At 74.0% G+C, this 54,302-nt stretch carries 56 protein-coding genes (1 of these 56 running past the window's edge); 21 read left to right on the top strand and 35 right to left on the bottom strand.

Annotated elements, in window-relative coordinates; all coding sequences use genetic code 11:
• Positions 1-648, top strand: the end of a protein-coding gene (locus tag ACK8OX_RS00280; RefSeq protein WP_430661904.1) for a mannitol dehydrogenase family protein. 843 nt of this gene lie to the left of the window's left edge; only the last 648 of its 1,491 coding nucleotides appear in the window; its start codon lies beyond the left edge, outside the window; it ends in the stop codon at positions 646-648.
• A 14-nt stretch (positions 649-662) separates the two neighbouring features.
• On the opposite strand, the gene ACK8OX_RS00275 is transcribed toward ACK8OX_RS00280, so the two are convergent.
• The 5 genes from ACK8OX_RS00275 to ACK8OX_RS00255 are packed head-to-tail and all read right to left on the bottom strand — an operon-like array spanning position 663 to position 4,722.
• Positions 663-1,598, bottom strand: a complete 936-nt coding sequence (locus tag ACK8OX_RS00275; protein WP_430661903.1) for a 3-keto-5-aminohexanoate cleavage protein — start codon at positions 1,596-1,598, stop codon at positions 663-665.
• A gap of 7 nt (positions 1,599-1,605) precedes the next feature.
• On the bottom strand, positions 1,606-2,400 hold the full coding sequence (locus ACK8OX_RS00270; protein WP_430661902.1) for an SDR family oxidoreductase: 795 nt from the start codon (positions 2,398-2,400) through the stop codon (positions 1,606-1,608).
• Entirely contained in the window at positions 2,400-3,116 is a 717-nt protein-coding gene (locus ACK8OX_RS00265) for a CoA-transferase (RefSeq protein WP_430661901.1), read from the bottom strand. The genes ACK8OX_RS00270 and ACK8OX_RS00265 overlap by 1 nt, the downstream gene beginning before the upstream one ends.
• Complete coding sequence (locus tag ACK8OX_RS00260; protein WP_430661900.1) at positions 3,113-3,874, bottom strand: CoA transferase subunit A; 762 nt, start codon at positions 3,872-3,874, stop codon at positions 3,113-3,115. Before ACK8OX_RS00260 ends, ACK8OX_RS00265 begins: the two co-directional genes overlap by 4 nt.
• An 8-nt stretch (positions 3,875-3,882) precedes the next feature.
• On the bottom strand, positions 3,883-4,722 hold the full coding sequence (locus ACK8OX_RS00255; protein WP_430661899.1) for a MaoC/PaaZ C-terminal domain-containing protein: 840 nt from the start codon (positions 4,720-4,722) through the stop codon (positions 3,883-3,885).
• Positions 4,723-4,855: 133 nt separating this feature from the next.
• Here ACK8OX_RS00255 and ACK8OX_RS00250 point away from each other — a divergent pair, with 133 nt between their 5' ends.
• The 3 genes from ACK8OX_RS00250 (at position 4,856) to ACK8OX_RS00240 (ending at position 7,476) form a co-directional block, all read left to right on the top strand.
• Positions 4,856-5,602, top strand: coding sequence for an IclR family transcriptional regulator (locus ACK8OX_RS00250; protein ID WP_430661898.1), 747 nt, complete (start codon positions 4,856-4,858; stop codon positions 5,600-5,602).
• A 91-nt stretch (positions 5,603-5,693) separates the two neighbouring features.
• Complete coding sequence (locus ACK8OX_RS00245; protein ID WP_430661897.1) at positions 5,694-6,674, top strand: Bug family tripartite tricarboxylate transporter substrate binding protein; 981 nt, start codon at positions 5,694-5,696, stop codon at positions 6,672-6,674.
• Between the two features lie 19 nt (positions 6,675-6,693).
• The gene (locus ACK8OX_RS00240) at positions 6,694-7,476 is read left to right on the top strand and encodes a class II aldolase/adducin family protein (protein WP_430661896.1); all 783 of its coding nucleotides are present in this window, start codon (positions 6,694-6,696) and stop codon (positions 7,474-7,476) included.
• A 183-nt stretch (positions 7,477-7,659) separates the two neighbouring features.
• Here the strand turns inward: ACK8OX_RS00240 and ACK8OX_RS00235 are convergent, their stop codons facing one another.
• The 8 genes from ACK8OX_RS00235 to ACK8OX_RS00200 form a co-directional block, all read right to left on the bottom strand.
• On the bottom strand, positions 7,660-9,720 hold the full coding sequence (locus ACK8OX_RS00235) for an acetate--CoA ligase family protein (RefSeq protein WP_430661895.1): 2,061 nt from the start codon (positions 9,718-9,720) through the stop codon (positions 7,660-7,662).
• Entirely contained in the window at positions 9,717-10,505 is a 789-nt protein-coding gene (locus ACK8OX_RS00230) for an enoyl-CoA hydratase/isomerase family protein (protein ID WP_430661894.1), read from the bottom strand. Before ACK8OX_RS00230 ends, ACK8OX_RS00235 begins: the two co-directional genes overlap by 4 nt.
• Before the next feature lie 11 nt (positions 10,506-10,516).
• The gene (locus tag ACK8OX_RS00225; protein ID WP_430661893.1) at positions 10,517-11,491 is read right to left on the bottom strand and encodes a Bug family tripartite tricarboxylate transporter substrate binding protein; all 975 of its coding nucleotides are present in this window, start codon (positions 11,489-11,491) and stop codon (positions 10,517-10,519) included.
• Between the two features lie 99 nt (positions 11,492-11,590).
• Entirely contained in the window at positions 11,591-12,796 is a 1,206-nt protein-coding gene (locus ACK8OX_RS00220; protein ID WP_430661892.1) for a CaiB/BaiF CoA transferase family protein, read from the bottom strand.
• Positions 12,797-12,801: 5 nt separating this feature from the next.
• On the bottom strand, positions 12,802-13,242 hold the full coding sequence (locus ACK8OX_RS00215; RefSeq protein ID WP_430661891.1) for a MaoC family dehydratase: 441 nt from the start codon (positions 13,240-13,242) through the stop codon (positions 12,802-12,804).
• Positions 13,242-13,685 carry a hypothetical protein gene (locus ACK8OX_RS00210; RefSeq protein ID WP_430661890.1) on the bottom strand — a complete coding sequence of 148 codons (444 nt, stop codon included), beginning with the start codon at positions 13,683-13,685 and terminating at the stop codon, positions 13,242-13,244. Before ACK8OX_RS00210 ends, ACK8OX_RS00215 begins: the two co-directional genes overlap by 1 nt.
• A gap of 2 nt (positions 13,686-13,687) precedes the next feature.
• Positions 13,688-14,464 (bottom strand): enoyl-CoA hydratase/isomerase family protein, encoded by a 777-nt coding sequence (locus ACK8OX_RS00205; RefSeq protein ID WP_430661889.1) that lies wholly within the window; start codon positions 14,462-14,464, stop codon positions 13,688-13,690.
• Between the two features lie 7 nt (positions 14,465-14,471).
• Positions 14,472-15,449 (bottom strand): Bug family tripartite tricarboxylate transporter substrate binding protein, encoded by a 978-nt coding sequence (locus ACK8OX_RS00200; RefSeq protein ID WP_430661888.1) that lies wholly within the window; start codon positions 15,447-15,449, stop codon positions 14,472-14,474.
• A gap of 166 nt (positions 15,450-15,615) precedes the next feature.
• Here ACK8OX_RS00200 and ACK8OX_RS00195 point away from each other — a divergent pair, with 166 nt between their 5' ends.
• From ACK8OX_RS00195 to ACK8OX_RS00160, 8 genes are all read left to right on the top strand, one after another.
• Positions 15,616-16,551, top strand: coding sequence for a LysR family transcriptional regulator (locus ACK8OX_RS00195; RefSeq protein WP_430661887.1), 936 nt, complete (start codon positions 15,616-15,618; stop codon positions 16,549-16,551).
• Between the two features lie 145 nt (positions 16,552-16,696).
• Positions 16,697-17,656 (top strand): tripartite tricarboxylate transporter substrate binding protein, encoded by a 960-nt coding sequence (locus ACK8OX_RS00190; RefSeq protein WP_430661886.1) that lies wholly within the window; start codon positions 16,697-16,699, stop codon positions 17,654-17,656.
• Positions 17,657-17,666: 10 nt separating this feature from the next.
• Positions 17,667-18,653 carry an MBL fold metallo-hydrolase gene (locus ACK8OX_RS00185; protein WP_430661885.1) on the top strand — a complete coding sequence of 329 codons (987 nt, stop codon included), beginning with the start codon at positions 17,667-17,669 and terminating at the stop codon, positions 18,651-18,653.
• 88 nt (positions 18,654-18,741) lie between these two features.
• On the top strand, positions 18,742-19,821 hold the full coding sequence (locus ACK8OX_RS00180; RefSeq protein WP_430661884.1) for an ABC transporter ATP-binding protein: 1,080 nt from the start codon (positions 18,742-18,744) through the stop codon (positions 19,819-19,821).
• A gap of 38 nt (positions 19,822-19,859) precedes the next feature.
• Positions 19,860-21,143 carry an ABC transporter substrate-binding protein gene (locus ACK8OX_RS00175; protein ID WP_430661883.1) on the top strand — a complete coding sequence of 428 codons (1,284 nt, stop codon included), beginning with the start codon at positions 19,860-19,862 and terminating at the stop codon, positions 21,141-21,143.
• 14 nt (positions 21,144-21,157) lie between these two features.
• The gene (locus ACK8OX_RS00170; protein WP_430661882.1) at positions 21,158-22,033 is read left to right on the top strand and encodes a carbohydrate ABC transporter permease; all 876 of its coding nucleotides are present in this window, start codon (positions 21,158-21,160) and stop codon (positions 22,031-22,033) included.
• Positions 22,030-22,842, top strand: coding sequence for a carbohydrate ABC transporter permease (locus tag ACK8OX_RS00165; protein WP_430661881.1), 813 nt, complete (start codon positions 22,030-22,032; stop codon positions 22,840-22,842). Before ACK8OX_RS00170 ends, ACK8OX_RS00165 begins: the two co-directional genes overlap by 4 nt.
• Before the next feature lie 70 nt (positions 22,843-22,912).
• Entirely contained in the window at positions 22,913-24,034 is a 1,122-nt protein-coding gene (locus ACK8OX_RS00160) for an MFS transporter (protein ID WP_430661880.1), read from the top strand.
• 1 nt (position 24,035) lies between these two features.
• On the opposite strand, the gene ACK8OX_RS00155 is transcribed toward ACK8OX_RS00160, so the two are convergent.
• Complete coding sequence (locus ACK8OX_RS00155; protein WP_430661879.1) at positions 24,036-24,254, bottom strand: hypothetical protein; 219 nt, start codon at positions 24,252-24,254, stop codon at positions 24,036-24,038.
• A gap of 121 nt (positions 24,255-24,375) precedes the next feature.
• Between ACK8OX_RS00155 and ACK8OX_RS00150 the strand changes: the two genes are divergently transcribed.
• On the top strand, positions 24,376-24,828 hold the full coding sequence (locus ACK8OX_RS00150; protein WP_430661878.1) for a YidB family protein: 453 nt from the start codon (positions 24,376-24,378) through the stop codon (positions 24,826-24,828).
• Between the two features lie 19 nt (positions 24,829-24,847).
• Here the strand turns inward: ACK8OX_RS00150 and ACK8OX_RS00145 are convergent, their stop codons facing one another.
• The 10 genes from ACK8OX_RS00145 to ACK8OX_RS00100 form a co-directional block, all read right to left on the bottom strand.
• The gene (locus tag ACK8OX_RS00145; protein WP_430661877.1) at positions 24,848-25,561 is read right to left on the bottom strand and encodes a tetratricopeptide repeat protein; all 714 of its coding nucleotides are present in this window, start codon (positions 25,559-25,561) and stop codon (positions 24,848-24,850) included.
• Between the two features lie 5 nt (positions 25,562-25,566).
• Complete coding sequence (locus ACK8OX_RS00140) at positions 25,567-26,499, bottom strand: type II secretion system F family protein (RefSeq protein WP_430661876.1); 933 nt, start codon at positions 26,497-26,499, stop codon at positions 25,567-25,569.
• Positions 26,499-27,455 (bottom strand): type II secretion system F family protein, encoded by a 957-nt coding sequence (locus tag ACK8OX_RS00135; RefSeq protein ID WP_430661875.1) that lies wholly within the window; start codon positions 27,453-27,455, stop codon positions 26,499-26,501. The genes ACK8OX_RS00140 and ACK8OX_RS00135 overlap by 1 nt, the downstream gene beginning before the upstream one ends.
• Before the next feature lie 3 nt (positions 27,456-27,458).
• Positions 27,459-28,808: a CpaF family protein gene (locus ACK8OX_RS00130; protein ID WP_430661874.1), complete on the bottom strand. Its 1,350-nt coding sequence runs from the start codon at positions 28,806-28,808 to the stop codon at positions 27,459-27,461.
• Complete coding sequence (locus ACK8OX_RS00125; protein ID WP_430661873.1) at positions 28,805-30,034, bottom strand: AAA family ATPase; 1,230 nt, start codon at positions 30,032-30,034, stop codon at positions 28,805-28,807. Before ACK8OX_RS00125 ends, ACK8OX_RS00130 begins: the two co-directional genes overlap by 4 nt.
• On the bottom strand, positions 30,024-30,302 hold the full coding sequence (locus ACK8OX_RS00120; RefSeq protein WP_430661872.1) for a hypothetical protein: 279 nt from the start codon (positions 30,300-30,302) through the stop codon (positions 30,024-30,026). Before ACK8OX_RS00120 ends, ACK8OX_RS00125 begins: the two co-directional genes overlap by 11 nt.
• A 5-nt stretch (positions 30,303-30,307) precedes the next feature.
• Positions 30,308-31,858, bottom strand: coding sequence for a type II and III secretion system protein family protein (locus tag ACK8OX_RS00115; RefSeq protein WP_430661871.1), 1,551 nt, complete (start codon positions 31,856-31,858; stop codon positions 30,308-30,310).
• Complete coding sequence (gene cpaB, locus ACK8OX_RS00110; RefSeq protein WP_430661870.1) at positions 31,855-32,715, bottom strand: Flp pilus assembly protein CpaB; 861 nt, start codon at positions 32,713-32,715, stop codon at positions 31,855-31,857. Before cpaB ends, ACK8OX_RS00115 begins: the two co-directional genes overlap by 4 nt.
• 3 nt (positions 32,716-32,718) lie before the next feature.
• Positions 32,719-33,216, bottom strand: coding sequence for a prepilin peptidase (locus tag ACK8OX_RS00105; RefSeq protein WP_430661869.1), 498 nt, complete (start codon positions 33,214-33,216; stop codon positions 32,719-32,721).
• 108 nt (positions 33,217-33,324) lie between these two features.
• Entirely contained in the window at positions 33,325-33,492 is a 168-nt protein-coding gene (locus ACK8OX_RS00100) for a Flp family type IVb pilin (protein ID WP_430661868.1), read from the bottom strand.
• 148 nt (positions 33,493-33,640) lie between these two features.
• On the opposite strand from ACK8OX_RS00100, the gene ACK8OX_RS00095 reads away from it, so the two are divergent.
• Genes ACK8OX_RS00095 through ACK8OX_RS00085 form a run of 3 tightly spaced genes read left to right on the top strand, consistent with a single transcriptional unit; the run spans position 33,641 to position 35,761 of the window.
• Complete coding sequence (locus tag ACK8OX_RS00095; RefSeq protein ID WP_430661867.1) at positions 33,641-34,948, top strand: pilus assembly protein TadG-related protein; 1,308 nt, start codon at positions 33,641-33,643, stop codon at positions 34,946-34,948.
• Complete coding sequence (locus tag ACK8OX_RS00090; RefSeq protein ID WP_430661866.1) at positions 34,945-35,355, top strand: TadE/TadG family type IV pilus assembly protein; 411 nt, start codon at positions 34,945-34,947, stop codon at positions 35,353-35,355. The genes ACK8OX_RS00095 and ACK8OX_RS00090 overlap by 4 nt, the downstream gene beginning before the upstream one ends.
• A gap of 28 nt (positions 35,356-35,383) precedes the next feature.
• A complete protein-coding gene (locus tag ACK8OX_RS00085; RefSeq protein ID WP_430661865.1) occupies positions 35,384-35,761 on the top strand; it encodes a hypothetical protein in 378 nt (125 codons plus the stop codon).
• 78 nt (positions 35,762-35,839) lie between these two features.
• Here ACK8OX_RS00085 and ACK8OX_RS00080 read toward each other — a convergent pair whose 3' ends face one another.
• From ACK8OX_RS00080 to ACK8OX_RS00040, 9 genes are all read right to left on the bottom strand, one after another.
• Positions 35,840-36,991 (bottom strand): CaiB/BaiF CoA transferase family protein, encoded by a 1,152-nt coding sequence (locus ACK8OX_RS00080; RefSeq protein WP_430661864.1) that lies wholly within the window; start codon positions 36,989-36,991, stop codon positions 35,840-35,842.
• A gap of 4 nt (positions 36,992-36,995) precedes the next feature.
• Positions 36,996-38,162, bottom strand: a complete 1,167-nt coding sequence (locus ACK8OX_RS00075; protein WP_430661863.1) for an acyl-CoA dehydrogenase family protein — start codon at positions 38,160-38,162, stop codon at positions 36,996-36,998.
• Positions 38,163-38,284: 122 nt separating this feature from the next.
• Positions 38,285-39,061, bottom strand: coding sequence for a cyclase family protein (locus ACK8OX_RS00070; protein WP_430661862.1), 777 nt, complete (start codon positions 39,059-39,061; stop codon positions 38,285-38,287).
• A 23-nt stretch (positions 39,062-39,084) separates the two neighbouring features.
• Positions 39,085-40,398, bottom strand: a complete 1,314-nt coding sequence (locus ACK8OX_RS00065; RefSeq protein ID WP_430661861.1) for a TRAP transporter large permease — start codon at positions 40,396-40,398, stop codon at positions 39,085-39,087.
• A gap of 4 nt (positions 40,399-40,402) precedes the next feature.
• Complete coding sequence (locus ACK8OX_RS00060; protein ID WP_430661860.1) at positions 40,403-40,960, bottom strand: TRAP transporter small permease subunit; 558 nt, start codon at positions 40,958-40,960, stop codon at positions 40,403-40,405.
• A gap of 27 nt (positions 40,961-40,987) precedes the next feature.
• The gene (locus ACK8OX_RS00055) at positions 40,988-42,061 is read right to left on the bottom strand and encodes a C4-dicarboxylate TRAP transporter substrate-binding protein (RefSeq protein WP_430661859.1); all 1,074 of its coding nucleotides are present in this window, start codon (positions 42,059-42,061) and stop codon (positions 40,988-40,990) included.
• Positions 42,062-42,084: 23 nt separating this feature from the next.
• Entirely contained in the window at positions 42,085-44,481 is a 2,397-nt protein-coding gene (locus tag ACK8OX_RS00050) for a xanthine dehydrogenase family protein molybdopterin-binding subunit (protein WP_430661858.1), read from the bottom strand.
• Entirely contained in the window at positions 44,478-44,963 is a 486-nt protein-coding gene (locus ACK8OX_RS00045) for a (2Fe-2S)-binding protein (protein ID WP_430661857.1), read from the bottom strand. Before ACK8OX_RS00045 ends, ACK8OX_RS00050 begins: the two co-directional genes overlap by 4 nt.
• Positions 44,960-45,832: an FAD binding domain-containing protein gene (locus ACK8OX_RS00040; RefSeq protein WP_430661856.1), complete on the bottom strand. Its 873-nt coding sequence runs from the start codon at positions 45,830-45,832 to the stop codon at positions 44,960-44,962. Before ACK8OX_RS00040 ends, ACK8OX_RS00045 begins: the two co-directional genes overlap by 4 nt.
• Before the next feature lie 146 nt (positions 45,833-45,978).
• Here ACK8OX_RS00040 and ACK8OX_RS00035 point away from each other — a divergent pair, with 146 nt between their 5' ends.
• Positions 45,979-46,587: a TetR/AcrR family transcriptional regulator gene (locus ACK8OX_RS00035; RefSeq protein WP_430661855.1), complete on the top strand. Its 609-nt coding sequence runs from the start codon at positions 45,979-45,981 to the stop codon at positions 46,585-46,587.
• Positions 46,588-46,596: 9 nt separating this feature from the next.
• On the opposite strand, the gene ACK8OX_RS00030 is transcribed toward ACK8OX_RS00035, so the two are convergent.
• Positions 46,597-46,842, bottom strand: coding sequence for a hypothetical protein (locus ACK8OX_RS00030; RefSeq protein ID WP_430661854.1), 246 nt, complete (start codon positions 46,840-46,842; stop codon positions 46,597-46,599).
• A gap of 257 nt (positions 46,843-47,099) precedes the next feature.
• Here ACK8OX_RS00030 and ACK8OX_RS00025 point away from each other — a divergent pair, with 257 nt between their 5' ends.
• The 4 genes from ACK8OX_RS00025 to ACK8OX_RS00010 all read left to right on the top strand — a co-directional run bounded on the left by ACK8OX_RS00025 (position 47,100) and on the right by ACK8OX_RS00010 (position 53,318).
• Complete coding sequence (locus ACK8OX_RS00025; RefSeq protein ID WP_430661853.1) at positions 47,100-49,838, top strand: PAS domain-containing protein; 2,739 nt, start codon at positions 47,100-47,102, stop codon at positions 49,836-49,838.
• Positions 49,839-49,905: 67 nt separating this feature from the next.
• The gene (locus tag ACK8OX_RS00020) at positions 49,906-50,913 is read left to right on the top strand and encodes a Bug family tripartite tricarboxylate transporter substrate binding protein (protein ID WP_430661852.1); all 1,008 of its coding nucleotides are present in this window, start codon (positions 49,906-49,908) and stop codon (positions 50,911-50,913) included.
• Entirely contained in the window at positions 50,913-52,187 is a 1,275-nt protein-coding gene (locus ACK8OX_RS00015; RefSeq protein ID WP_430661851.1) for a Zn-dependent hydrolase, read from the top strand. Before ACK8OX_RS00020 ends, ACK8OX_RS00015 begins: the two co-directional genes overlap by 1 nt.
• Positions 52,188-52,388: 201 nt before the next feature.
• Positions 52,389-53,318 carry a crotonase/enoyl-CoA hydratase family protein gene (locus ACK8OX_RS00010; RefSeq protein ID WP_430661850.1) on the top strand — a complete coding sequence of 310 codons (930 nt, stop codon included), beginning with the start codon at positions 52,389-52,391 and terminating at the stop codon, positions 53,316-53,318.
• A gap of 46 nt (positions 53,319-53,364) precedes the next feature.
• Here ACK8OX_RS00010 and ACK8OX_RS00005 read toward each other — a convergent pair.
• Positions 53,365-54,302: response regulator (locus ACK8OX_RS00005; RefSeq protein WP_430661849.1), on the bottom strand; the 938-nt coding region annotated here is incomplete at its 5' end.

Genomic DNA, 54,302 nt, shown 5'->3' with positions numbered 1-54,302 from the left:
GAAGCGGGCGCGCAGTTCGTGCCCGATGTCGCGCCATACGAGATGATGAAGCTGCGGCTGCTGAACGGCAGCCACCTCGCCATCGCGGCGATCGGGCGCATGCTGGGCCATGTCTTCGTGCATGACGCGATGGCCGATCCGCGGCTGCGCGGCTACATGGCCGCGTTGATGGAGCGCGAGATCGCGCCGGCCCTGCCGCCGGTGCCGGGCATCGACATCGCGGCCTACCAGCGCACGCTCGTCGCCCGCTTCGCCAACCCCGCCATCGGCGACACGGTGGAGCGCATCAACCAGGCGGCGCCGATCAACCTGCTGCTGATGCCGATCGAGGCGCGGCTGGCGATGGGCGGCGGGGTGGAGCTGCTCGCCCTCGCCCTCGCCGCATGGATACGCCGGCTGCGCGGCGTGGACGAGGGTGGGGCGCCGATCGAGCCCGGGCCGGATGTCACGCCCGAGCTGCGCGACGCGGCGCGGATGGCCGGGTCCGACCCGCTGCCGGTCCTGCGCATCGCGTCGCTATTCGGGCGGCTTGCGGAGGAGGAGGCGCTGGTCGCGCCGCTGCGGCGCTGGCTCGCCTCGCTCGACCGGGCCGGCACCTCCGCCACGCTGGACCGGGCCGCGGCGGAGCACGGCTTCGGCGGCGGCTGAGCGCGCCGCCTCGGTCAGAAGCCCACCTGGTCGCCGCCCTTCAGGCCCAGCATCTCCCGCGCCTCGTCCGGCGTCGCGATCTCCAGCGAGAGCTGTTCCAGGATGCCGCGGATCATCCGCACCTGCTCGGCGTTGGAGGTCGCCATGCGGCCCTTGCCGGCATAGAGGCTGTCCTCCATCCCCACGCGGACATTGCCGCCCATGGTGGCCGCCATGGTGGCCATGTTCATCTGGTGCCGCCCGCCGGCGAGGACGGACCAGCGGTAGCGGTCGCCGAACAGCTTGTCGGCGGTGCGCTTCATGAAGACCAGGTTCTCGGGGTCGGCGCCGATGCCGCCCAGCGTGCCGACGATGAGCTGCACGAACATCGGCAGCTTCACCAGGCCGCGGTCCACCATATGCGCCAGGTTGTACAGGTGGCCGACGTCGTAGCATTCGAACTCGAAGCGCGTGCCGGCATCGCCGAGCCTGTGCAGGATGGTCTCGATGTCGGCGAAGGTGTTGCGGAAGATGGCGCCCCGGCTCGCCTCCAGATACTCCTCCTCCCAGTCGTGCTGCCACCTGCCCCGGTATTTCGGGATCATCGTGTAGGTGCCGAAGTTCATCGAGCCCATGTTGCAGGAACACAGTTCCGGCCGCGCGGCCAGCGGGGCCTTCAGCCTGTCCTCGATCGACATGAAGGTGCTGCCGCCGGTGGTCATGTTCAGCACCGCGCCGGTGCGCTGCTTCAGCCCGCGCAGGATGTGGAACCAGGTGTCGAGGTCGCCGGTCGGGCGGCTCGTCGCCGCGTCGCGCGCGTGCAGGTGCAGGATCGCCGCGCCGGCCTCCGCCGCCGCGGCCGCCTGCTCGATGATGGCGGAAGGCGTCACCGGCAGGTGCGGCGACATGGTTGGGGTGTGCGTCGCGCCGGTGATGGCGCAGGTGATGATGACCTTGCCGCTGCTCGCCATGTCGTCCCTACTCCGTGTATTCCAGGCCGCCGCAGATGCTGTGCACCTGGCCGGTGATGGCGCGGCCCGTCGGCGCGCAGAGGAACATCACCAGCGCCGCGATCTCCTCCGGCTCCACCGCCGTCTTCAGCGACACGGCGCGGAGCGCGACCTGCTCCATCTCCTCATAGGTGATGCCGCGCGTCGCGGCGCGGTCGGTGAAGACGCGGCGGATGCGCTCCCCCGCCACCACGCCGGGCGCGATGGCGTTCACGCGGATGCGGTGCGGGCCGAGTTCCACCGAGAGCGAGCGGGCGAGCGAGATCACCGCCGCCTTCGACGCCGCATAGGGCGTGCGCAGCGGGAAGGCGTATTTCCCCGCCACCGACGCCATGCAGATCATCGCGCCCCAGCCATTCGCCTTCAGGTGCGGCACCGTCGCGCGCGCGACATGGAACTGGCCGTTGACGTTCACCGCCATGACGCGCGCCCAGTCCTCGGGCGGGATCGCCTCGACCGGCGCCGCCGGCCCGGCGATGCCGGCATTGTTGATGACGATGTCGAGCCCGCCCATCGCGTCCACCGCGGCCGCCACGAAGGCGTCCACCTGCGCCGCGTCCGCCACGTCGCAGCGCATGGTGCCGAGGCCGGGAAGTTCCCCCGCCGCGGCGGCCAGCGCATCCTCCGCCACGTCGCAGATCCAGACCTTCGCACCCGCCATGTGGAAGGCGCGGGCGATCGAGAGCCCGATGCCCGCCGCCCCCGCGGTGACGAGGACGCGCTTGCCGGGCCAGTCGTCGCTGTGCTGCATGGGTTTTTCCATCAGATGCGGAACTCCTCGGCGAAGCGGGGATAGGCTTCCGCCACCTCGTCCAGCACCAGGTCGCGGATCTCCTCGCGCAGCGCCGCGTCGGGCACGGGGGAGACGGGCGGGGCAGCCGGGGCGTCGTAGTCGAAGCCGGTGGCTTCCCTCACGCCTTCGGCCGTTTCGCCCGGATGCAGGCTGCGCAGCGCGAAGCGGCGCGCCGCGCGCTGCCAGTCGAAGACGCAGCGCCCGGTTACCAGCGCCTGCGGCCCACCGGGGCGGTGGACATGCGGGGGGCTCCAGCCCGGCGCGCTGACGAAGTCCACCTTCGGCACCAGCGCGCGCCGGTCATGGCCAAGCCGGAACAGGATGACGCGCGGCACCAGCATGTAGAGGTAGGGCGAGCCGAAGCTGCCGGCGAAGCGGACCTTCGGGCGGCGGTGGTCGCCGATGCCCAGCAGGTTGATGTTCGCCTCCCCGTCGATCTGCGCGCCGGACAGGAAGAAGACGTCGATGCGCCCCTGCGCGGCGCAGTCGAACAACTCCTTCGCGCCGTCGGTGAAGCGGCTGTTGCGGCGGGACCCGAGGATCGTCACCCGCATCCGCCCGCCGCTGCGTCGCCGCGCCAGCATCGCCGCCGCGGTCGGGATGGGCGACAGCGCGCCGGTCGCGACATGCTCCGCATCCCCGATCAGGTCGGCGATCAGGCTGATGAGCAGCGCGGCGTCCGTCACGGCGCGTCCCCCCGCGCGTGGCGGCGCATCGCCTCCGCGTCGATGTCGTATTCCCCGTCGAGGCCGAGCGGCCACGCGCCGCGCGGCACGACCGACAGCGCGGTGACGTAGAGCGCGGGCAGCACGCCGGCCACGATCTCCTCCCGGTCGAAGAAGCACCCCTCCTCGATCCGCTCCACCGTCACCAGCGTCCGGCGCGCGGCATGGGCCATGACGGCGAGTTCCCGGCGGCGGCCGATCCGGACATTCCCCTCGCGGTCCGCAGCGACGGCGTGGAACAGCGCGATGTCGGGCCGCAGCGCGGGCAGCAGCACGATCGGGTCCTCGGTCCCGGCGAAGGGGTTCTGGATCACCTTCCAGTCGGCGCGGTGACGCAGCACGTCGCTGCCGATCAGGCCGCGCAGCGGGATGAAGGGCAGCCCCTTCTCGGCCGCGCCCAGCGCGGCGTGGATGGCCGGGCAGGTGCTGTCCAGCATGCGGATGGTGCCCGCCCGCACCGCCGCGGTGAAGGCGGGCGCGGGGCCGAACTCGTCGAGGCTGACGGCGGCGGCCTCCATCGTCGCGACGCAGCCTGCGGCGATCAGCAGGTCCGCCTGGATGCCGGAGGAGGGGCTGGCGAGCAGGTGCAGGCCGCGCACGCCCCGCGCCGCCAGCGCCCGCGTCGCCGCGACGGCGACGCCGCTGTAGTTGGGCGGCACCACCACCATCGCGCCGTCCGGGACCCGCGCGACCAGCGCGGCGAGGTCTTCCTGCGGCATCGGCTGGCTCACGGCACCAGCACCGCGAACCCGTTGTCGAGCACGGGGGCGTTGCGCCCCGCCGCGGCGGCCCGGAAGCCGAGGCGCGGCCCGTCGCGCCAGAAGTCGAAGCGCAGCGTCTCCCCCGGATGCAGCGGCCCGGCGAAGCGCGCGGCGAAGCGGGCCAGGCGCGCGGGATCGCGCCCGCAGAAGCGCCGCAGCACCTCGGCGCAGGCGATGCCGAAGGTGCAGGCGCCGTGCAGGATGGGCCGCGCGAATCCGGCGGCGCGCGCCACGGCGGGGTCGGCGTGCAGCGGGTTGCGGTCGCCGAGGAGGCGGAACAGCAGCGCCTGGTTCGCCGCCGTCGCGACCTCCGCCACCTCGTCCGGGGCGCGGGCGGGCAGCGGCGCGGTCTCGAACTGCGTGCCGGCGCCGCCGCCGAAGCCGCCCGCGCCACGCACGAAGATGGTGGAGCGCACCGTGGAGGCCGGCGCCCCGCCCAGCGACACCACGCTTTCCTGGAAGACCAGCCCACCCCGGCCCGCGCCCTTGTCGCCCAGCCCGACGATCCGCGACGCCACCGCCGCTTCCCCCGAAGCGGGAAGGGGCGCGGCGAAGTCCAGGTCCAGCGCGCCATGCACCACCCGCCGCAGGTCGATGCCGCCCGCGTCGAGCCATGAATCGTCGAAGGCCAGCGCGGTCGCCATGCTCGGCACCACGCGCAGCCCGTCCTCGAACACGAAGGGCAGGTCGTCCTCCGCCGCCCCGAGGCCGACGGCCAGGGCGTAGAGCATCGTCTCCCGCCCGGACCAGGCCGGGTTGCGCGCCGGGATGGCGAGGGTCATGAGCCTGCGGGCATCCAGCGTCATGGGGCGATGATGATCCGGCGCTGGAAATCCCGCAACACCGTGCCTATAGATGAAACACCTTCCTCCCGGCCCCGCATGACAGGAAATCCGTTGCTGTCCCCGCCCCGCTCCACGCCCGCCGCCGGGAGGCCGCGTGTCGGCCACCGTTGAGAAGGCGCTCCAGCTGATCGAGGCGATGGCCCGCGGCGGCGGGCCGCTCGGCGTCAGCCAGCTCGGGCGGGAGCTGAAGCTGAACAAGAGCACCGTGTACCGGCTGGTGGACACGCTGGTGCGCCATGGCTACGCCGAGCAGGACCCGGCGACCGGCCGCTACGCGCTGACCGTGAAGATGTGGGAGATGGGGGTCGGCGTGGTGCGCGGCATGGGCCTGCGCCAGGCCGCGCGCCCGCTGCTGGAGGCGGAGGCGGAGGCAACGGGCGAGGCGACGCTGCTCGGCATCGTGCAGGACCGCGACGCGCTGATCATCGACAAGGTGGACAGCCGCCAGCCGCTGCAGATCTTCTCGCCGCTCGGCGCGCGGGTGTCGCTGTGCAGCTCCTCCCTCGGCCGCGCGCTGCTGGCTTTCCAGCCGCCCGAGGTGGTCGAGGCCGTCGCGGCGGGCTTCGCGCCGGTCACCCCCCATGGCGTCCAGACGCGCGACGCCCTGCTCGCCGAGCTCGCGCGCGTGCGGCAGGAGGGCTGCGCCCGGTCGGCCGATGAATGGCAGGTGGGGGTGGCGGGGGTGGCGGCGCCGATCCGCGGTGCGGATGGCCGCGTGGCGGGCGCCTTCTGCATCACCGGCCCGTCGAGCCGCCTGGTGCCGGCGCGGCTCGGCGAACTCGCGCTCCGCTGCGCCGCGGCGGCGCGCCGCGTGTCGGACCTGCTCGACCGCCGGGGCTGACGGCGTCCGTCTTGGCGAAGGCCCCCGGCCCGTGGGAACGTCCCGGCGACGCCCCCGGGCGCCGGGACAACGAGAAGCAACGAGGGAACGGATGCAACGCAGGCACATTCTCGCCGCCACCGCCGCGCTGGCGGCGGGGGCGGGGCGCGCGGCGGCCCAGGCACCGGGCGCGGCGGAGCCCTGGCCGGTGCGCCAGGCGCGCATCATCATCCCCTTCGCGGCCGGCGGCCCCCAGGACATCCCCGCCCGCATCATCGCCGACCGGCTGAGCCAGCGGCTGGGCGCGACCTTCGTGGTGGAGAACCGGGCCGGCGCGGGCGGCGGGCTCGGCGCGCAGGCGGTGGCGCGCGCGGCGCCGGACGGGGCGACGCTGCTGTTCATCTCGGCCGCCATCTCCATCCTGCCGACGCTGCAGCCCAACCTGAACTTCGACCCGATCCGCGACCTGGAGCCGCTGAGCATCGTCTGCGACCTGCCGGCGGGGCTGCTGGTGCGCAACGAATCGCGCTTCGCGAACCTTGCCGACCTGCTGGCGCAGGCGCGCGCCAATCCCGGGCGGTTCACCTATGGCAGCGGCGGCGTCGGCTCCGCCAACCACCTGACGACGGCGCTGTTCGCGGCGATGGCGGGGATCGAGCTGACGCATGTCCCCTATCGCGGCGTCAGCCAGGCGGTGAACGCCATCTATTCCGGCGAGATCGACCTGGTCTTCGGCAGCTCGATCGAGGTGCTGCCCCATGCCCAGCAGGGGCGCGGCCGGCTGCTCGGCGTCACCACCGCCGAACGCGTGGCGCTGGTGCCGGACGTCCCCGCCATCGCCGAGCAGGTGCCGGGCTACGCCGCGCCCAACTTCTTCTCGATGTACGCGCCGAAGGGCCTGCCGCCGGCGCTGCGCGACCGGCTGGTCGCCGAGCTTGCGCTGATGCGCGACGACGCGCAGCTGAAGGACCGCCTGGCCTCCGCGGCCGGCATCATCCGCCTCGACGGTCCCGCCGTGCTGACGGCCCGGCTGCACGAGGAGATCGCGAAATGGCGCGGCCTGGTCCAGGCTGCCGGCATCCGGCCCGAATGACCGCAGGGGAGTGACGACGATGACCGCCATCCAGGGGCTGCAGATCGCCCCCATCCAGGGCTCCGTCAGCGAGGCCGAGTGGAAGGCCCGCGTGGACCTCGCGGCCTGCTACCGGCTGTGCGACCGCTACGGCATGTCCGACATGATCTACACCCACATCACCGCGCGGGTGCCGGACGCGCCGGGGCAGTTCCTGATCAACCCGAACGGGATGCTGTTCAGCGAGATCACCGCCTCCTCGCTGCTGAAGGTGACGGTGGAGGGCGACATCCTGTATCGCCCCGACACGCCCTATGGCCTGCATCCCGCGGGCTTCACCATCCACAGCGGCATCTACCGCGCCCGGCCCGACGCGCAGGCGGTCATGCACACGCACACCATCGCGGGCATGGCCGTGTCCTCGCTGAAATGCGGTCTGCTGCCGCTGACGCAGACGGCCACGCGCTTCTACGGCCGCATCGCCTACCACGACTTCCGCGGGCCGGAACGCGACCCGGCGGAGCGCGAGAGCCTGGCGCGCAGCATCGGCGGCCGGAACTTCTGCATCCTGCGCAACCACGGCCTGCTGACCATGGGCGACAGCGTGCCCGAGGCCTTCATCGCCATGTGGGGCATGGAGCGCGCCTGCCAGGCGCAGTTGCAGGCGATGGCCTGCAACACCGAGCTCGAGATGCCGTCCGACGAGGTGGTGGCGAAGTCCTGCGCGATGTACGACCCGCCGAATTCCCGCCGCTACGGCCTGCTGGAATGGCCGGGCCTGCTGCGCCAGCTCGACCGCACCGACCCGGATTTCCGCAGCTGATGCCCCGCCGATGAAGTGCTGACGCACTTCACGCCTCGAACGCCAGCGCGCCTCCGGCGCTCGGCTTCGCGGCACTTGCCGCGGCCGCCATTCGGCGGCTCGGCCGGCTTCGCGGCCGCAGGTCGGGACTTCCTGGGCCGGGCGTGAGGCCGGCGCGCCTGCCGCCCGGCAGGCTCGCCGCCGCTATTCCGCCAGCACCGCAAGCCCGTCGGCGGCGCGCACGCCCTGCCCGCGGGGCAGGACGAAGAGCGGGTTGATCTCCGCCTCCCGCAGGCGGGGGCCGAGCGCCCCGGCCATCGCGGCGAAGCGCAGCACCGCATCCACCAGCGCCGGAACATCGGCCGCGGGCGCGCCGCGGAAGCCGTCCAGCAGGCGGCGGCCGCGCAGCTCCGCCACCATCGCCTCCGCATCCGCCCGCCCGATCGGCAGCAGCCGCAGCGAGGTGTCGGCAAGGACCTCCGCCATCACCCCGCCGAGGCCGAGCAGCACGGCGGTGCCGATCGCCTCGTCCCGCACCAGGCCCAGGATCACCTCCACCCCGCCGCGCAGCTGTTCCTGCACCAGCAGCCCATCCGGCACGCGGCCTGTCGCGGCCTCGACGCGGGCGAGCATCGCCGCGGCCTCGGCCGCGACATCCCCCGGTGCCAGGCCGAGCTTCACGCCGCCTGCCTCGCTCTTGTGGGCGAGGTGGCGCGACAGCGCCTTCAGCACCACCGTCCCGCCGAGTTCCGCTGCGGCAGCCCCCGCCGCCGCGGGGTCCGGCGCCGCCACTTCCCGCACGGACGGGATGCCGAAGCGGGCGAACAGGGCCTTCGCCTCCGCCTCGTCCAGCGGCCCGGAGGGCAGACCCGCCGGCGGGGCTGCGGCCGGGGTGGCGGCCGGCGCCCCCATGGGGGCGGGCCGCGCCAGCGCGCCGAGCACGGCGGCGGCCGATTCGGGTTCCGTCACCGCCGGGATGCCCCCGCCGTTGAGCGCGGCCAGCACCGCCGGCGCATGCGGGCTGACGAAGGCGATCACCGGCTTGTCGCTGCCCGCCATGCACGCCGCGATCGCATCCGCCGCCAGCCGCGGCTGCGCGAGCGAGGAGGAGCCGACCACCACCGCCAGCGCGTCGTACTCCGGGCCGTCGAGCAGCGCCTGCATCGTCCCGCGCATCACCTCGGGCTTCAGCCCGGCCAGCGTCAGGTCGAGCGGATTGGCCACCGCCGCCTCGCCCGTCACGGCGGCCAGCCGTGCGGCCGTGGCCGGGTCCGGCGGCGGCAACTCGAACCCTGCAAGGCCGAAGGCGTCGGCCAGCAGCGCGCCTGCACCGCCGGTCGAGGTCAGCACCGCAACCCGCCGCCCGCGCGCGCGTCGCCCCGCGGCCAGCGCGGCGGGGATGTCGAGCAGGTCCGAGAAGCGTTCCGCCCGGATGATGCCGAGCTGGCGGAACAGCGCCTCGTACATCCGGTCCTCGCCCGACAGCGCCCCGGTGTGGGAGATGGCGGCGCTCGCCCCCGCCTCGGACCGGCCGACCTTGAAGGCGACGATGCGCTTGCCGGCCGCCACTGCCCGCCTTGCGGCGGCGCGGAACGCATCCGGCCGGCGCAGCCCTTCGAGGTAGAGCGCGACGACATCCGTCGCCTCGTCCCCCGCCAGGTGGTCGAGCAGGTCGGCAATGTCGAGATCGGCCTCGTTCCCGGTGGAGACCAGCCGCGCATAGCCGATGCCCCGCGCCGCGCCGCGCGACAGCACCGCGCCCAGGATGCCGCCCGACTGCGAGACGAGCGAGATGCGCCCGCGCGGCAGGTCCCCGACCTCCAGCGCACCGGAGGCCGAGAGCACGATCCCGTCGGCGAGGTTCACGAGCCCGATCGTGTTCGGCCCGAGCAGCCGCATCCCCCCCGCCGCCGCGCGCAGCGCCGCCTGGCGCGACACGCCCTCGCCCCCCGTCTCGGCGAAGCCGCCGGCCAGCACGATGGCCGCCGCCGCGCCCCGCGCCGCGAGGTCGCGAACCGCGGCCTCGGCGCGGTCCGGCCCGACCAGCACGATCCCCACATCCGGCGCGCCCGGCAGGCTCGCCACGTCCGGGAAGCAGCGCAGGCCGGAGATCTCGGCCGCGCGGGGGTTCACCGGCCAGATCTCGCCCGCGAAGCCGTGGCGCTGGAGGTAGCCCACCGGGCGGCCGCCCGTGCGGGTCGGGTCGGCCGAGGCGCCGACGACGGCGACGCTGCGCGGGCGCAGCAGCTTCCCGATCGCGGTCATCGCTTCGCCGAACGCTCCAGGAAGGCGGCGACGGAGGCGCGGTGCTCGGCCGTCGTGTAGCAGATGGCCTGCGCCTTCGACCCTTCCGCGAGCACCGCCTCGAACCCCATCTCGAGCGAGCGGTCGAGCACGGATTTCGCCAGCGCCAGCGCGGCGGGGGAGCCGGCGGACAGTTCCCGCGCCCAGCCATGGGCGGCGGCGGGAAGGTCCGCATCCGGCACCACGCGGTCCGCGAGGCCGATCGCCACCGCTTCCTGCGCGGCGACGCGGCGGCCGCTGAAGACGAGTTCCTTCGCGCGCGCCAGGCCCACGCGGCGCGGCAGGAAATACATGCCGCCGCCGTCGGGAATCAGGCCCCGGGCGATGAAGCTCATCGTGAAATGCGCGGCCTCGCCGGCCATGATGAAGTCGCAGGCCAGCGCGACGTCGCAGCCGAGCCCGGCGGCCGCGCCGTTCACCGCGGCGATGGTGGGCTTCGGGAACAGGTGCAGCAGCGACACCGCGCGGTGCGTCCGCGCCTGCCGCCGCCAGCCGTTGATGGCGACATCCTCGGGCGGGGCGGAGAGGCGCTGCTTCATGCCCCGCACGTCACCGCCCGCGCAGAAGGCGCTGCCCGCGCCGGTGACGACCAGCGCCCGCACGGCGGGGTCGCCCGCCGCGGCTTCCAGGGCGTCGATCATCGCGCCGCGGGTGGCGTCGTCGATCGCGTTGCGGACCTCGGGCCGGTTCAGGCGCAGCGTGGCGACGCCGTCCTCGACCGAGAGTTCGATGGCAGTCGTGGTCATGCGTCCTCGTCCTATTCCACGCGCAGGCCGGCGCGGCCCACCACGCGCGCCCAGCGGTCCCGGTCCTCGGCCAGCAGGCGGGCGAGGTCGGCGGGGCTCGCGCTCGGCGCGATCTCGTCGACGCCGTTCTCGATCAGGCGGCGCCGCACCTCCGGCTCGGCCAGCGTCGCGTTCAGCGCGGCGTGCAGCGCGGCGACGGCGGCCGGCGGCGTCCCGCCCGAGGCGAGGATGGCGTACCAGGTGGCGCTGTCGAGCTCGGGGAAGCCCTGCTCCACGCTCGTCGGCACGTCCGGCAGGGCGGCGCTGCGCGACTTCCCGGCGACGGCCAGCGCGCGCAGCGTGCCGGCGGCGATGTGGGGCTGCAGCGGCGCCGATGCGTTGGTGATGAGATCGAGCCGCCCGGCCAGCACGTCGGTCAGCGCGGGGCCGGTGCCGCGGTAGTGCACCGCCTCCATCTCCACGCCCAGCACCACGCCGATCATCGCGCCCAGCGCGTGGCCGTTGGTGCCCACCCCCGGCGTGCCGTAGCGCATCGGCGTCGGCGCGGCACGGGCCACGGCCTGGAACTCCGCGAGGTTCCGCGCCGCCACGCGCGGGTTCACGGTGATGACGTTGGGCGCCGCGCCGATGAAGCCCACCGGGGTGAAGTCCCGCACCGGGTCGTAGGGCAGACGCGGCTGCACGAGGGAGGAGATGACGAAGCTGCCGCTGCCCGCCAGCAGCAGCGTGTGCCCGTCGCCCGGCGCCTTGGCCACCTGGTCGTTGCCGATGACCCCACCCGCGCCGCCGCGGTTCTCCACCACCACGGGCTGGCCAAGCCGCTGGGCCATGCCTTCCGCGATCATCCGGCCGACCACGTCGTTGCTGCCGCCCGCGGTGAAGGGGATGACCAATCGCAGCGGGCGCGTCGGGAAGGCGGGCTGGGCGCCGGCCAGGCGGGGCAGCGCGAGGAGGCTGGGCAGCAGCAGGGCCTGTCGGCGGCGCATCGGGGCGTTCCTCCGGTCGGGGTCGGGGCGCCTGTCTGCCCGCATCCGCGCCGCGCTGCCAACCCCCTCCCCGGCAAGGTGGGGGGATGCGGCCCCGCGCTACTCCGCCGGCCCGAAGGCGCCGGCGGCGCGTGCCTCCGCGATCTCGGCCCCGGTCAGGCCGATCTCGCGCAGCACCTCGTCGGCATGCTCGCCCACATCGGGCGGCGGGCGGCGCACCTCCACCGGGGAGCCGTGGAGCGTGAAGGGCGGCGCGACGCCGCGTTCCGCATGGCCGTGGCGCTGCCATTCCAGCACCGCGCCCGCGGCGTCCAGCTGCGGGTGGTCGGCGGCCTGCGCCACGTTGTTCACCCGCGCCACGTTCACCTTCGCCGCGCCGAGCCGCGCCAGGATCTCGTCGCAGGCCATCCGCCGCGTCACCGCCGACACCGCCTCCACCAGCGCGACGCGGTTGGCGCGGCGGTCCATGGCGGTGGCGAAGTCCGGGCGGTCCAGCGCGGCGGGGTCCAGCGCGCGCGCCAGGCGGCGCCACATCGCGTCGCTCGGCGCGATGACCACCACGTCGCCATCCGCCGCGGGGAAGACCTGGTTCGGCACGCTGAGGTGGTTGGCGGTGCCCATGCGCCGGTGCTCGGTCCCCGCCAGCCACCAGTCGGTGTAGAAGTAGCTCATCAGATGCGCGGAGGATTGCAGCAGGGAGGAGGTGACCTTCTGCCCCTGCCCCGTCCGCGCGCGGTGCAGCAGCGCGGCCAGGATGGCGGCGACCATGCCCATGCTGCCATGCAGGTCGATGCCCGCCGTGCCGACGCGCACCGGCGGGCGGTCCGGCTCCCCGGTCAGGTGCATCAGGCCGCTATGCGCCTGGAGGGCCACGTCGTTCGCGCCGAAGTCGCGCAGCGGCCCGGCCTCGCCATAGGCCGAGAAGCCGCAATGGACCAGGCGCGGGTTGTCGCCCCGCAGGTCGTCCCAGCCCAGGCCCCAGGCCTCCATCGCGCCGGGGCGGAAATTGTGCACCAGCACGTCGGCCGAGAGGGCGAGCCGCCTGGCCAGCGCCAGCCCCGCCGGGGATTTCAGGTCGAGCGCGATGCTGCGCTTGTTGCGGTTCAGCGCCAGGTAGGAAGGGCTGGCGCCGAGCCGCGCCAGCACCTCCGGCGTCACGCCGAAGCCGCGCGCCTCGTCGCCGCGGCCGGGTTCCTCCACCTTCACCACGTCGGCGCCGAGATCGCCGAGCGCCTGCGTCGCGGCGGGTCCCGCGAAGACGCGGCTGAAGTCCAGCACGCGCACCCCGTCCAGCACGCCGGCCATGGCGGCTACAGCGTCACCGCGGCGGTGCCGACCGTGACCTTGCGCCCCCCGCCATCCTCCGACCAGACGGCGAGCGAGAGGCGGCGGCGGCCATCCGGCAGTTCCTGCACGCCTTCCACCTTCAGCACGCTGGTCAGCGCCACGTCCTCCTGCACCGGCGCGATGAACTTGGTGGTCAGCGCGCCCGGATCCTCCAGCACCTTCGGCCCGAAGCTGCGGATCAGCAGGTCCAGGATCCAGTTGGTGCTGATCATCCCGTCGGAGATGATGCCGGGCAGCCCCTGCCCCTTCGCGTATTCGTCGTCGTCATGGATGGTCGGCACGCTGAAATGCACGCGGCCGTCATTCGCCTCCACCGTCGGCAGCGCGTCCACGTACCAGCGCATGCGTTCCCGCGTCATCACCCGCGGGGCGGATCGGATCTCGTCGCCCGGGCGAAGCTCCATCACGCGGCCTCCTGCGAGGCGTTGCGGTAGGACAGGCAGACGGTGTCGCGGTACTCCACCAGCAGCGCGCCGTCGGCCTTGCGGCGCATGGCGATGTCCACGTCAATGTATTCGCGCCCGCGCTTGGTGTAGCGGCGGCTGACCACGCCCTCCACCGCCAGCACCTCGCCCGCGCGGATCGCGCCGTGCCAGCGCACGTCGAAGGTGTAGTGGACGCGCGCATTCGGGCCGCAGCCTTCGGGGCAGTGCATCGTGTAGAAGCGCAGCTTCTCCAGATGCGCCATGGTCGGCGGCACGACGGGGTGCGGCTCGTCCTGGAAGCAGGGGAAGTGCATCTCGTTCGCGTGGCAGTATTCGCGCACCTGGAAGGGGCTGATCACCACCTCGGCGGGGCCGAGACGGTCCCCTTCCTCGAGGTCGCTGGTGTAGCGGCCGGTCGCCATCGCTATCTCCCCTTGAAGACGGGCCTGCGCTTCTCGACGAAGGCGCGCTGCGCCTCCTTCGCATCCTCGGTGCGCGAGAGGTCCTCGGTGATGGTCTGCTCGAAGCGGTAGGCCTCGCGGTAGGGCATGGACTCCACCACGTTGAAGCTGCGCTTGGCCTGGCGCACCGCGACCGGGCTCTTCTGCGCGATCTCGCGCGCCATCGCCATGGCGGCGGGCAGCAGCGCGTCGCGCGGCATCACCTCCTCCACGATGCCGAGGCGGTGGAGTTCCGCCGCCGGCACCCGGCGGCCGGTGAAGAACATCATCCGCGCGCGGGACCTGCTGAAATGCTCGGACAGGAACTTGGCGCCGCCTGCCAGGCCCACATCCAGCTCCGGCATCTGCACCCAGCAGCTGTCCGCGGCCAGCAGGATGTCGCAGGACAGCATCAACGCGAAGCCCGCGCCGATGGCCGGGCCGTTGGCGGCGCAGATCACCGGCTTCAGGCAGTCCATCGGCGCGTAGAAGAATTCGCGCGTCACCCGGTTGTGGGCGATGTAGTCGCCCGGTTCCTGCACCAGCCCGACGCGCTCCTTGATGTCGGCGCCGGCCGAGAAGGTGCCGCCCGCGCCGGTCAGCACGACGCAGCGCACATCGTCGCGGTCGCTGCATGCGTCGAACAGGCGGATCAGCTCGTCGCGCAGCCGCCGGTTCTGCGCGTTCACCGGCGGGCGGTCGAGCGTGATGGTGGCGATGCCGTCCGACAGCTCGAAGCGGCAGGTGGCGGGGTCGGTCATGCGCGGCTCAGTCCAGCTTCACGCCGGCGCGCTCGATCACGCCGCGCCACTTGGCGCGGCCCTCCGCGATGACCTGCGCCAGTTCCTCCGGCGTGCCGCCGGACGCGGCCATCCCCATTTCCCGGAAGCGGTCGCGGATGCGGGGCAGGCGCAGCACCTCGTTGAAGGCGGCGTTCAGCCGCGCCACGACCGGCGCCGGCATCCCCGCGGGGCCCACCATGTAAAGCAGCGTCGTGCCCTCGTAGCCGGGCAGCGTCGCCGCGATGGGCGGGATCTCCGGATGGTCGTCCAGCGGCCGTTCGGTGGAGATGCCGAGCAGCCGGAGCTGCCCCGCCCGCACCGCCGGGATGATGGCGGCGAAGCTGTCGAGCGTCGCCTCCACCCGCCCCGCGGTCAGGTCGATCAGCGCCTGGCCGGAGCTTCGGTAGGGCACATGCGTCATGCGCGTGCCGCTCATCGACATGAACAGCTCCATCGCCAGGTGGCTGGAGGAGCCGGGGCCGGTGGAGGAGAAGCTGAGCCGGTCCGGGTTGGCGCGGAGATGCGCGATGAACTCCGCCACGTTCCCCGCCGGCACCGAGGGATGCACGACGAGGATGTTCGGCAGGTGCGCCAGGTGGACGATGGGGCTGAACCCGCGTTCCGCGTCGTAGGGCAGGCTTGCGTAGAGGAAGGGGTTCGTCATCTGCACGCCCGGGGTGCAGATCAGGATGGTATGGCCGTCGGGCGGCTGCTGCGCGGTGAAGGCGGCGCCGACGCTGGCCGCCTGCCCCGGGCGGTTGTCCACGATCAGCGGCTGGCCGAGCCGCGGCGCGAGTTCCTCGGCCAGCAGCCGCGCGACGATGTCGCTGCCGCCGCCGGGCGCGAAGGGCACCACGAAGCGGATCGGGCGCGAGGGAAAGGGCGCCTGCGCCCGCGCCGGCCATGCCGTGGCGGCCAGCATCCCCGCCCCGCCCCCCACCAGGGTGCGGCGTGTCGTCGCCATGGCCCGCTCCTCCCGCCCTTGTCGTCGGGCGCGATCCTCGCGCTTGCGCCCGGCCGCCACAACGCCCGCCGGCCGACCAGCATCATTGTGCGGGATGAAATGATGGGCTTGCCCCCGCCCCCGCCGGCGCGGCAGATGGCCCCGCGCGCGAAGGGGGCGCGGCGGCATGGATTCGCTTCGCGCGATGCGCGTCTTCCAGGCGGTGGTGCAGAGCGGCAGCCTGTCCTCGGCCGGCCGGCAGCTCGGCCTGTCGGCGCCCTCCGTCACGCGCCAGATCCAGGCGCTGGAGGAGGAGCTCGGCGCCCGCCTGTTCCACCGCACCAGCCGCCACCTGTCCCTGACCGAGGCCGGGGAGCTGTACCACCGGCAGGTCGAGCAGATCCTCGCGCAGATCGAGGATGCGAAGGCCGCGGTCGCCAACCTCCAGGCGGTGCCGCGGGGAACGCTGCGCGTGCATGCCCGCGTGCTGGTGGGGCAGCTCTGGATCGTGCCGGCGCTGCCGCGCTTCCTGGCCGCGAACCCGGAGGTGAAGGTGGACCTGCTGCTGTCGAACCTGGCGGTGGACCCGGTGGAGCGGCAGGTGGATGTCGACATCCGCATCGGCGCCCTGGCCGATTCGCGGCTGATCGCGCGGCGGCTCGCCACCTCGGAACGCATCCTCTGCGCCGCGCCGTCCTACCTGGCGCGGCACCCGCCGCCCCGCGGGCCGGCGGATGTCGCGCGGCACGACTGCCTGACCTACCGAATCAACCTCGGCCGGCCGGTCTGGCGCTTCCTCGACCCCGCCGGCGCGCTGACCGAGGTGCCGGTGGCGGGCAGCTTCCAGACCGACAGCGGCCCCGCCCTGCTGTCGGCCGCCACGGCCGGCCTCGGCCTCGCGCTGCTGCCCGACTGGTCGATCCTGGAGGAACTGCGGGACGGCCGGCTGGTGCGGCTGCTGCCGGGGCTGCGCGTCAGCCACATGGAATTCGACAACGGCATCCACGCCGTCTACCCCGACAGCCGCCGCATGCCGACGAAGCTGCGGAGCTTCCTGGACTTCCTGTCCGACCACTTCCGCGACCGGCTGGGCCCGCCCGACACGCCGCCCCGGCTTCCGTGAGGCATCATTTCAGCGCGTGAAAGGATGCCGTGCTGCGGCCCGGCGTTCCCTTCGCGGCGCGCGATGCCTAGCCTGACAGCAAGGCGGCCGCAGCGGGCCGGACATGGGGAGGACAGCGATGCGCCCATTCGGCCGCAGGCAGGCCATGCGTCTCATCGCCGCCGGGGCGGCCACGGCGGGCCTTGCCGCACCTGCCCTGGCCCAGCCCCGCTGGCCGGACCGCCCGATCCGCATCGTCGTGCCCTATCCGCCGGGCGGCTCGACCGACCCCGTCGCGCGGCTGCTGGCGCAGGACCTGCAGGCAAGGCTCGGCCAGCCGGTGGTGGTGGAGAACCGGGCCGGCGCCGCCGGCTCGATCGGGACCGAGGCGGTCGCCCGCGCCGCGCCGGACGGCACGACCTTCCTGTTCCACACCTCCGTCCTGGCGACGGAGCCGAGCTTCAAGCAGAACCTGCCCTACAACGTGCTGACCGACCTCGCGCCCGTGTCTCTGGCGGTGACCGGGCCCTACCTGCTGGTGGTGAACCCGACCCTGCCGGCCCGCGACGTGGGGGAGCTGATCGCCTTCGCCCGCGCCAATCCGGGGCGGGTCAATTTCGGCTCCGCCGGCACCGGCTCCTCCGGCCACCTGATCGGGGAGCTGTTCGCGCTCCGCGCGGGCGCTCAGATGGTCCATGTGCCCTATCGCGGCGGCGGCCCATCGGTGACGGCGCTGATGCAGAACGAGATCCAGTTCATTTTCGACACCATCCCCGGATCGCGCGGGCTGGTGGAGGAGGGGCGGCTGCGCGCCCTGGCCGTCACCGGCCGCGAACGCGCGCCCCTGCTGCCCCGCGTGCCGACCATCGGGGAAAGCGGCCTGCCCGACTTCGCCAACGAGTTCTGGCTCGGCCTCCTCGCCCCCGCCCGCCTGCCGGCCGAGATCGGGGCGCGCATGTCCGCCGCGGTGGCCGAGGCGGTGGCCGAGCCCGCGCTCCGCGACCGCCTGCTCGCGCTCGGCATGGTGCCGCGCGCGCTGCCGCCCGAGGCCTTCGCGGCGGTGCTGCGCGCCGACATCGCCGAATGGCGCGACGTCATCACCCGCGCCAATATCCGCGCGGAATAGGGAGGGACGCATGAACGGACCGACGACGCCCCGCCTGGGCCGGCGCGGGCTGCTGCTGGGCGGGGCCGCGCTGGCCGGCGCCGCCGCGCTGCCCGCCGCCGCCGCCGTCCCGCGCGCGACGGACCAGGCGCCTGGGCTCTACCGGCACCGCGTGGGCGAGGTGGAGGTCACCGCCCTGCTCGACGGCAACCTCGCCTTCCCCGATGCGGCCCTGCCGAACCTGTTCGCCCGCTACGAGGCCGAGGTGGCGAACCGGCTGCGGGCCGAGGCCTTCACCCCGGCCGGCGGCGTCCCGCTCGCGGTCAACGCCTTCCTCGTCAACACCGGCTCGCGCCTGATCCTGATCGACGCGGGGGCTGCCGGCGCGCTCGGCCCCACGCTCGGGCAGATCCCGCGCAACCTCCAGGCGGCGGGCGTGACGCCCGGCGACATCGACGCGATCGTTCTGACCCATCTTCACCGCGACCACTCCGCCGGGCTGATGACCGCCGAGGGCCGCGCGCTGTTCCCCCGCGCCGAGCTGCTGGTGGCCGAGGCCGAGGCCGCCTACTGGACCGACACGGGCAACGAGACGCGCGCGCCCGCGCCCCTGCGGCCCTTCTTCGCGCCAGCGCGCGCCGCGCTCGCGGCCTATGGCGACCGGGTCCGGCGCATTGGGATGGAGACGGAGGTCGCGCCCGGCATCCGCACGCTGGCCATCCCCGGCCACACGCCCGGCCACCTTGGCGTCCATGTCGAGAATGGCGGGCAGCGCCTGCTGATGTGGGGCGACGTGGTCCACACCCAGGCGTTGCAGTTCGCCCGGCCGGACTGGTCCATCTCCTTCGATTCCGACCCCGACCTCGCGGCGCGCACGCGGGCGCGGATCTTCGACATGGCGGCGACGGACCGCATCACCGTCGCGGGTTCGCACCTGGCCTTCCCCGGCCTTGGCCATGTGGCGCGGCGGGGCGAGGGCTACGGCTTCGTGCCCGTGATGTGGCGTTCCCCGCTGTAGCCCCCGGCTGGCGCAGCCCCCCGGTTTGCCCATAGTGTCGCGCCGGACCAGGACAGGGCGCGACACGCTGCACATGGCTTCCCCGCACATGGCTTCCCCGGGCGCCGCGCGGGGCGGGATCCGCCTCGAGGCCATCACCAAGACCTTCGGGGAGACCCGCGCGCTGGACGGCATCACGCTCGCGGCGCGGCCGGGAAGCTTCCTCGTGCTGCTCGGCCCTTCGGGCTGCGGCAAGTCCACCCTGCTGCGGGTGGTGGCGGGGCTGGAGGCGCCGGGGTCCGGCCGCCTCCTGCTCGACGGGCGGGACGTCACGTCGCTGCCCCCGGCGGCGCGCGGCATCTCCATGGTGTTCCAGTCCTACGCCCTGTTCCCGCACCTGTCGGTGGCGGAGAACATCGTCTTCGGCCTGCGCGCCCGCGGGGTGGAGCGCGGCGAGCGGGAGAGGCGCCTGGCGCAGACCGCAGAGCTGCTCGGCCTCGGCCGGTTGCTGGCGCGCCGGCCGGCGCAGCTTTCGGGCGGGCAGCAGCAGCGCGTGGCGCTGGCCCGCGCGGTGGTGGCCGAGGCGCCGATCTGCCTGATGGACGAGCCGCTGTCGAACCTCGACGCCAAGCTGCGCGCGGAGATGCGGCGCGAGATCCGCGCGCTCCAGCAGCGGCTCGGCATCACCATGGTCTATGTCACGCACGACCAGGCGGAGGCGATGAGCATGGCCGACCAGGTGGTGCTGATGCGCGACGGCCATGTCGAGCAGGACGCGACGCCGGCCGAGCTCTACGCGCGGCCCGCCTCGGTCTTCGCGGCCTCCTTCATCGGCACGCCGCCGATGTCGCTGCTGCGGCTGGTGCCGGGGCGGGACGGAGCGGAGGTGGCCGGCGCGCCCGGCATGGCGGTGGCGCCCGCGGCGGCGGCCGGCGCCCTCCTCGGCATCCGGCCAGAGGAGGTGGCGCTGTCGGACGCCGACGGCCTGCCCGCCCGCCTGATCGCGGCCGAGTTCCTCGGCGCCGAGACGGTGCTGGCCTGCGCCGTCGGCGACGGGGAGGAGGTGCTGCAGGCCCGCATCCCCGGCAACCACGCGCTGGCCGCTGGCACGCCGCTGCGGCTGCGCCTGCCGCCGGCCGCGCATCTGTTCGACGCCGGGACCGGGCGGCGCCTGCCCGACCCGGCCTGAGACCGACACCGACGACCAGAGGAGGACAGGGAGACCCCATGAAGATAACGCGCCGCGCCGCCCTCGGCACCCTCGCCGCCGGCCCGATGCTCGCCATGCCCGCGGTCCACGCGCAGGCGCCGGTCGAGATCACCTTCAACTACCCGATCGCCGTCGGCGGCCCGATCCCGCGCATCATCGACGGCTACTGCGAGGATTTCGCGCGGGAGAACCCGCGCTTCCGCATCAAGCCGATCTATGCCGGGTCCTACCAGGACACGCTGACCAAGACACTGACCGCGATGCGCGGCGGCGACGCGCCGCAGATGGCCTGCCTGCTGGCGGTGGACATCTTTACCCTGATCGACGAGGACGCGATCCTGCCCTGGGACGACCAGCAGGGGGTGGAGCGCGCCTGGCTGGACGGCTTCTATCCCGGCTTCCTCGAGAACAGCCGCACCGGCGGCAAGACCTGGGGCATCCCCTTCCAGCGTTCGACCATCGTGCTCTACTGGAACAAGGACCTGTTCCAGGCCGCCGGGCTCGACCCCGACCGCGCGCCCGCCAACTGGGCCGAGCAGCTGAGCTTCGCGCAGCGCCTGACGCGGCGCGAGGGCGACAACGTCACGCAATGGGGCATCCAGATCCCCTCCTCCGGCTTCCCCTACTGGCTGTTCCAGGGGCTGACGACGCAGAACGACGTCCGCCTGATGAACCCCGAGGGCAACCGCGTCTTCTTCGGCGACCCGAAGGTGGCCGAGGCGCTGCAGTACTGGATGGACCTGTCGCAGCGCCACCGCGTGCATCCGGCCGGCATCGTCGAATGGGGCACGACGCCGCGCGACTTCTTCGAGCGCAAGGTGGCGATGATGTGGACCACCACCGGCAACCTGACCAATGTCCGCAGCAACGCCCGCTTCCCCTTCGGCGTCGGCATGCTGCCCGCCGGCACAAGGCTCGGCAGCCCGACGGGCGGCGGCAACCTCTATGTCTTCAAGTCGGCCAGCCCGGCCCAGCGCGAAGGCGCGGTCCGCTTCGCCCGCTTCCTGACGACGCCGGAGCGCGCGGCGCAATGGGGGATCGACACCGGCTACGTCGCCGTCACCCCCGCCGCCTTCGAGACGCCGGCGATGAAGGCCTATGTCGAGGGCTTCCCCGCCGCCGCCGTCGCGCGCGACCAGCTGCCCCATGCGGTGGCGGAGCTGTCCACGCATGAGAACCAGCGCGTCACCAAGGCGCTGAACGACAACCTCCAGGCGGCGCTGCTCGGCCGCAAGCAGGCGCGCACGGCCATGGCCGACGCGCAGGCCGAGGCCGAGCGCATCCTGCGCCGGTACCGTTGAACGGGCCGCCGGGGATGCCGGGACGCGCGACGCTCCATGCCTGGCTGCTGCTGACGCCGGCGCTGGTGCTGCTGGTCGCCTTCACGCACTACCCGGCGGTCGCCACCTTCTGGCATTCGCTGTTCTCGACCCCGCGGGCCAACCGGCCCGCGGCGTTCGTGGGGGCGGAGAACTACCTGTACCTGCTCGACGACCCGATCTTCTGGCAGGCGCTGACCAACAACGCGATCTACGCCCTGGCCACCATCCCGCTGTCCATCGGCCTGGCGCTGGCCATGGCGCTGTGGGTGAACGGCAAGGTCGCGGGCCGCACGGCGCTGCGGATCGCCTTCTTCACGCCGACCGTGCTGCCGATGATCGCGGTGGCCAATCTGTGGCTGTTCTTCTTCACGCCGGATTACGGCCTGCTGGACCAGGTGACGCGCGCGCTGTTCGGCTGGGGCCCAACCAACTGGATCGGCAGCCGGGAGACGGCGCTGGGCGCGATGATCGCGGTCGCCGTCTGGAAGGAAGCCGGCTTCTTCATGATCTTCTACCTCGCCGCGCTCCAGGCCATCCCGCCCAACCTGTACGAGGCGGCCGCGATCGAGGGCGCGTCGCGCGCCCGCGTCTTCTTCCGCGTCACGCTGCCGCTGCTCGGCCCGACGACGCTGTTCATCCTCGTCAACGCCGTGATCAACGGCTTCCGGCTGGTGGACCACATCATCGTCATGACGCGCGGCGGGCCTGACAACGCGACCGCGCTGCTGCTGACCTATGTCTACGAGCTCGGCTTCCGCTTCTGGGACACGGCCAGCGCCTCGGCCCTCACCGTCATCCTGCTGGGCTTCCTGGCGCTGACCGCCGCCTTCCAGTTCCTGGTGGCGGAGAAGCGGGTCCACTACCGATGAGCGCGGCCATCACCCGCGCGGTGGAGACGGCGGCGGCCTGGCTGCTCGGCATCATCTGGATCGCGCCGCTGCTCTACGCCGTCTGGGCGGCCTTCCACCCGACCGGCTACGCCACCCGCTTCGACCTGCTGGCGCCGCTCACCCTCGGGAACTTCGCCGCCGCCTGGGATGCCGCGCCCTTCGCGCGCTACTTCCTCAACACCTTCCTGCTGGTGACGATGATCCTGGCGGCGCAACTCGTGCTCTGCACGCTGGCCGCCTTCGCCTTCGCGCGCAGCCGCTTCCCCGGCAGCGGCATCCTGTTCGGGCTGGTGCTGCTGCAGCTGATGATCATGCCGGACGTGCTGCTGGTGGAGAACTACCGCAGCATGCGCGCGCTCGGCCTGGTGGACACCATCCTGGCGATCGGCCTGCCCTACATGGCATCGGCCTTCGGCATCTTCCTGCTGCGCCAGACCTTCCGGCAGGTGCCGAAGGAGCTGGAGGAAGCCGCCGTCGTCGAGGGTTGCGGCACGCTCGCCGTGCTGCTGCGGGTCTATGTGCCGCTGGCGCGTCCGACCTACCTCGCCTACGGGCTCACCTCCGTCTCCTACCACTGGAACAACTTCCTCTGGCCCCTGGTCATCACCAACACGGTGGAGACGCGGCCGCTGACCGTCGGCCTTTCCGTCTTCGCCTCGACCGACCAGGGGATCGACTGGGCGATCATCAGCGCGGCCACGCTGATGACCTCGGCCCCGCTGCTGCTGGGCTTCCTGCTGTTCCAGCGGCAGTTCGTGCAGTCCTTCATGCGCGCGGGCATCAGGTAGGGCGGGGGCGGCCTGCATTAGCGCGCCCCCGCGCCTTCCCTGGGCACTTATCGCGGCCGCGTGCCTCGCGATGTTCGCCGCCTCGGCCAGCGGCACCACCCGCGCGCCCTTCCTGCTCGACATGGCGCGCGACCTCTCGACCAGCCTGGCGCTGACGGCGAACGTGATGGCGATGACCTCGGTCGCCTGGGGCGCGTCCTCGCTGGTCGCGGGCCCGCTGTCGGACCGCATCGGCCGGCGGCCCTTCCTCATCCTCGGGCCGCTCGGCCTCGCCCTCGGCACCGTCGGCGTGGCGGCGTCGGAGACCTTTGCCGGCGTCGCCGCCTGGGCCACGGCGGCGGGCGCTTCCGCCGGCACCTTCAGCGGCGCGCTGGTGACGGAAGTCTCCTCCCGCGTCGAGGACCGGCAGCGCGGCCGGGCGCTGGGCTGGACCATCGCGGGGCAATCGATGGCGCTGCTGGTCGGCGTGCCGCTGGCCGCCTGGATCGGCGGCTTCGTCGGCTGGCGCGGGGTCAATCTCTGCGTCGCGGCGGTGGTGGCGCTGTCCGCGGCGGGGCTGTTCCTCACCACCACGCGCCGCGCCGCGCCGCCGGGCGGGGGCGGGCGCAGGCGGCCGGCCGGCTACCGCGCGGCGCTGTCGCCGCGCGTGCTGCGGCTGCTGGCGATGGGGGTGGCGGAACGCAGCTGCTACGCGCTGACGGTCGTGTTCTTCGCCACCTTCCTGCAAGCGACCTACGGCGCGTCGCTCGCGGCGCTCGCCATCCCGCTCGGCATCTTCGCGCTCGGCAACATCCTCGGGACGGTGCTGGGGGGTCAGTTGGCGGACCGGCTTCCGGACCGGATGCTGACCTATGCCGGGGCGATGCTGTGCAGCGCCGCCCTGGCCTTCCCGCTGTTCCTCTGGACCGGCGGGCTGGCGGGGTCGGTCGCGCTCGGCTTCGGCTTCGTGCTGGTGACGGCCATCGCGCGGCCGAGCCTGATGGCGGCGCTGGGCGGCGTGCCGGAGGAGGTGCGCGGCACGGTGCTGGGGCTGAACGTCACCTCCTCCTCCCTCGGCTGGCTCGGCGCCGCCTCGCTCGGCGGGCTGGTGCTGGCGGAGTCCGGCTTCGCGGGCTTCGCGCCGATGGCGGCGGGCTTCGGGCTGCTCGGCGCCGCGCTGGCCATCGCCGGGAGGCGTGGCGCGCCTCGTTAAGCTAACCGCGGGCCGCCACGACCCATCCCTGCAGGGGCGGCTCGCCGCAGGCGCGGCACCACAGTTCCCGCCGCAGCCCGATCAGGTGCAGCCTTTCGTCGCGGCCGACCAGCGCCAGCAATTCGCGCCGCGTGAGGGTGCGCGTGCCGCAGGCGCAGGGCAGGCGCAGCGCCTCGTCCGGCGCCAGGTCGCCGACCCGGTAGGTGAAGGAGGCGTCCATCTCTGAGCACAAAACTAGAACATCCCGCGCCGCTTTTCCAGGGGCAGGCGCACGGGCGGCGCGGAACCGCGGCCGGCGGCCGGGGGTTGTTGCAGCATCTGCCCCCACCGGAGGTCTTCGCATGGCTCGCGGCACGCCATCCCTTCTCGCGCTGCTCGGCGTCCTCGCCGTCGCGGGATACCAGCACCGGGACAAGCTGGGCGAGCTTCTCGGCGGGGCCGGGGGCAGCCGCACCGGCCCGCCCGGCGAAGGCGGGCGCGAAGGCGGGCAGCCTGGCGGCCTTGCCGGCGCGGCGGGCGGCGCGGGGATCGGCGGGATGCTGAGCGAGGGCCTGCGCGACCTGGTGGACCGCTTCCGCCAGAGCGGCCATGGCGAGACGGCCGACAGCTGGGTCGCCCCCGGCCCGAACCGCGAGGTCTCGCCGAGCCAGCTCGAACAGGCCCTCTCGCCCGAGACGCTGGACGCGCTGGCGCAGCAGACCGGCCTGTCGCGGCAGGAGATCGTGCAGCGGCTGACGCGCGAACTGCCAAAGGCGGTGGACAGCTACACCCCGGACGGCCGCCTGCCGTCCTGACCCGCGCGTCCGGCCACGCTCAGCCGGCAGGCCGGCCCGCGCCGCGCAGCAGCGGCGCAAGGGCGCCGGCCGGCCCCTGCCCGGCATCGCCTTCCGCCGCCGCGGCGCGCGCGATGGCAAGGTTGTTCGCCACGCGCGGCGGCGCGCCCGCGCGGCGCGACAGCGGCTCCAGCATCGCCGCCGCCTGCGCCGGCTCGCCCGCCAGCAGCAGCGACATCGCCAGGTTGTTCGCCACCGCGATGGAGGCCGGCGCCAGCGCCAGGGCCTCGCGGTAGCTGCGCTGCGCCTCCGCATGGCGCCCGAGCAGGTCGAGCGCCATGCCGCGCCCGTCGAGCGCGCCGGCATTCCGCCCATCCGCCGCCAGCGCGCGGGCGAAGGCGTCCAGCGCCGCCTCGGCCTCCCCCTTGCGGAGATGCAGGCGGCCCAGCCGGCCGAGCAGCGCCGGGTCCCGCGGCGCCGCGCGCAGGGCGCGCGCCAGCACCGCCTCGGCCTGCGCCAGGTCCCCCGCGCGTTCCAGCGCGCCGGCGTGGCGGGCCTGCACCGCCGCATCGTCCGGCGCGGCCGCCGCGGCCGCGCGGTACATCGCCAGCGCGATGTCCGGCTGGCCCGACGCTTCGGCCGCCGCGGCGACGTTGAGCCGCGCGGCTGCGCCCCCCGTCGGCGGCGCGGCGCCGGGCATCGCCCCGCAGGCGGCCAGCGGCAGGAGGAGGGCGAGCAGGGCGGGGCGGGTCATGCGGGTCATCCGAAGGTCCTGCCCATCTCGATCACGGATGGGCCGATGAGGGCGATGAACAGCGCGGGCAGGATGAACAGGATCAGCGGCCCGATCAGCAGCGCGGGCAGGCGGATCGCCTTCTCCTCGATCCGCAGCATGCGGTCGGCCCGCAACTCCCCCGCCAGCACGCGCAGCGCCTGCGCCAGCGGGGTGCCGTAGCGCAGCGTCTGCGACAGCGTCGCGGCCAGCCGCCGGAACCCCTCGATGCCGGTGCGGGCGCGGAGCCTTTCGAGCGCGACGCGCCGGTCGGGCAGCATCCGCATCTCCTGCACCAGCGTGTTGAGTTCCAGCGCGACCGCGCGGTTGGACCCCGCCATCTCCCGCGCGACCCGGTCCACCGCGCTGTCGAGGCCGAGCCCCGCCTCCGCGGCGACCACCAGCAGGTCGAGCGCATCCGGCAGGCCGCGCCGCAGCCGGTCCTGGTAGGGGCGGCGCAGCGCGGCCATCAGCCAGTTCGGCCCGAACACCGACAGCACCAGCGCCGCGCCGAGGATCATCGCCTCGTCGGCCGGCTCCTGCCCGGTCAGGCGGGTGGCGGCGAAGGCGCAGGCGGGGCCGGCGAGCAGCAGCAGCGCCTTCAGGCCGATGAAGGCCGGCACGGCCCGCTTCGGATCGAAGCCGGAGGCCGCGAGGGCGCGGCCGAATTCCTGCGTCTCCCTCTCCGACACGACGGCGCGGGCGCGCAGCGCCTCGCCCAGCGCCGCGACCGGCCGCAGCGCGGCGGCGCCGATCCCGGGCTCCGCACCCGTCCGCCGCTCCGCCGGCCGCAGCACGGCGCGCAGCCGCCGCGCGAGGTCCCGCTCTTCCGCCGCCCGGCCGAGCATGGCGGCCGCCAGCACCGCGAGGGCGAGCGCCATCGCGCCGGCGACCAGCGCCGCGGCGTGGACGCCCGCCATCAATCCCGCCCCGCCTGCCGGATCAGCCAGCGGATCGTCAGCAGGCCGAGCAGCATGAGGCCGAGCCCGACCATCGCCATCCGCTGCCCGGTCGGGTTCTGCGTGAAGGTCTCGATGTAGAAGGGCTGGAGCGTGGACATCACCGCGGCCGCGACGAAGGGCAGCACGACCAGCATGCCCGCCTGCATCCGCCCCTCCGCCGCCAGCGCCTTCGCGCGCTTGGCCATGGCGACGCGCTTGCGCACCATGTCCGCCAGGTTGTCCAGCGTCTCCGCCAGGCTGCCGCCGGTCTGGGATTGCAGGCCGAGCGTGACGGCCAGGAAGGCGTATTCGGTCAGCCCGGTGCGTTCGTGCAGGCGCATCAGCGCCTCCTCCACGGGGCGGCCGATCGCGACGTCGCCGACCACGCGGGCGAATTCCTCCCGCGTCGGGGACGCCATCTCGCGGCTGATGCCGCGCAGCGCCTCGGCCAGCGGCAGGCCGGCGCGGATGGCGCGCACCATCAGGCCGAGCGCATCCGGGATCTGCTGGAACACCGCGTCGCAGTACCGGCGGTGCTGCCAGGCGAAGATGGTCCGCACCGTCAGCGCCCCCGCCAGGAGCGAAAGCGGGACCGCGGCCGGCAGGCCCACCATCTCCGGCAGGCGCAGCATCGCCCCCGCCGCCGCCGCGGCGCCGGCCAGCGCCACCAGCGGCCAGCCAAGCCGCCGTTCGGCCACTGCGTTCGGGTCGTAGCCCAGCAGCCGCAGCAGCCGTCCCATCAGCGGGCTGGCCGCCGGCGGCGCCACCAGCATCGACGGCGCGGCCGGCGCCGCGGCCCGCGCCGGCGCCCGCAGCGCCCGCAGCCGGTCCCGGACCGCGCGGCGGCGGCGCAGGACGCCGAGCGCGGCCGCGCCGCAGGGCAGCGCCGTGGCCAACAGCAGCGCGGCAAGCCCGGCGATGGCGGCGGGGCCCATCCGTCAGTCCTCCCGCAGCGCCTGCATCCAGGCCTCGCCCAGCCCGAAATACTGGAGCCGGTCGAAGAAGCCCGGCCGCAGCCCGGGGGAGGTCCACCGCCCCTGGATGCGGCCCGTCGCGTCGTCGCCGAGATACTCGAAGGTGAAGACCTCGTTCATCGTGATCACCTCCCCTTCCAGCCCGCACACCTCGGACACCTGCGACACGCGCCGCCCGCCGTCGCGCATGCGCTCGATCTGCACGATGAGGTCGACGGCGGAGGCGATCTGCGTGCGGATCGCGCGGGACGGCAGGCTGGTCTGGCCCATCTGCACCATGTTCTCGATGCGGATCAGCGCGTCGCGCGTGGTGTTGGCGTGGACCGTGCAGTAGCTGCCGTCATGGCCGGTGTTCATCGCCTGGAGCATGTCGAAGGCCTCGGCGCCGCGCACCTCGCCCACGATGATGCGGTCGGGGCGCATCCGCAGCGCGTTCTTCACCAGGTCGCGCTGCGTGATCTCGCCCCGGCCCTCGAGGTTCGCCGGCCGGGTCTCCAGCCGCACCACATGCGGCTGCTGCAGCTGCAGCTCCGCCGCATCCTCGATGGTCACGATGCGCTCGCCATGGTCGATCAGGCGGCTCATCGCGTTCATCATGGTGGTCTTGCCCGACCCGGTGCCGCCGGAGATGACGACGTTCAGCCGGCACCGCGCCGCGATCTCCAGCACGCGCGCGAGGCCCGGCGACATCGAGCCCCCCTCCGCCATCTGCCGCAGGCCGACGCGGCGGCGGGAGAACTTGCGGATGGAGATGCAGGCGCCGTCGATCGCCAGCGGCGGGAAGACCACGTTGACGCGGCTGCCGTCGGGCAGGCGGCAATCCACCAGCGGGCTCGATTCGTCGACGCGCCGGCCGACGGTGGCCGCCATCTTCTGCGCGATGGCGTTGAGCTGCGCGGTGCTGCGGAACGCGACCTCGGTCAGGTGGACGCGGCCGCGCACCTCCACGAAGACGCGGTTCGGCCCGTTGACCATGATGTCGCTGATGCTGTCGTCCTGCAGCAGCGGCTCCAGCGGGCCGTAGCCCACCATGTCATGCGCCAGCTCCTCCGCGACCCGCGCCTGCTCGCGCGCCGAGATCTCGACGCGGCCGCGATTCGCCACGTCATGCACCAGCGCCTCGAGCTGCTGGCGCAGCGCCTCCGGCGGCAGGTCGGCGGCGACCACCGGGTCCACCCGCTCCATCACCTGCTGGCGCAGGCGCCGCACCGCGGCATCGTCCGGCAGGCCGATGGCGGCCTCCGGCGGGGGCGGTTCGGCGGCAGGCGCGGGGGCGGCGGGGGCGGGTTCCGCGCGGCGCCCGAAGCTCCTCACCGCCGCCCCGCGCGACCGAGCAGCCGGTCGAGGAAGGAGGGCGCCGACGGCGCCGCATGCACGGCCAGGATCTCCTGCGTGACCGGCGCCAGCGCGCGGCGCAGCGCCGCGGTGTCGCGCAGCGCCGGCCGGCCGAGATTGGCGGCGCGGCAGAGCTGGCGCGGCAGGTCGGGGATCACGGCCTCGGGCGGCCCGCCGAGGCTCTCCTCCACCAGCTTCGTCTTGATGCCGCCAGGCTGGCCGGCGCGGTTCAGCACGGTGATGACCCCCGCGCTGCCCGCCTGGCGCATCAGGGTGCGGAGCGACAGCGCGTCGCGCATGCCGATGACCTGCGGCAGCGTGACCAGGACCTTGTGCCGCGCCTGCGCCATCACCTCGCGCTCGATCTGGCCGGGCGGCATCCGCAGGTCCACGACGACGTGGTTGAAGCGCTGGCGCAGCATCTCCAGCACGCGCAGCAGCCCGGCCTCGGTCGGCCGCGGCGCGGCGTCCATCGGCTCCTCCGCCGCGATCAGGCGCACGCGCTCGGCGACCGGCACCGCGGTGCGGTCGAGGAACAGCGCATCGACCCGCGCCGGCTCCTCCAGCGCGACGCGCAGGCCGGTGCCGCAGCTCGCCCCCAGCATCATCGCGCAGGCGCCGCCGCGCAGGTGCAGGTCCAGCAGCGCGACATGACCGTGCCCGGCCTCCGCCAGCTGGAGCGCAAGGTTCACCGCGACCGTCGTCGCCCCCGCCCCGCCGCGTGCGCCGCCCACCGCGACGATGCGCCCGCCGGTGTTCGCCGCCGCCACCTCGCCCCCCGCCAGGTGCGGCGCGACGACGCGGGACACCTTGTCGCGCGTCAGCGGCTTGGCCAGGTAGTCGGCGACGCCCAGTTCCCGCGTCAGCTGCCGGTACAGGTCGAGGTCGGCGCTGTCGCCCACCACCAGCACGCGCACATCCGGCGTGCAGACCGTGGCCAGCGCCTCCAGCGCCGCCGCGGGGTCCGGCAGGGCGCCGATATCCACCAGCAGGATCTCCGGCGTCGCCTCCCGCTCCAGCGCGCGGGTGGCGCTGCGCACGTCGCCGCGGCGAAGCTGGAGCGGCACGCCGGTGTCGAGCAGCCCGCCCCGCAGCGCCGCCTCGGTCGCCTCGTCGGCGACGAAGCCGAGGAATCGCGCGCGCGCCGCGTCGCGGCTGACGCTGGCCAGCTGCGGCGCCGGGGCGGGGCGCGCCTCAGCGCCCATGGGCACTGCCCCCGGTCGGCTCCCGCGCAGGCAGGGGCGCGCGCCGGTCCTCCAGCAGCCGCGTGACCGGCGCGCTTGCGGCCCGCCCGCGCGATGCGTCGGCGGGGGATGCGCCGCGCCGCAGGTCGCCGGGGTCGGCGAGCATCGGGCGGAGATTGGCATCGTTCACGCCGGTGGGCTGCCAGGTGCCGGGGCGTTCGAAGCTGTCGCCGCCGCAGGCACCGAGCGCGACGGCCAGCAGCAGCGCCCGGACGGGGGGAATCGGCATCGCGCTCACTCCACGATGAAGCCGGCATCGAGCGGCGCGCCCGCGGGCAGCGCCGGTGCCGGGGCGCCGCGCGCCAGCTGCCGGCGGTGCAGGAGGCGGTCGAGGTCGGTGGCCGGGCGGAACCCGTCGGTCGGCGCCGCCAGCTGGCCGGGGCCGGAGACGGGGTTCACCAGGTAGGGCGTGACGATGATGACCAGCTCCGTCTCCTGCCGGCGGAACCGGTCGGAGCGGAACAGCGCGCCCAGCACCGGCAGGTCCGCCGCGCCGGCCAGGCCGGTGTCGGTCAGCGTGTTGCTCCGCTGCAGCAGCCCGGCGATGGCGAAGGACTGGCCGGAGCCAAGCTCCACCGTCGTCTCCGCGCGGCGGACGTTCAGCGCCGGGATGCGCACGACGCCGGTGGCCAGCGGCACGCTGATGGCGCCGTTGTCCGACAGCTCGCTCACCTCCGGCCGCACGCGGAGGTTCAGCCGGTCCGGCCCCAGCACCGTCGGGACGAAGGCGAGCGAGACGCCGAACTGCTTGAACTCGATGCTGATGGAGTTGTTGACGCCGCTCGCCGCCACCGGCACCGGGAACTCCCCGCCCGCGAGGAAGCTCGCCACCTCGCCCGACTGCGCGGTCAGGTTCGGCTCGGCCAGGATGGTGATGAGCTGGTCGGCCGCCAGCGCGTCGACCACGTTGTTGATGTCGAGGCGGGAGGAGCGGAAGCCCGCGCCGAAGCGCCCGCCCGGGTCCTGGGTGAAGGTGGACCGCGCGCCGTCGAGCAGCGCGCCCGGCAGCACGCCGCCCGCGCCCGCCCGCAGGCCGAGCGTGAAGGCGCCGCCCGTGTTCGCCAGCGCCTGCCAGTTGAAGCCGAGTTCCCGCTGCACCTGGCGCGAGACCTCGGCGACGCGCACGCGCAGGTTCACCTGGACGGAGGAGAGCAGGACGAGGTCGTTCACCACCTCCCGCCCCTCCCCCGCCGCGGCGCGGGCGATGGCCTCGGCGCGCTGCGCCTCGGCCGGCGTCGCGGCGTTGCCGGAGAGGACGAGGCCGTTGCGCCCGGCCGCCGTCACCCGGATGTCGGCCCGGACCATCCGCCGCAGCATCCCCTCAATCGCGGCGGCGGGGACGGGCGCGGGGGCGGCGGGCGGCGCGGGCGCAGCCGGAATGCCCGCCGCCGGGGCCTGCGCCAGGCCGGGGGTGACGGTGATGTCGAACTGCGCCACCGCGCCGCCATCCTCGGCGGTCGCGACGACGGTGGTGCTGCCTGGGGCGACCGCCATCAGGAACAGGCTGCGCGGGGAGGCCGGCTGCACGCGGGCGATGCGCGGATCGGCCGCCAGCACGGCCACCGCGGGCACGGGCAGGTGCAGCAGCTGTCCCGTCCCGGCCTGGAGCGTCACGGATTGCGCGGCGGGCGCGACCGGCAGCGGCGCCGCGGGCCGCGCCGCGGGCTGGCTTGCGAGCGGCGGCTGCCGCGCGGCGGCGCCGCCGGCGGGAAGCGGCTGGGCGTTCGGCGCCGGCGCGGGAAGCGCCAGCAGCAGCAGCGCCGCCAGCGCGGGTCGGAAGGTCATCGGAAGGTCACCTCTTGTGACTCGTCGCCCTGGATCACGCGCATCCGCACGCCTTCGCTGAGGCCGGAGCGGCCGAGCGCGGGCGAGACGTCGGCGCCGAAGACCGGCGGCGCGGAGGGCACGCCGGCGGGGCCCGCGCCCTCGATCGCGCGGATGGTCAGCGCGATGCGGCCGAGCCGCACGGCGACCGCCACGCGCTCCGCCTGGTCGGGCGCGACCTCGATCGTGACGGTGCGGGCGATGCGCGAGGGCCCGGCCTCCGCCCCGCCCGCCCCTTGGGTGAATTGCTGGTCCACGGCGATGACGCGCACGTCGGACAGGATGGTCTCGCCGATGACGCGGCGCGCCAGCGGCGCCTCGGCCGCCGCAAGCTCCTGCGTCAGGATCAGGTCCACCTGGTCGCCGGGCCAGATCAGCCCGGCGGCCCCCGTCACCACGTCCACCCCGACCGAGATGGCGCGCTGCCCGGGGCGCAGCACGGCGGAGAGGAAGCCGCGGTCGCGCGGGCGCAGGATGTCGCCCGCGCCGAGGATCGCGCCCGGCTCCAGCCAGCGCCGCACCAGCGCGCCGCGAGATTCGGCGCGCGCGGCCTCGGCATCGGGCAGGGCTTCGGGCGGGACGGCTTCGGGGGGCATCTGGCGCAGCGCCAGGTCCTCGTCCTTCAGCAGCGTGCCGGCCGGCAGCGCGCGGGCTGCGACCAGGACCGCGACTCGGGGCGGCGGGGCGGGCGCGGGTGGGGGCGCCGCCGCGGCCTCGGCCGGCGGGGCGCCGCGCGGGGCGAGAAGCTCGAAGCCGAGCGCGCCGAGGCCGACGGCGCCCATCAGCATCGCGAGGATGAGGGAGAGACGGAGCAGCATGGTTCAGGGCAGCAGTCCGGGCGCGAGCAGCGCCACGCCGCCCGCCGCGATGGCGATGCCGTAGGGCACCGGCCCGCCGCGGCGCAGCCGACGCGCTTCCGCCGCCATGCCGCGCCCCAGCCGGTGCGGCACGCGCGCCGCGAGCCGCGCCAGCGGCCCCGCCAGCCGCGGCCCGGCGAGGTAGGCCACGCCCAGCACCCCGCCCGCGGCCGCGGTGGCCGCGACAAGGTCCGGCAGCGCGGCGGGCGACAGCGCGACGGCGAGCGCGGAGGCGAGCTTCACGTCGCCCCCGCCGAGCCAGCCGCGCAGCGCCGGAAGGAACAGCAGCAGGAACAGCACGGCGGCGCCGCCGAGCGAGGCGAGCAGCGGCGCCACGCCTTCCAGCCCGCGCAGCGCCGCCGCGGAGAGCAGGATGCCGAGCGGCAGGATGTCCGGGATCAGCCGGACCAGCAGGTCACGCCAGGCGGCGGCCAGCAGCAGCAGCAGGATGGAACCGGTCAACAGGGACGTCATCGGGATCGACCCCGCCGGGGCATCGGGAAAGGAGCGCCGCCGCGGCACCCGGCCCCGCGCCGGGGGCGCGGCACCGGGACCGCGGCGCCGGCCGCGTCAGGAACCGACGATGCCGGAGAAGACGGTCGACAGCCGGGTGCCGAGCGCGGAGGCCGCGGTCGCGACGACGGCGACGACGCCGACGGCGAGCACGGCGTATTCGGCGGCGGTGACGCCCTTGCGGTCGCGCAGGGTGGCCAGGATCAGGGCTGCGGTGGTGCGCATGGTAGCCTCCAGTGGAAGGGGGGTCCCCCGGCCTTGCGTCCTGCCGCGCCGGTGGGCGGTGGTGGCTGGGAGTCCTTCCCCGCCTTCGAGGAGGCGGCACAACTGTAAACGGCGCTTTAACAACTATGCCGCGAAATCGCATTTGTTCATGCACGCACGCCCCACCCCCCGCCAGACCGCCACCCGCCTGCTCCGCGACCGCCGCGGCGCCGCGGCCGCGATGGTGGCCTCGGCCGCCGCGGTCTTCATCGGCGTGGTCGGCCTCGCGGTGGAGGGCGGCGGCTGGTACCTGGCTCTGCGCCGGGCGACCACGGCGGCGGACCTGGCCGCCGTGGCGGGCGCGAATGCGCGGCTGCGCGGCGGCGACCCGCGCGCGGTCGCCACCGACGTGGCGCAGCGCAACGGCTTCGCGACAGGCGGGGGCATCACCGTCACGGTCAATGTCCCACCCGCCTCGGGCGCCTTCGCGGGCGTGGCCGGCGCGGTGGAGGTGACGGTCGCCCAGGCGCAGCGCGCGGTGATCTCCTCCGCCCTGTTCGGCCCGGCGCCGCTGGTGCGCAGCCGCGCCGTCGCCGCCGCGCAGCTGGACGACAAGGTATGCCTCCTCGCCCTCGGCGGCGGGCTGACGCTCGGAGGCAACAGCACGACGCAGGCCTCGCGCTGCGTGCTCGCTTCCAACCAGGCGGCGCCGGGCGGGCTCGACGTGGTGGGCAGCGCGCGGGTGCGGACGGCGGGGCTGGTCACCACCGGCAACTGCAATGGCTGCGGCAGCGGCGATGTCTGGACGGACGACACGCGCACCGCGCGACCCTATGTGGTTGCGCGGCGGTCCGACCCCGTGGCCGATCCCTTCGCCGGGCTGCAGGGCTGGACGCCGGCGCCCCCGCCCTGCCGTGCCAGCCCCGTGGCCTTCACCGGACGCACCGCCAGCCTGGCGCCGGGCGCGGCCATTTGCGAGAGCCTGACCGTCGGCACGAACGAGACGCTGAACCTCGCCCCCGGCATCCACTACCTGGTGAATGCCGACCTGACGGTGCGCGGCCGCATCACCGGCGACGGCGTGACGATCGTGCTGACCGGCGATCCCGGGCGGGTCGGCACCATCCAGATCAACGCGCAGGCCACGGGGCTGCTGCGCGGCCCCGCCACCAGCCTGGTGCCCGGCCATCCGGAAGGGGCGGGCCTCGTCGCCTATCGCGACGCGCGCGCCACCAACAACGGCCCGCAGAAGGAAGTGCAGCTGAATGGCGGGGCGACGATGGACATCATCGGCGGCGTCTACTTCCCGACCTCGGACGTGGTGGTGAACGGCAACAGCGCGATGGGGTCGAACTGCTTCGCCGTGGTGGGCTGGGCGCTGTCGCTGTCCGGCAACTCCGACACGCAGGTCGATGTCTCGGGCTGTCCGGGCTTCGCGCCGCATCCGGTGGTCCAGACCGTGAGGCTGGTCGAATGACGCGCCCCGGACGTCGCCGCGCGGGCAGCGCCGCAGCCGAATTCGCCGTGCTGGCGCCGCTGCTGGTGCTGGCGGTGGTGGGCGGGCACGACGTGGCGAGCGCGGTCGGCGCCTCGCTCCGGCTCGAACGCGCGGCGCAGGCGGGCGCGCAGCGCCTGATGGCGGACCCCTCCGACCTCGCGGCGGCGCAGGCGGCGGTGCGCGCGGCGCTGCCGGGCATGACGGAGCTGGAGGTGCCCCTGCCGGTGCTGGCCTGCCTCTGCGCCGCCGCGCCCATCGCCTGCGGCACCGCCTGCGCCGGGGGAGAGACGCGGATCGCCACCGTCACCGCGCGGCAGCGGCTGCACCCGGCGCTGCTGGGCGGCATGACCCAGGGGGAGGGCAATGCCGTCGCCCGCCTGCGCTGAGCGCCGACGGCGGCGCGGCAGCAGCAGCGTGGAATTCGCCGTCGTGGGGTCGGCGCTGGCGCTGCTGCTGCTCGGCGGCATCGACGCGGCGCGCACCATGCTCGCGCTGGCGGCGGTCCGGACCGCCGCGGCGGATGCGGCGCGCATGGCGACGCTGGCGGGCGGCGCCAACATCGCCGCGGAGCGCGCGCCCTGCGCCGGCCTGGCGGGCGCGCTGGCGGGCACGCAGCGCCGCGCGCCCATCCTCGACCCCGCGCGGCTGTCCGTGCGCCTTTCGGGCTGCGCCACGGCGGGCGCGGTGACCACGGTGACGGTGACCGCCACCTACCGAATCCGCCTGTCCATCCCGCTGGCCGGCGCGCTGGAGCGGAGCATGAGCGAGACGGCGCAGGCGGTGATCTACTAGCCCGCGATCGTCCCCGGTGTGCACGCCGCAGGCGGGCATACGCAGGGCTTGAATCGCCGGTCCGGCGCCGCGCCGACGTCAGCCGGCCAGGCCGAATTCGCGCAGCACCTCCGCAGTGTGTTCGCCGAGGCGCGGCGGCAGGCGGCGGATCGCGGGCGGCGTGGCCGCGAGGTGCAGCGGGCTCGCCGGCAGGCGCAGCATGCCCTCGGTGGGATGGGCATGCATCTCCCAGAAGCCGGTCGCGGCCAGCTGCGGGTCGTCCAGCAGGTCCTCGAGGTCGTTCACCGCCGCTGCCGGGATATCCGCCGCCAGCAGCACCTCCAGCCATTCCGCGCTGGTGCGCGCGGGCAGCAGCGCGGCGACGCTGCGCCACAGCGCCTGCGGGTCCTTCTGCCGGCCGGCCAGCGTCGCGAAGTCCGGGTCGGCCGCAAGGTCCGGCCGCCCGGCGATGTCGAGGAAGCGCCGCCAATGCGCGTCGGTGTAGGGCAGCAGGCAGAGCCAGCCGTCCTTCGTGCGGTGCGGCCGCCGCAGGCCCTGGCGAACCGGCGCGTAGCCCATCCCGCCCGCCGGCGGGTCGAAGACATGGCCGCCCAGGTGCTCGGCGGCGGTGAAGGCGACCAGCGTCTCCAGCATCGGCACCCGCACAAGCTGGCCCTGCCCGCTGCGCTCGCGGTGGAACAGGGCCAGCGCGATCGCCATGGCGGCGTGGACGGCGGTGATCTTGTCGCCGATGATGCTCGGCACGTAGCGCGGCTCCCCGCCGGCCGCGGCCTGCAGCATCGCGAGCCCGGAGAGCGACTGGATGATGTCGTCATAGGCCGGGCGGCCGGCATAGGGCCCGCCCTCGGCGAAGCCGGTGACGTGGCAGAGCACCAGGCGGGGATTGGCCGCGGACAGCGCCTCCCACCCGAGCCCGAGGCGTTCCGCCGCCGGGGTGCGGATGGAATGCAGCAGCACGTCCGACCGCGCCGCGAGCCCGCGCAGGGCGGCCTGCGCGCCGGCCTCCTTCAGGTCCAGCACGATGCTGCGCTTGTTGCGGTTGTTCGCCATGAACAGCGCGCCCATCCCCTCGTGCCGCCGCGGGCCGATGGCGCGGGTGATGTCGCCTTCCGGCGGCTCCACCTTGATGACGTCGGCGCCCATGTCGCCGAGGTACTGCGCCGTCATCGGGCCGAGGATGACCGAGGACAGGTCGAGCACGCGCACCCCGTCCAGCGCGCCGGGCGGCATCGCCCTAGCCCCGCGCCGGCTTCGGGTTCTTCGGCAGCATGTCGCGGGAGATGATCTCCTTCATCACCTCCACCGCGCCGCCGCCGATGCGGCCGAGCCGGGCATCCACGAAGGCGCGGGCGATCGGGAATTCCGTCATGTAGCCCCATCCCCCGAACAGCTGCAGGCACTGGTCCATCACGCGGCCCTGCAGCTCCGTCGTGGTCAGCTTCAGCATCGCGGCATCTACCGCCGAAAGCCGGCCTTCCAGGTGCAGCTCGATGCAGCGGTCGAGGAAGACGCGCTGCGCCTGCGTGTCGGCGCGCATCTCCGCCAGGCGGAAGCGCGTGTTCTGGAAATCCGCCAGCGTCTGGCCGAACATCCTGCGCTGCACCGCGTGGTCCAGCGTCCATCCGATCGCCGCCTCGCTGGACGCGACCGCGCGGATGGCCTGCACCAGCCTTTCCTGCGGCAGTTCGCCCATCAGCATCGCGAAGCCGCGGCCCTCCTCGCCCAGCAGGCAGTCCGCCGGCACGCGCATGTCCTGGAAGAACAGCTCCGCCGTGTCCTGCGCCTTGCAGCCGATCTTCTCCAGCAGGCGCCCGCGCTGGTAGCCGGGCAGCGTCGTGTCGACCAGCAGCAGCGACACGCCCTTCGCCCCCGCCTTCGGGTCCGTCTTGCAGGCCAGCAGCAGCAGGTCGGAGCTGTGGCCCGCGGTGATGAAGACCTTCTGGCCGTTCACCACGTAGTCGTCGCCGTCGCGGATCGCGGTGGTGCGGATGTTCGCCACGTCGCTGCCGCCGGACGGCTCGCTCATCCCGAGCGAGGCGACGACCGTGCCCTTCGCCATGCCGGGCAGCCAGCGGCGCTTCTGCGCCTCGGTCCCGTGGCGGACGAGGTAGGGCGAGATGATCTCGGACTGGAGGTAGAAGGTGGGGCCGGTGGCGCCCGCGCGCGCCATCTCCTCGACCATGATGGCGCCGTGCAGGAAATCCCCGCCCGCGCCGCCGTATTCCTCCGGCACGGCGGTGCAGAGGAAACCCCCCTCCCCCGCCTTCAGCCAGGCGCTGCGCGGGACGATGCCCGCCTTCTCCCAGGCGGCGTGGTGGGGCGCGATCTCGGCGGCGATGAAGCGCCGCACCTGGTCGCGGAACAGCTCATGCTCGGGGGTGAACAGGGTGCGCGGGATCACGCCGGGCGTTTCCTTCGGTTCGGCTGCCCAGCCGGGCGGCCTTACCGGTCAGTATCCCTTTCTTCGGGCGGGAAGACAACGCCCGGGCGGGGGCCGCGGGGAGGCGTGCGGTGTGGCGCGCCTCAATCCTCGAAGATCGCGACCGCGCGCGTGAAGCCGGCCGAGCCGCCGCGGATCTTGAAGGGGAAGCACGCCACCTGGAAGCCGGTGGGCGGCAGGCCTTCGAGGTTGGCGAGCTTCTCGATGTGGCAGTAGCCGCGCACCATCCCCGCGCGGTGGCCTTCCCAGATGAGCGATGCGTCGCCCGTCTCGGCATAGCGCCGCGCGGTGTGCAGGAAGGGGGCGTCCCAGGACCAGGCATCGGTGCCGCAGACGCGCACGCCCTGCGCCGTCAGGAACAGCGTCGCCTCCCGCCCCATCCCGCAGCCGCGCGCCAGGTAGTCCGGCTGGCCGTAGCGCGCGCCGGCCGCGGTGTTCACCAGCACGATGTCGAAGGGCGCGAGCGTGACGCCGATGCGCGCAAGCTCCGCCTCCACCTCCGCCGCCGTCAGCACATGGCCGTCCGGCAGGTGGCGGAAGTCGAGCTTGACGCCGCGGCCGAGACACCATTCGAGAGGCACCTCGTCGATGGTCCAGGCGCGCCGGCCGCCATCCATGGTGGAGTGGTAGTGATAGGGCGCGTCGAGATGCGTGCCGGTATGGGTCGTCAGCCGCAGCCGCTCGATCGCCCATCCCTCCCCGCCCGGCAGGTCCTCGATGCGGAGGCCGGGGAAGAAGCGCGCCACCTCCGCCGCGCTCTGCCGATGGTCGACATAGTCGATCTCCGGCGTGTGGCCCGGCGGGTCGGAGGCGATGCCCGCCTCCAGCGCCACCGACAGGTCGACGATCCGGCGCGGCATCCGCTTCCCCTTCCCGTTCCCGTTCAGACCAGCGCGGTGGCCAGCCAGGGCACCAGCGCGATCAGCAGCAGCGCGATGCCCATCACGGCGACGAAGGGCAGCGCGCCGGCGAAGATCGTCTCGATCCCCACCTTCGGATCGGCCAGCGTCGCCTTCACCGTGAAGACCGAGATGCCGAAGGGCGGCGTCAGCAGCCCCATCTCCACCGCGATGATGGTGACGATGCCGAAATGCACCAGGTCGAAGCCCATCGCCTGCGCGATCGGCGCGCCGATCGGCACCATGATGAGCAGGATCGAGGTGCTGTCGAGGATCATCCCCATCAGCAGGATGATCAGCACGAAGACGGCGAGGAACCCGTAGGGCCCGAGGCCGAGATGCTCCACCATCTCGCCGATCGCCTGCGGCACGCCCGCCAGCGCCAGCATGCGCGAATAGAGCCCCGCCGCGATCAGCAGGAACAGGATGGCGGCGGAGACGAGCCCCGTCTCCCGCAGGACGCGCCAGAGCTTCGGGCCGTTCAGCCGCCCCCGCGCCAGCGCCAGCAGCAGCGCGCCCGCCGCGCCCACCGCGCCCGCTTCCGTCGGCGTGAAGAAGCCGCTGTAGAGCCCGCCCAGGATCAGCACGACCAGCGCCATGATGGGCAGGGCCTTCCCCGCCATCTCGCCCGCCGGCATGGCGCGCTGGCTGAATTCGGGATGCGTCGCGCGCGCCATGATGCGGTCGGGGAAGAAGGCGGCGTAGACCCAGATCATCACCGCGAAGCCCAGCGCGATGATGAGGCCCGGGATCACGCCCGCGATGAACATGTTGCCGATCGAGACCTCGGCCAGCACGCCGTAGACGATCATCAGCAGCGAGGGCGGGATGAGCATCCCGAGGATGGAACTGCCCGCCACCGTCCCGGCGGCGAAGCGCATGGTGTAGCCGTGGCGCACCATCTCCGGCACCGCGACCTTGGTGAACACCGCGGCCGAGGCGATGGACACGCCGGTGACCGCCGCGAAGACCGCGTTCGCGCCCACGGTCGCCATGCCGAGCCCGCCGCGGATGCGCCGCAGCATCGCCTGCGCAACCTCGAAGGTGTCCTTGCCGATGTCGGAGATGCTGACCAGCAGCCCCATCAGCACGAACAGCGGGATGGTCGCGAAGACGTAGTCCTGGATGCCGGAATAGGCGGCCAGCGCGGTGAAGCGGAAGGCGAGGTCCGGGTTCTCGCGGATCAGCCACACGCCGACGGCGCCGGTCGAGATCAGCGACAGCCCGATCGGCAGGCCGAGCACGATCAGCCCGACCATGGCGCCGATCAGCACGAAGCCGAGGGTCACGTCCTCCATCGGCTCAGCCCCTCGCCGGGCGCAGCAGGGCGCGGGCCTCGTGCAGCAGCAGCACGAGATAGGCGACGGCCCCCGCCGCCCCGCCCAGCACGATCAGCGCGCGGAAGGGCCAGGTGGGGATGGTGAACAGCCCCTGCACGCCGAAGAATTCGCGCTGCGCCATCGAGGCCCACATCGGCGCCCAGGCGGATTGCGCGATGAAGGCCATGATCGCGGCGCCGAGCAGCAGGAAGGCCAGTTCGATCGCGCGCCCCAGCCGCGGCGCGGCACGCAGGATGCGGTCGATGAGGAAGTCGGCCCGCGTCATGCGGCGGTTGTAGACGGTGGCGCCGATCTGGAGGAACACGATGCCCACCACGGAATGGGCGGCGATCTCCGCCACCCCCGTGATCGGCGCGTTGAGGAAGGAACGCCCGACCACGTCGGCGCAGATCAGGCACATCAGTCCGAAGGTCCAGATCGTGCCGACCGCCGCCAGCGCGTCCAGCACCAGCCGCACCGGGTCGAAGGGTTGCGTCCGCGCAGCGGCGTCGAGCGCCGCCATGTCGATGTCATCCGCCATGGCGGCGTCTCCGGTCCCGGTCCTCGGTTACGCGGTCAGCTCGCGGTCCCAGTTGCGGCCGGGCGTCTGGCCGGCTTCCCGGATCGCGGCGAAATAGGCGTTCAGCACGTCCCGCGACGCCGCGCCGGAACTGTCGGCCCAGGTCTTCGCCAGGTTCGGCAGGCCGCGGATCCAGCGCTCGCGCTCGGCGGGGGCGAGGGTGCTGACGATCGCGCCCTTCTGCACCATCTCGGCCTTCGCGGTCGCGATGCGGTCCGACACGTCGCGGATATGCGCGGCGGTCGAGGCCTTGCCCGCCGCCACCAGCGCGCGGCGCACCGGCTCGGGGTAGCGGTCGTAGCGCTGGCGGTTCACGGCGATGCCGCCGACATACATCGCGCCGACATTGCATTCGGTGATGTATTTCGCGACCTCGTACACCCGCGTCGGCAGGATGCCCACGTAGAAGGACAGCGCGCCTTCCGACACGCCGGTCTGGATGTCGGTGTAGTAGGTGGTCAGCGCGCCATCCACCGGCGTCGCGCCCGTGCCGGTCAGCCAGTTCGCGCTGGTGCCGGGGGCGGAGATCTTGCGGTTGCGCAGGTCGTCCAGCGTGCGGACGGGGAAGGTGGACCAGATGTGGTAGGTGTCGGTGATGTAGGAGCTGAGCGGGATCATGTTCAGCCCGGTCCAGTTCTGCCGGATCGCGGGCACGCTCTCGTTCATGCGTTCGAAGGCGTTGGCGATCAGGCCGTGGTCGCCGGTGGCGAAGGGCGTGAAGTAGGTGACGTTCTGGAGGGGCATGGTGCTGCCCTCCCACAGCGTGCCGACATAGCCGATGTCGGTGATGTTGTCGCGCACCGCCTCCATCGTGTCCTGGAAGCGGTACAGCGTGCCGCCATAGGCCTCGCGCCAGTTCACGCGATGCGTGTTGCCGTTGTCGCGGAGGAACTTGTCCACCTCCGGCTGGAACACGGTCTTCATGATGTGGATCCAGAAGTTCTGGACCGGGTGGCTGGCGGCGATGGTGATGTTCACCGCACTCTGCGCCTGCGCCGTGTGCGCGGCGAACAGCGGCAGGGCTGCGCCCCCCGCGAGAAGGTGGCGGCGGCGGATCGTCATGGCTCTCTCTCCTCCCTGTTCGTTCAGATCGTGCCCAGCGCGCGCAGGATGCGCGCCGGGGTGAAGGGCTGTTCGGTGACGCGGGCGCCGAGAGGGCGGAGCGCGTCGTTGATGGCGTTCATCACCGCCCCCGGCGCGCCGGCCGTCCCGGCCTCCCCCGCGCCCTTGGCGCCGAGCAGCGACTCCCTCGTCGGCGTCTCCACATGGCCCACATGCATCTCCGGCATCTCGGCCGACATGGGCACCAGGTAGTCGGCCATCGTCGTCGTCAGCAGGTTCCCCTGCCCGTCATAGACGCAATGCTCGTAGAGCGCGCCGCCCAGGCCCTGCACGATGCCGCCGCGCACCTGTTCGTCGACGAGCAGCGGGTTGATCACCCGCCCGCAATCCTCGACGCACCAGTGTTCCAGCAGCTTCACCATCCCCGTCTCGACATCCACCTCGACCCAGCTTGCCTGGATGCCGTTGGTGAAGGCGAAGGGGTAGTCCTTGGTGATGAAGTGGCGCGTCTGCACCAGTTCGCGCGGCAGGTCCTTCGGCAGCGTGTCGCCGCGGAAGTAGACGATCCGCCCGAGCTCGCCGAGCGGCATCCTCTCCCGCCCCGTCTCCCGGTCCACCACCTGCCCCATGACGATGTCGAGGCTGCCCGGCGCCGCCTGGAGCATCGCCCCCGCCACGGCCAGGATCTGGTCCTTGAGCGCGAGGGCCGATTGCAGCGCGGCCTCGCCGCCGATGCCGGCGCCGCGGCAGGCCCAGGTGCCGCCGCCATAGGGCGTCGCCTGCGTGTCGCCGGTGACCACCTTCACCCGCTCCACCGGCACGCCCACGCCATGCGCCACGATCTGCGCCAGGATCGCCTCCGTCCCCTGCCCCTGCTCGGTCACGCCGGAGGCGACGACGACGGAGCCGTCCGGGTCCATCCGCACCGTCGCGCCATCCTGCGCGGAGATGCGGGCGCCGCCGATGCCGTACATGAAGGGGGACGGGTTGGTCAGCTCGATGAAGGCGGCGAAGCCGAGCCCGCGATGGATGCCGCGCCGGCGCGCCTCCGCCTGGTCGGCGCGGATGCGGTCGACCGGCACCATCTCCAGCAGCTTGTCGAGCGCCGCGTGGTGGGACAGCCCCTCGAAGCGCATCCCGGCCGGGGAGGTGAAGGGATAGGCGTCGTCGCGGATCAGGTTGCGGCGGCGGATCTCGACCGGGTCCATCCCCAGCGCCTCGGCCGCCAGGTCCACCAGCCCCTCCGTCACCGCGGTGGCGATCGGGTGGCCGACGGCGCGGTACTGGCAGGTCGGCGCCTTGTTCTGCGCCACCACCGTGGTGGTGCAGCGGTAGTTCGCGAAGTCGTACGGCCCGCCGCACAGGTTCACCACCTGGTTGCCCTCGATGGCGCTGGTGCGGGGATAGACGGAATAGGGGCCGATGCCGGTCAGGTCGTCGATGTCGAAGGCCAGGATGCGGCCTTCCGCATCCACCGCGATGCGCCCCTTGATGCGGTGGTCGCGCGCATGGATGTCGGAGACGAAGCTCTCGAACCGGTCGGCGATGAACTTCACGGGTCGGCCGAGGATGCGCGACATGGCCGCGACCGCGACCTCGTCCGGGTAGACATGCACCTTGATGCCGAAGCTGCCGCCCACGTCCTTGCAGATGACGCGGACCTTGCCTTCCTCCATCCGCAGCTGCTTCGCGAAGACGCCCTGCATCATGTGCGGCGCCTGCGTCGAATGGTGCACGGTCAGCGTGCCCTCGGCGCGGTTGTAGTCGGCGATGATGCTGCGCGGCTCCAGCGTCACGCCGGTGTGGCGGGCGGTCACGAAGGTGGCCTCCACCACCCGGTGCGCCGCCGCCATGGCGGCCGCCACGTCGCCCTTCTCCGCCGTGCGGGTGAAGACCAGGTTGTCGCCGAGCGCGGGGTGGATCACCACCGCGCCGGGCGCCAGCGCCGTCTCCATGTCGAGCTGCGCGGGCAGCGGGTCGAACTCGACGGCCAGCGCGGCCACGCCATCCTCGGCCGCGGCGCGGCTGTCCGCCACCACGGCGACGACCGGCTCGCCCTGCCAGGTCGCGCGGTCCAGCGGCAGCGGGTGTTGCGGCGCGGACTTCATGCCCTTCAGGTGGTCGAGCGTCGCCACCCAGGGGTCGCAGACCTTCGCCAGGTCCGCGCCGGTGAACACCCGCAGCACGCCCGGCACCGCCAGCGCCGCCGCGGCATCGACCGAGACGATGCGCGCATGGGCATGCGGGGACCGCAGGAAGGCCGCATGCGCCAGCCGCGGCAGGACCACGTCGTCGGTGTAGGTGGCGCGGCCCTGCACCAGCTTCGGCGCGTTCGGCCGCGGCACCGACCGGCCGATGTAGGAATTCGGCAGGTCCTCGCGCGAGAGGCCGATGGAAGCGGGGGTCGGCATGTCGTTCATCGCGCATCCCCCCGCCGGGCGGCCAGCGTCGCCTCCACCGCGTCCACGACCGCCTGGTAGCCGGTGCAGCGGCAGTAGTTGCCGGACAGGTGTTCGCGGATCGCGGCGCGGTTGGCATCCGCGTGGTGGCGCAGGATGTCGGCCGCCGCCATCACCATGCCCGGCGTGCAGAAGCCGCATTGCGCGGCATTGGCGGCGACGAAGGCGGCCTGCAGGTCCTCCACCTCGCCGCTGTCGGTCAGCCCCTCGATGGTGGTGACCTCCGCGCCGTCGAGGCTCACGGCCAGCACGAGGCAGCCGCGCAGGATCTCGCCGTCCACCCGCACCGTGCAGGCGCCGCAGACGCCGTGCTCGCAGCCCGCATGGCTGCCGGTCAGGCCGAGGTCGAGGCGGAGGAAGTCGATCAGGTGGCGCCGCGGCTCGACGCTGCGCGACACGCGTTCGCCGTTCACGGTCAGGGTGATGTCCACGCGCATGCTCATGCCGCCATCTCCGAAGCGGGCCGGAAGCGGGCCAGGGCGCGCGCGGTCAGCACGCGCGCCAGGTGGCGCTTCATCTCCGGCGGGCCGTGCAGGTCGCCCGGCGGGTCCAGGTCGCCGGCCAGCGCGGCCTGCGCCGCGGCTATGGCGCCGGCATCCAGCGCGCGGCCTTCCAGCGCCGCCATGGCGAGCCGCGCCAGCACCGGGCCGTCGCCCACGCCGAAGAAGGCCAGCCGCGCCGCGCCCACGCGCCCGCCATCGAGGACGAGGCAGGCCGCGAGCCCCGCCATCGCGTAGTCGCCTGTCCGCCGCGCGACCTCCACGATGGCGCAGCGAGTCGCCGGGGTGGCGACCGGGACCTCCACCGCCGCGATCAGCTCGCCCGGCCGCAGCGCCGTCGCCAGCAGGCCGGTGAAGAACGCCTCCGCCGGCACCCGCCGCTCCCCGCCGGCCGAGGCCAGCACCACCGTCGCGCCGAGCGCGACGACGCAGGCCGGCAGTTCGGCCGCCGGGTCCGCATAGGCCAGGCTGCCGCCGATCGTGCCGCGGTTGCGGATGGCGGGGTGCGCGATGAGGGGCACGGCCTCGGCCAGCAGCGGCGCGTGCCGCGCCACCAGCGCGTCCTGTCCCAGCTCGGCATGGCGCGTCAGCGCGCCGATGCGCAGCACGCCATCCGAAAGCGCGATGCCGCGCAGCGCCTCGATCCGCGTGATGTCGACGAGGATGCCGGGTTCCGACAGGCGATAGGCCAGCGTCGCCAGCAGCGTCTGCCCGCCGGCGAGGAGCTTCGCGCCCTCGCCATGCTCGGCCTGCAGGCGCCACACATCGCCGAGCGTCGTGGCCCGGGCATAGCCGAAGGCCGGCCATTTCATGGATGTGTCCCCTCCGCCCCGCCCCGCCCGGTCCATGCGGAACCGGCTGGGGCCTTGCTTGTTGATCAATTGATCAGCGGAAACTAAGCTGCCTGTCAAGCAGCGGGCGCAACGTCCGCGATCCGGGGGAGGACGGTTTGGACGGCATGGCGCGCCCCGCGCGGCGGCTGGAGCCGAAGGCGAGGCGCGAACAGATCGTCGCCGCCGCGGTGTGCCACTTCGCCGAGGTCGGCTTCGGCGGCACCACGCGCGACCTGGCACGTCGCGCCGGCATCACTCAGGCGCTGGTCTACCGCTATTTCGGCAGCAAGGCCGAACTGGTCGAGGCGGTGTTCGAGCGCGTCTTCCTCGACCGCCTCTCGCCAAGCTGGGCCGAGGAGATCCGCGACCGCGCCGTGCCGATCGACGAACGCCTGCGCCGCTTCTACCGCCAGTATGCCGGGGCGATCTTCACCTATGAATGGATGCGCATCTTCATGTGGGCAGGCCTGGCGGGAGAGGCGCTGAACCTGCGCTACCTCACCCGCGTCGGCGGCAGCCTCCTCGCGCCGATGCGCGACGAGATCGGCGCCTCCGGCACGCACCGCCTCCCCGAGATGGAGGAGATGTGGGCCCTGCACGGCGGCATCGTCTATCTCGGCATCCGCCGCTTCATCTACCTGCTGCCGACGCCCGACGATCCGGGCCCGGTGATCGACCGCTCCGTGGACCGTTTCCTGGCGGGGTTGCGGCGGATGCCGGCCGCCGGCCCCTGACGCGGCGCCTCAGCGACGGATCGGGGCGCGCGGGAAGGCGGGCGCCGGGCGCGGGCCCATCACGCCGTCGATCAGCGCCTTCGCCTGCATCACCATCTCGCCGAGCGTCGCCGCCGGGTCGGCAGGCACGGGCTGCGGGGCGCCGCGGCCGCCGGGCGGGTGGATGATGACGGCATGCGTGCCACGGCCGCCGTCGCGCAGTTCCAGCTGGTGGCCCCGATAGGGCTTGAAGGAGACGGCCATGAGGCGGCCCATCCGGTGATCCTTTCGCGAAGACGCCCGAGAGTCGCGCCAGCATAGCCCCTTTCCATGCTGCGATGCAGCATGGCACCGACAACGATACGCCCCCGCAGCGGCGCCGTGGCGGATGGCTGGCCTGGTGGCCACATCCGGGCACGGCCCGCCGCATGGGCCCCATCAACCCACCGTGAGACGCACCGGAGCCGCTTGCATGTCGGCGCGCATCCGTTTCGAAAGGACCGGGGATCTCAACCGGGAGCGGATTCAGCACCTTGCAACGGACCGCCTGGCGGCTCGCCTTCGTGACCGCCTCCCTCGCCTGCATCGGCGTCTGGGCGACATCGGTCCTGGTGGACCGCCGGACCGTGCTGGACGCGGCCGGGGCGAAGCTGGCCACCACGGCGCGGCTGCTGGAACTGCATGCGGACCGGGCGCTGGAGACGGGGGACCGCATCATCCGCGCGGGGGTGCTCGCCGCCGCCGACCTGCCCCGGCCGGAGGAGGAGGAGCGGGCGCAGCGGCTGGCGCAGACGCTGCATGGCCTGGTGGAGGGGGGGCAGCAGATCGCCTCGGTCTGGGTGATGGACGCGGCAGGCTTCCTGGTCGCGGAAAGCTGGTCCCATCCGCCGGCAAGCCGCGGGCCCTTCGCGGACAGGCCCTATTTCCAGGCCCACCGGGATGGCGAAGGCGGGCTGCATGTCGGGGCGCTCGCGCTCGGGCCGAGCGTGCGGCGCCTGCGCTTCACGCTCAGCCGCCCGCTGCTGGCCGCGGATGGCGCCTTTGCCGGCGTGGTCGCGGCCGGCGTCCTCAGCGACCACTTCGCCGCGGCCTATGCCGAAAGCGGCCTCGGCGCGGATGCGCGGCTCGCCCTGGTCCGGCAGGACGGCGCGCCGCTGGCCATCTGGCCGCCGCCGGCGGACCTTGCGGAAGCCGCCTCCGTGATCGGCGCGATGACCAGGGCCGGCACCGACGGCCAACTGGCGGCCGAACGCCAGCTCGCGCGCTTCCCGGTGAAGCTGGTGGTCCGCCAGGGCACGGACGGCATCCTTGCCGAATGGCGCCGGCGCGCCTGGATGACGGGCGGCATGGTGGCGGCGGTGATCGCCGCCCTTGCGGGACTCACCGCGCTCGGCCTGCGCGGCGCGGCGGCGCAGCGCGCGCTGGTCGGCGAACTGCGGGAGGAGCGCGGCATGCTGGAGCGCCGCGTCGCCGAACGGACGCGGGAACTGGCCGAGGGCGAGGCGCGCCTGCGCGACACGCTCGAGAGCATGACCGACGCCTTCATCGCGCTCGACCGCGACTTCCGGGTGGTGGACGTCAACGCCCACGCCCTCCGGCTCGATGGCCGGCCCGCGGCGGAGATCCTCGGCCGCACGCATTGGGAGCTCTGGCCCGCATCGGTCGGCACGCGGGTTGAGGAGGCCTATCGCGGCGTGATGGAGACCCGCGCGCCGGTGCAGTTCGAGCACCACTACGTCTCCGACCGGCACGATGCATGGCTCGACATCCGCGCGGTGCCGGTCGCCTCGGGCATCGCGCTGTTCTACACCGACATCAGCGAGCGCAAGCGCGCCGAGGTCGCGCTGCGCGAGAGCGAGGAGATGCGGCGCCTGGCGACCGAGGGCGCGCAGGTCGGCGTCTGGGAGGTCTGCCTCGTCACCGGGCAGGGCCACCGGTCGGCGGAGGCGATGGCGCTGCTCGGCGTCGCCGAGGCCGACTTCAGGGCCGCGGACTGGCTGGAGGTGGTGCACCCGCAGGACCGCGCGCGCGTCGCCGCGGCCTGGCGGGGGGCGATGGAAGGCGGCGCCTACGCGGTGGAGTTCCGCGCCGCGGCGCCGGACGCCGCCGGCCGGGAACGCTGGCTGCTGGCGCGCGGGCGCGCCGAGCGCGACGCCGACGGGCGGCCCCGCCGCGCCATCGGCGTGATGATCGACGTCAGCGACCGCGTCCGTGCCGAGGCGGAAACCCGCGCGGCGCTGGCCGAGCTTCGCCTGGTCTACGACACGGCGCCCGTCGGGCTCTGCGTCTTCGACCTGCAGGGCCGTTTCCGGCGCGTCAACGAACGCCTCGCCGCCATCAACGGCCTGCCCGCCGAGGCGCATATCGGCCGCACCGCGCGCGAGGTGGTGCCGGCCATCGCCGATGCGGCCGAACAGCTGCTCCGCATGGTGATCGAGACCGGCGAGCCCGTGCTGAATGTCGAGATCGCGGGCGAGACGCCGGCGCAGCCCGGCATAAGGCGTGTCTGGGAGGAGCACTGGTACCCGCTGTTCGACGCCGCCGGCCGCATCGCCGGCGTCAACGTCGTGGCGGAGGAGGTGACCGAGCGGAAGAACGCCGAGCAGCGCCAGCTCCTCCTCGCGCGGGAAGTGGACCACCGCGCCAAGAACGCGCTGACCATGGTGCAGAGCGTGCTGCGCCTGACCCGCGCGGAGGACCCGAAGGCCTTCGCGCGCGCGGTCGAAGGGCGCGTCGCCGCGCTGGCGCGCGCGCAGGGCCTGCTGGCGGAGGTGCGCTGGACGGGGGTGGAGCTGCGCGCGCTGCTCGCGGCGGAGCTTGCGGCCTTCCTGCCGGCCGAGGGCGCGATCCACGGCGCGCCCGGCCTGCACCTGGACGGCCCCTCCGTCACGCTCGCGCCGCTTGCCGCGCAGCCGCTCTCGATGATCGTGCACGAACTTGCGACCAACGCGACGAAATACGGCGCGCTCTCCGCGGCCGGCGGGATGGTCGCGCTGTCCTGGCGGGTCGATGCGGCGGCCGGGATGCTGCGCCTGCGCTGGGCGGAGAGCGGCGGGCCGCCGGTGGAAGCGGCGCCCGAACGCCGCGGCTTCGGATCCCGCGTGATCGAGATGCTGACGCAAGGCCAGCTGGGCGGCACCGTCAGCCGCCGCTGGGACGCCGCCGGCCTGGTCTGTGACATCGCCCTGCCGGTGGCGCGGGTCCTGGCGCCGCCCGATCCCGCCGCACCGTCCCCGCTGGACGTGGCGCTGGCCGGCAAGGCGGCGGGTTAGGCGCGCCGGCTTGGCGGCGGAGGCGCCGCGGCCCTAGGCTCCCCGGGACAGGACGGGGATGCGATCCATGAAGGGCCTCATGCACCGGCGGCGCAGCCTGCTGATGGGCGCCGCGCTCGCGGCAGGCGCGCGGGCGGCGGGCGCGCAGCCGGTGGCCGGCGGCCGCACGGTGCGGCTGGTTGTGCCCTTCCCGCCCGGGGGCGCCATCGACATCCTCGGCCGTCTCCTCGCCGACCGGCTCTCCCCCGTGCTCGGGCAGTCGGTGGTGGTCGAGAACCGCAGCGGCGCGGGCGGCGTGATCGGCGCGGATGCGGTGGCGAAGGCGCCGCCGGACGGCGCCACCCTCGGCATCATCGGCGTCGCCGTGCTCTGCGCCGCGCCCTTCCTCTATGCGCGCATGCCCTTCGACCCGCTGACGGACCTCGCCCCCGTCACGCAGATCACCGACGGGTCGAGGCTCTGCGTCGTGAACGCGGACACCGCGGCGCGGCGCGGCTGGACCGATTTCCGCGCGCTGATCCACTGGGCGCGGGCGAACCCGGAAGGGGTGACGATGGGCTCCTCGGGCGCCGGCACCTCCAGCCACCTCAACATCGAGGCGATCAACCAGGCGGCCGGCGTGCGCATCCTGCACGTCCCCTATCGCGGCGGCGGGCCGGCCATCAACGACCTCGTCTCCGGCCGCATCGACATGATGTTCGACAGCCCCCCCGCGCTGATGCCGCTGGTGGAACGCGGCGCGGTGAAGGCGCTGGCGGTCAGCACGCGGCAGCGGCAGTTCTACGTGCCCGACGTGCCGGGTATGGGGGAATTCGCTGATCTCGGCCTCGGCGACCTCGATGTGGACACCTGGAACGCCATCATGGCCCCGCCCGGCACGCCCGCCCCCGTCATCGCCCGCCTGCTCGATGCGGTGCGGGTCGCGGCGACGGGGTCGGACCTGCCGGACCGCCTGCGGCCGCTCGGCTTCCGCACGGTGCTGAGCGACACGCCCGCCGCGCTGGCCGCGCTGATCCGCGCCGACACGCCGCGCTGGCAGCGCCTGGTGCAGATCTCGGGCGCGAAGCTGGACTGATGACGATGCCCTCCAACCGCCCCGCGCCGGACCTCGACCTCGCGCGGGACCTGTTCGCCCGCATCCACGACGCCACGCGCGACCCGCGCGGCGGCGTGACGCGCGAGGGCTACGGCCCGGGCGAGCAGCGGGCGCACGACATCGTCCGCGCCGCGGCGGAAGGGGCAGGGCTGCGCACGCGCACCGACCCTGCCGGGAACCTCTACATGACGCTGCCGGGCACCGACCGGGCGGCGAAGCGCATCGTCATCGGCAGCCACCTCGATTCCGTGGCGCAGGGCGGCGACTATGACGGGACGGCGGGCGTCATGGCGGGGCTCGCCGTGGCAGCCGGGCTACGCCGCGCCGGCTTCGCCCCGCGCCGCGACGTGGAGGTGATGGCCATCCGGTCCGAGGAGGGCGGCGCCTGGTTCCCCACCCCCTTCCCCGGCAGCCGCGCCGCGCTCGGCCTGATGGACGCGGCGGCGCTGGCGACGCGCCGCATGGACGGCTCGGTCACGCTGGAGGAGGCGATGCGCCAGTCCGGCTTCGACCCGGACTGGTGCCGGTCGGGCGCGCGCGAACTCGGCCCGCACAATGTCGAGGCCTATGTCGAGCTGCACATCGAGCAGGGCCTGGTGCTGGAGGAGGCGGCGCTGCCGGTCGGCATCGTCACCGGGCTGCCCGGCAACCGCCGCCACCGCTTCGCGCGCGTGGTGGGCGAGTACAACCATTCCGGCACCACGCCCCGGCGGCACCGGCGCGACGCGGTGCTGGCGGCGGCGGAACTGGCGCACCGGTTGGAAGCGGCCTGGATCCGGCTGGAGGAGGCGGGGCACGAGCTGGTCTGCACCTTCTGCGTCTTCGACACCGGGCCGCGCGCCGGCTTCGGCAAGGTCCCGGGCGAGGTCGCGCTGAAGCTCGACGTCCGCAGCGGGGAACAGCGCGCGCTCGACCTGCTGTTCGGGGAGATGCACGCCCTGGTCGCGGAGATCGAGGCGCGCCGCGGCGTGCGCTTCGAGATGGGGCCCGAGCAGGGGCGCGCCCCGGTGCCCATGCATCCCGCCATGATCGACGCGCTGGACCGCGCGGCGGCGGAAGCCGGCGTGCCCTGCCGCCGCATGCCGAGCGGCGGCGGGCATGATGCGCAGAGCTTCGCCGGCGCCGGCATCCCGGCAGGAATGATCTTCGTCCGCAGCCAGAACGGCAGCCACAACCCCGACGAGGCGATGCGGATGGAGGATTTCGACGCCGCCTGCCGCGTGCTGATGGCCTGGGCCCTGGCCGCCGCCTGACGCACGGCCCGATGCCCGTATGCGGGCTCAGGCCGCCCCGGATGATCCCCACGCGATAGGCAACCCGGCGACGTTTCCATTCCGGCGCGATATTTCCGCTTGCGGGATGGAACGTATAATGTATAACTTCTTCGTGATCGACCGGACACGGGTTCGCGAACCAGCGCCCCGCAACCGGTCCGCAGCGGAGAGGAGCGCCCGATGGCCTTCGTGCAGACGACCCTTACGGAAGCTCCCGGCGCGGGCTGGCGGCCCCGGCGCGACCCGCAGGACAGCGCGACCCCGGTCGCGGCCGCCCTGCCGGCCTCCACCGCCGATCTCGGCATCGACCTCGACCTGCCGGCTGCGACGCTGTGGTCCTGGATGCGGCCGCAGGGGCGCCCCTGCTTCTCCCCCGCCCTGCTCGCCGACCTGCGAGCGATGCAGGGGGCGCTCGCGGCCCGGCCGGACACGGCGGCGCCGCTGCGCCATGTCGTCACGGGGTCCGCGGTGCCCGGCATCTACAACCTCGGCGGCGACCTCGCGCTGTTCGCCGAACTCATCGCGGCACGCGACCTCGCCAGCCTGCGCCGCTACGGCCTCGCCTCGGTGGAGGCGATCCATGCCAGCCACACCGCCTTCGGCCAGCCGATCATCACCGTCGCCCTGGTGCAGGGGGATGCGCTCGGCGGCGGCTTCGAATGCGCGCTGGCGCATGACGTGATCGTGGCCGAGCGGAGCGCGAAGTTCGGCCTGCCGGAAGTGCTGTTCAACCTGTTCCCCGGCATGGGCGCCTACAGCTTCCTCTCCCGCCGGATCGGGCGGGTCGCGGCGGAACGCATGATCCTCTCCGGCACGGTCCATGGCGCGGCGGAGCTGCATGCGATGGGCATCGTCGACGTGCTCGCCGAGGATGGCGAGGGCGAGGCCGCCACCCGCGACTGGATCCAGCGCACCTCCCGCCGCTTCAACGCCCACCAGGCCGTCTGCTCCGCCCGCCGGCGCGTCGACCCGGTGACGATGCAGGAACTGCGCGACGTGGTGGAGGACTGGGCCCGTGCCGCGCTGCGGCTGGAGCCCGCCGACATCCGCAAGATGGTGCGCCTTGCCGCCGCGCAGGACCGCCGCCTGGCCGCCATCGCGCGCGGCTGACCGGCGCGCGGCTGACGGGCGCGCCCGGGCGCCCGCGCCGCGCGGGTCAGCCCGCCGGCGCCGCGACCGCGCGGTGCGGTTCCAGCGCCTGGCGCAGGCGCGCGTATTCCTGGCGTATCGCCGCGACGTCACCCGCGCTGGCCGCCACCCATCCCGCGCCGCCGCGCGCCTGCGCCGCGCGGCACAGCGCCTGCAGCGGCAGCGCGCCGAGATTGGCCGCGCAGCTGCCCAGCGCATGCGCCTCGGCCGCGAAGGCGGTGCGGTCCTGCGCGGCCTGCGCCGCCGCCAGCCGGTCCAGCAGGCCTTCGCCGTCGGCCAGGAAATCCTCCGCAAGGCCGGCGAGGAACGACGCCCCGCCAAGCGCCAGCAGCCGGTCCAGCACCTCCGCATCCAGGGCGGCGGCCATGTGTCCGGGCCGCGCCGCAGGGGCGGGCGCGGGGGGCGCCGCCCGGGGTGCGGCGGATGCGGCTGCCTCGGCCAGCGCCGCCAGCAGCGCCGCCGGCTCGACCGGCTTGGTGATGCAGCGGTCCATGCCGGCGGCCAGGCAGCGGGCCGCCGCCTCCGGCGTGGCATCCGCGGTCAGCGCCAGCAGCGGCAGCCGCCGCGCCTGGCCGAGCGCGCCCATGCGGTAGAGCTTCGCCGCCTCCACCCCGTCGAGGCCCGGCATGTTGACGTCGAGCAGCGCGGCGTCGAAGGGCTGCGCGCCCTCCTCCTCCGCCGCTTCCAGCGCATCGAGCGCCTCGCTGCCGTTCGCGACCAGCACGACGCTGTGGCCCGCATTCTCCAGGATGCGCGCGGCGACGCGGCGGTTGACGGCGTTGTCGTCGGCCACCAGCACCCGCAACCCGGCGGCCGCCGTGGGCGGCGCCGGCGCGGTCCCGGCCGCCTCCGGCGCCCGTAGCCCGGCGATGCCGAGGGCAAGCGCGAGGTCGGCCGTGCAGGGCTGCGGCGGCAGCCGGCCGGTCGCCCAGCGGGCGGCGCCGC

Source organism: Falsiroseomonas sp. CW058, from assembly GCF_050563535.1.
GTDB lineage: Bacteria > Pseudomonadota > Alphaproteobacteria > Acetobacterales > Acetobacteraceae > Falsiroseomonas.
This window is presented reverse-complemented; position numbering and strand designations above follow the sequence as displayed.

Excerpts from the sequence above, each read along its gene's own strand:
- ACK8OX_RS00275 (WP_430661903.1), bottom strand. The coding sequence starts at position 1,598 with ATGGCGAGCAGCGGCAAGGTCATCATCACCTGCGCCATCACCGGCGCG.
- ACK8OX_RS00270 (WP_430661902.1), bottom strand. The coding sequence starts at position 2,400 with ATGGAAAAACCCATGCAGCACAGCGACGACTGGCCCGGCAAGCGCGTC.
- ACK8OX_RS00260 (WP_430661900.1), bottom strand. The coding sequence starts at position 3,874 with ATGCCGCAGGAAGACCTCGCCGCGCTGGTCGCGCGGGTCCCGGACGGC.
- ACK8OX_RS00255 (WP_430661899.1), bottom strand. The coding sequence starts at position 4,722 with ATGACGCTGGATGCCCGCAGGCTCATGACCCTCGCCATCCCGGCGCGC.
- ACK8OX_RS00245 (WP_430661897.1), top strand. The coding sequence starts at position 5,694 with ATGCAACGCAGGCACATTCTCGCCGCCACCGCCGCGCTGGCGGCGGGG.
- ACK8OX_RS00240 (WP_430661896.1), top strand. The coding sequence starts at position 6,694 with ATGACCGCCATCCAGGGGCTGCAGATCGCCCCCATCCAGGGCTCCGTC.
- ACK8OX_RS00235 (WP_430661895.1), bottom strand. The coding sequence starts at position 9,720 with ATGACCGCGATCGGGAAGCTGCTGCGCCCGCGCAGCGTCGCCGTCGTC.
- ACK8OX_RS00230 (WP_430661894.1), bottom strand. The coding sequence starts at position 10,505 with ATGACCACGACTGCCATCGAACTCTCGGTCGAGGACGGCGTCGCCACG.
- ACK8OX_RS00225 (WP_430661893.1), bottom strand. The coding sequence starts at position 11,491 with ATGCGCCGCCGACAGGCCCTGCTGCTGCCCAGCCTCCTCGCGCTGCCC.
- ACK8OX_RS00220 (WP_430661892.1), bottom strand. The coding sequence starts at position 12,796 with ATGGCCGGCGTGCTGGACGGGGTGCGCGTGCTGGACTTCAGCCGCGTC.
- ACK8OX_RS00215 (WP_430661891.1), bottom strand. The coding sequence starts at position 13,242 with ATGGAGCTTCGCCCGGGCGACGAGATCCGATCCGCCCCGCGGGTGATG.
- ACK8OX_RS00210 (WP_430661890.1), bottom strand. The coding sequence starts at position 13,685 with ATGGCGACCGGCCGCTACACCAGCGACCTCGAGGAAGGGGACCGTCTC.
- ACK8OX_RS00205 (WP_430661889.1), bottom strand. The coding sequence starts at position 14,464 with ATGACCGACCCCGCCACCTGCCGCTTCGAGCTGTCGGACGGCATCGCC.
- ACK8OX_RS00200 (WP_430661888.1), bottom strand. The coding sequence starts at position 15,449 with ATGGCGACGACACGCCGCACCCTGGTGGGGGGCGGGGCGGGGATGCTG.
- ACK8OX_RS00195 (WP_430661887.1), top strand. The coding sequence starts at position 15,616 with ATGGATTCGCTTCGCGCGATGCGCGTCTTCCAGGCGGTGGTGCAGAGC.
- ACK8OX_RS00190 (WP_430661886.1), top strand. The coding sequence starts at position 16,697 with ATGCGTCTCATCGCCGCCGGGGCGGCCACGGCGGGCCTTGCCGCACCT.
- ACK8OX_RS00185 (WP_430661885.1), top strand. The coding sequence starts at position 17,667 with ATGAACGGACCGACGACGCCCCGCCTGGGCCGGCGCGGGCTGCTGCTG.
- ACK8OX_RS00180 (WP_430661884.1), top strand. The coding sequence starts at position 18,742 with ATGGCTTCCCCGGGCGCCGCGCGGGGCGGGATCCGCCTCGAGGCCATC.
- ACK8OX_RS00175 (WP_430661883.1), top strand. The coding sequence starts at position 19,860 with ATGAAGATAACGCGCCGCGCCGCCCTCGGCACCCTCGCCGCCGGCCCG.
- ACK8OX_RS00170 (WP_430661882.1), top strand. The coding sequence starts at position 21,158 with ATGCCGGGACGCGCGACGCTCCATGCCTGGCTGCTGCTGACGCCGGCG.
- ACK8OX_RS00165 (WP_430661881.1), top strand. The coding sequence starts at position 22,030 with ATGAGCGCGGCCATCACCCGCGCGGTGGAGACGGCGGCGGCCTGGCTG.
- ACK8OX_RS00160 (WP_430661880.1), top strand. The coding sequence starts at position 22,913 with ATGTTCGCCGCCTCGGCCAGCGGCACCACCCGCGCGCCCTTCCTGCTC.
- ACK8OX_RS00155 (WP_430661879.1), bottom strand. The coding sequence starts at position 24,254 with ATGGACGCCTCCTTCACCTACCGGGTCGGCGACCTGGCGCCGGACGAG.
- ACK8OX_RS00150 (WP_430661878.1), top strand. The coding sequence starts at position 24,376 with ATGGCTCGCGGCACGCCATCCCTTCTCGCGCTGCTCGGCGTCCTCGCC.
- ACK8OX_RS00145 (WP_430661877.1), bottom strand. The coding sequence starts at position 25,561 with ATGACCCGCCCCGCCCTGCTCGCCCTCCTCCTGCCGCTGGCCGCCTGC.
- ACK8OX_RS00140 (WP_430661876.1), bottom strand. The coding sequence starts at position 26,499 with ATGGCGGGCGTCCACGCCGCGGCGCTGGTCGCCGGCGCGATGGCGCTC.
- ACK8OX_RS00135 (WP_430661875.1), bottom strand. The coding sequence starts at position 27,455 with ATGGGCCCCGCCGCCATCGCCGGGCTTGCCGCGCTGCTGTTGGCCACG.
- ACK8OX_RS00125 (WP_430661873.1), bottom strand. The coding sequence starts at position 30,034 with ATGGGCGCTGAGGCGCGCCCCGCCCCGGCGCCGCAGCTGGCCAGCGTC.
- ACK8OX_RS00120 (WP_430661872.1), bottom strand. The coding sequence starts at position 30,302 with ATGCCGATTCCCCCCGTCCGGGCGCTGCTGCTGGCCGTCGCGCTCGGT.
- ACK8OX_RS00115 (WP_430661871.1), bottom strand. The coding sequence starts at position 31,858 with ATGACCTTCCGACCCGCGCTGGCGGCGCTGCTGCTGCTGGCGCTTCCC.
- cpaB (WP_430661870.1), bottom strand. The coding sequence starts at position 32,715 with ATGCTGCTCCGTCTCTCCCTCATCCTCGCGATGCTGATGGGCGCCGTC.
- ACK8OX_RS00100 (WP_430661868.1), bottom strand. The coding sequence starts at position 33,492 with ATGCGCACCACCGCAGCCCTGATCCTGGCCACCCTGCGCGACCGCAAG.
- ACK8OX_RS00095 (WP_430661867.1), top strand. The coding sequence starts at position 33,641 with ATGCACGCACGCCCCACCCCCCGCCAGACCGCCACCCGCCTGCTCCGC.
- ACK8OX_RS00090 (WP_430661866.1), top strand. The coding sequence starts at position 34,945 with ATGACGCGCCCCGGACGTCGCCGCGCGGGCAGCGCCGCAGCCGAATTC.
- ACK8OX_RS00080 (WP_430661864.1), bottom strand. The coding sequence starts at position 36,991 with ATGCCGCCCGGCGCGCTGGACGGGGTGCGCGTGCTCGACCTGTCCTCG.
- ACK8OX_RS00070 (WP_430661862.1), bottom strand. The coding sequence starts at position 39,061 with ATGCCGCGCCGGATCGTCGACCTGTCGGTGGCGCTGGAGGCGGGCATC.
- ACK8OX_RS00065 (WP_430661861.1), bottom strand. The coding sequence starts at position 40,398 with ATGGAGGACGTGACCCTCGGCTTCGTGCTGATCGGCGCCATGGTCGGG.
- ACK8OX_RS00060 (WP_430661860.1), bottom strand. The coding sequence starts at position 40,960 with ATGGCGGATGACATCGACATGGCGGCGCTCGACGCCGCTGCGCGGACG.
- ACK8OX_RS00055 (WP_430661859.1), bottom strand. The coding sequence starts at position 42,061 with ATGACGATCCGCCGCCGCCACCTTCTCGCGGGGGGCGCAGCCCTGCCG.
- ACK8OX_RS00050 (WP_430661858.1), bottom strand. The coding sequence starts at position 44,481 with ATGAACGACATGCCGACCCCCGCTTCCATCGGCCTCTCGCGCGAGGAC.
- ACK8OX_RS00045 (WP_430661857.1), bottom strand. The coding sequence starts at position 44,963 with ATGAGCATGCGCGTGGACATCACCCTGACCGTGAACGGCGAACGCGTG.
- ACK8OX_RS00040 (WP_430661856.1), bottom strand. The coding sequence starts at position 45,832 with ATGAAATGGCCGGCCTTCGGCTATGCCCGGGCCACGACGCTCGGCGAT.
- ACK8OX_RS00035 (WP_430661855.1), top strand. The coding sequence starts at position 45,979 with ATGGCGCGCCCCGCGCGGCGGCTGGAGCCGAAGGCGAGGCGCGAACAG.
- ACK8OX_RS00030 (WP_430661854.1), bottom strand. The coding sequence starts at position 46,842 with ATGGGCCGCCTCATGGCCGTCTCCTTCAAGCCCTATCGGGGCCACCAG.
- ACK8OX_RS00020 (WP_430661852.1), top strand. The coding sequence starts at position 49,906 with ATGAAGGGCCTCATGCACCGGCGGCGCAGCCTGCTGATGGGCGCCGCG.
- ACK8OX_RS00015 (WP_430661851.1), top strand. The coding sequence starts at position 50,913 with ATGACGATGCCCTCCAACCGCCCCGCGCCGGACCTCGACCTCGCGCGG.
- ACK8OX_RS00010 (WP_430661850.1), top strand. The coding sequence starts at position 52,389 with ATGGCCTTCGTGCAGACGACCCTTACGGAAGCTCCCGGCGCGGGCTGG.